Here is a 48,819-nt window from a genome sequence, read left to right on the forward strand (position 1 = left end):
GGAGCGGGGTGTGTGAGGGGCGGGGCCGATACCTCACGCGGTCAGCTGCTCGTAGCCGAACCAGTCGAGGTGGACGACGCCCTGGGCGGCGTACAGGCCGATGACACGGCCGGTGAAACCGCCGGTTATCTCGGTCGACAGAGAGCGGCCGTCGAGCGTCGCGAGCGAGGTGAAGGTGCCGTCCGGCAGCTCGATGCCGAGGGAGACGACGTCGGGTCCGGGGCGAGCGTCGTGCGGTGCGGGCGGCTCGGTGATCCGCACGCCGAGGACGATCGGGCCCGCGGGCACGGCTGTGTGGCCACGACGGTGCGCACCGGGCCGACGTGCGAGACCACCCGCACCTGGGTGCCGTCCGCCTCGATCCCGTAGTGCCGTTGCTCGTCGAGCCGGACGGCGAACCCGCCGAAGCCCTGCGCCGGGATCGATCGACGTGCGCGCCCAGCACGCCAGATGCTGCTGGCGCCTGCCGATGAAGACGGCGTCCGGCCCGTCCAGGGAGGCGCCGCGTGCGTGCAGTGGAGTTCGCCGACGACGGGCCGGCCGTGTTCCCACGTGACCGGGGCGAGGACGGGCTCGCGGCCGGGGACGTGCCAGCCGGGGACTCCGCCGCGCGGCCGCACCGCGAGGAAGACCATCCACCATGAGCCGTCCGGGGCCTGCACCAGGTCCCCGTGACCGGTGTCCTGGACGGGGTGGTCGGTGCCGCGCCCTCCGCGATGAGCACGTACCAGTAGTCGCCCGCCGGGCGCTGGTCGGACACCATGGGTCCTTTCATCGGCGCATCGGTGCGTCCGTGCATCGGTGGATCGTGTTGGGTCGGATGGTTCACGGGGGTCTACGACAGCTCTGCCGGGCCAGCGCTCTGACGAACCGTCAAGGTTGGGGCCAGCAGTACGCGTTCGTCCTCCGGTGCCGTGTCCTGTGACGCGGCGTCCAGGCGGCGCAGCACCTGCTCGACCGCCACCCGGCCCAGTTCCGTGGCCGGTCCCGACGCGGAGGTGAGGGCGGGTGTCTGCTGCTCGGCGAGCTGCTCCGGGCAGAGGGCGATCACCGAGGCGTCCTCCGGGACGGCCCGCCCGCCGGTGCGCAGCAGACTGAGCAGTGGGCCGATCGCCCCCTCGTTCTGCACGACGAACCCGGTGGTTCCCGGCCGCTCGGCGAAGACGCGGTCGAGCGTGTGGGCGGTGCTCTCGTACGTGCCCTCGCACGGGCGGTGCAGGAACCTCAGGCCGCGCTCCCCGGCCCGTTCGGCGAACCCCGCGAGGGTGCGTTCGGCGTACCCGGCGTGCCGTTCGTAGATCCGGGAGCAGTAACCGATGAAGGCGATGTCCCGATGGCCGAGGTCGGCGAGATGGTCCGCGCACAAAGCGCCGGCGGTCGCGAAGTCGTGGTCCACGCAGGACAGTTGGTGCGCGTCGTCGGGCAGGCCGATGAGCGAGGCCTGCGTACCCTGTTCGCGCAGCACCGGGATGCGCGGGTCGTCGAGCTCGACGTCCATGAGGATCACGCCGTCCGCGAGACCGCTCGCCGCGACGCGCCACACGCCCCGAGGACCTTCGTCGCTCGTGATCAGCAGGACGTCGTACCCGTGACGGCGGGCGGTCGTGGTGACGGAGACGGCGATCTCCATCATGACCGGGACGTACATGTCAGTGCGCAGTGGCATGACCAGCGCGATGATGTGCGAGCGGCGACCGGCCAGCGCCCTGGCACCGGCGTTGGGGTGGTAGCCGAGCTCGGCCACGGAGCGCTGCACGCGACGCCGGGTCGCCTCGGACACCGAGGTCCGGCCGTTGAGCACGTAGCTGACTGTGCTCGTCGAGGCGCCCGCGCGCCGGGCCACGTCCGCGATGGTCACCATGGTGGCATCTCGGCTTCCTTCCGGTCGAAGAGCGTCGAAGAGCGTCGAAGCGCTTCACCTCGCGACGCAAGGTAATGGGATGTTTCCAGGGAAACAAGGGGGTCCAACTAAAAGAAACTTTCATCAATTCGGGCATTGACATCCAATCAAAAGCGATGGCAGCGTCGAAGCGCTTCACCACTTGCTGTCTCTCCCGCTCGTCGAGGGGTCTTTCCCGTGGGTTCTGCGTTCCCGTCCGAAGCCGACCGGTTGCCGTTCCGCGATCCCGCGCTCCCGTTGGACAAGCGCGTCGACGACCTGCTGCAACGGCTCACCCTCGACGAGCGGATCGCGCTGCTGCACCAGTACGCGCCGCCCGTCGAGCGCCTGGGCGTCGCCTCCTTCCGCACCGGTACGGAGGCACTGCACGGCGTGGCCTGGCTCGGCGAGGCCACCGTCTTCCCGCAAGCGGTGGGGCTCGGCGCCACCTGGGACGAGGACCTCGTGCACGAGGTCGCCACGGCCGTGTCCGTGGAGCTGCGCGCCTTCCACCGGCACCGCCCGCCGGCGACCGGCTCCGGCACCAACAGCCTTCAGGCGTGGGCGCCCGTGGTGAACCTGCTGCGCGATCCGCGCTGGGGCCGCAACGAGGAGGGCTACTCCGAGGACCCGCTGCACACCGGGCGGCTGGCGACGGCCTACTGCCGGGGCCTGGCCGGGGACCACCCGGACTATCTGCGCGCCGCCCCCGTCCTCAAGCACTTCCTCGCCTACAACAACGAGGACGACCGCTGCATCACCTCCTCCGGCGTCCGGCCCCGCGTGCTGCACGAGTACGACCTGGCAGCGTTCCGCCCGGCCGTCGCCGACGGCGCGGCCACCGGCGCGATGGCGGCGTACAACCTCCTCAACGGCCGCCCCTGCCACGTCAGCCCGCTCATCGAGACGGAACTGCGGCGCTGGGCGCAGCCGACCGGCCACGAGCTGTTCGTGGTCAGCGACGCCGAAGCGCCCTCCAACCTGGTCGACCCGGAGCACTACTTCGACGACCACGCCGCGGGCCACGCCGCCGCCCTGAAGGCCGGGATCGACAGCTTCACCGACCAGAACGAGGACAGCTCGACCGTGATCAGCCGGCTGCGCGAGGCGCTGAACCGCGGCCTGATCGACGAAGGTGACATCGACCGGGCCGCCCGGCGCCACCTGCAACTGCGCTTCCGGCTCGGCGAGTTCGACCCCGGGATCGATCCGTACGCGAGCACCGGTGCCGAGGTGATCGACAGCCCCGAACACCGCGCCCTCGCGCGGCGCGCCGCGACCGAGTCGGTGGTGCTGCTCAAGAACGAGGGACTGCTGCCCCTGGCCACGCGCAAGGCACCCCGCATCGCGGTCATCGGCCCCCTCGCCGACATGCTCTGCGAGGACTGGTACAGCGGCACCCTCCCCTACGGCGTCACGGTCGCGGCCGGGTTGCGCGCGGCCCTGGCGGAGCACGGCGGCGAGGTGGTGTGCGTCGAGGGCGCCGACCGTATCGGACTGCGCTCGCGCACCAACGGCCGTCTGCTGTGCGGAACTTCCTTCGACGTCGCCGACTGGGGCGGCGACGCGCTCACCCTCCGGGACGCCGCCACCGGCCGCTACCTCAGCCTCAAGGACGACGGCTCACTCGCGGCGGACCAGGAACGGATCAAGAGCTGGTTCGTGCACGAAACCTTCTGCCTGGAGCCCGTCCCCGGTGGCGATCCGGACACCGTGCTGCTGCGCAACCGCCATACGGGCCGCTATGCCGCCGTCGACCCCGCCGACGGCCGGGTCACGGTGACGGCCGAAAGCCCCGAAACCGCCGAGCACTGGCGACGTGAGCTGGTGCGCGACGGCTTGGCCGAGGCCCGCGCCGCCGCCGAACAGGCCGACACCGCGGTCGTCGTCCTCGGCAACCACCCGCTGATCAACGGCCGCGAGACCGAGGACCGCGCGGACACCGCCCTGCCCGAGACGCAGGAGACGCTGCTTCGCACGGTCTTCGCGGTCCGCCCGCAGACGGCGCTGGTGGTGATGAGCAGCTACCCGTACGCCGTCGACTGGGCCGATGAGCACCTGCCCGCCGTGGTGTGGACCTCCCACGGCGGGCAGGAGACGGGCCACGCGCTGGCAGCCGTACTGCTCGGCGAGGCCGAGCCCGCCGGCCGTCTGCCGCAGACCTGGTACCAGGGCGACGACCCGCTGCCGAAGCCGCTGGACTACGACATCATCAAGGCCGGCTGGACCTACCAGTACCACCGGGCCGCACCGCTCTACCCCTTCGGCCACGGACTGTCCTACACCGACTTCGCCCACCGCGACCTGCGGCTGTCCGACGCGTCGATCGCCCAGGACGGCGAGGTCGAGATCACGGTGACGGTGGCCAACACCGGCGCACGGACCGGCAGCGAACTGGTCCAGCTCTACGCCCGCGCCCTGGAGGCCCGTTACGAGGCACCCCGGCAGCGCCTCGCCGACTTCCGCAAGATCCGCCTGGAGCCGGGCGAGAGCCGGGAACTGACCTTCCGGCTGCCGGCCGAACGGCTCGCCCACTGGGACGTCGTCACCGGCGCCTTCACCGTCGACCCCGGCGACTACGAGATCACCGTCGCCCGCTCCGCCGAGCACCCGGTCCTCACCGCGCCGCTCACCGTGACCGGGACGGCCCCCGCGCCCCGCACGGTCCTCGACCGGCGCACCCCGGCCGTCGACTTCGACGATCACACGGACATCGACATCGTCGACGCCACCCGCACCAGCGGTGACGCCGTCACCCCGGCCCACCCGGCCCGGCCCGCGACGCTGCTCTTCCGTGGCGTCGATCTCACCGGCGCCGTCCGGGTGGAGGCCGAGACCGCCCGCGAGGACGCGGAGGCCGGTGAGGCCCGGCTGGAACTGCGGGCCGGCGACCGGCTGCTGGCCGAGATCGACGTGCCCGTCACCGGCGACCGCCACACCTGGACGACCGCCGCGGCCGAGTTCGCCACCCCGCTCGACGGCGTCCACGACCTCACGCTGACGCTGCATGGCGGATTCCGGCTGGCTGCCTTCAGCCTCGTCACGTCCGACTGAGAGCCGTTACCCGCACCCGCACCAGCGCGACCGGCCGCCCGCTCGCGAACGGCGGGCCGCCCCCGTCCCGACCGGCGCGGCACCGCACCACCACCCTGACACCGCCTCACCCGGAGGAAGCCCCCATGCCGCTCACGGACTTCGGCCTGGACGAACTCGACGCCTACCGGCCCGAGTCGCCCGCCCCGAAGGACTTCGACGCCTTCTGGCAGCGAACCCTCGCAGAAGCCCGGTCGCACGACGGGGCGGTCAAGGCCGAACGGGTCACCTCCCAGCACCTGCTGCGCACCGTCGAGGTCGACGACGTGCGTTTCCCCGGCTGGCGGGGTGAGCCGGTGGCCGCCTGGCTGCTACGCCCGCGCGACGCGGCAGGACCGCTGCCGGTCGTCGTCACCTACCTCGGCTACTGCGGCGGACGCGGACTGCCCACCGACCACCTGTTCTGGCCCTCGGCCGGCTACGCCCAGCTCGTCGTCGACAGCCGCGGCCAGGGCCACGACACCCCGGACCGGGGTGAGGGCGACGGCACCCAGTGGGTCGAGGGCTTCATGACCCGCGGCATCGACTCGCCCGACCACTACTACTACCGGCGGCTGATGACCGACTGCGTGCGCGCCGTGGACGCGGTCGCACAGCTGCCCGGACTCGACACCCGCCGGATCGTGCTGGCCGGCGGCAGCCAGGGGGGCGGCCTGGCACTCGCCGTCGCCGGCCTCACCGGGGACCGCGTCGCGGCGGTGATGCCGGACGTCCCGTTCCTGTGCCACTTCCGCCGCGCCGTGCAGATCAGCGGCGAGGGCCCGTACCCGGAGATCACCAAGTACCTGCGCTGGCACAGCCGCCACCGGGTGGAGGAGACCTTCGCCACCCTCGACTACTTCGACGGCGTCCACTTCGCCGGGCGGGCCACCGCTCCGGCGCTGTTCAGCGTCGGCCTGATGGACCCGGTCTGCCCGCCCTCCACGGTCTACGCCGCCTTCAACCACTACGCGGGCCAGGACCGCACCATGACCGTCTGGCCGTTCGCCGACCACGGCGGCGGCTGCGGCTCCAACCCGCCCACCCAACTGGCCTGGCTGCACAAGCGCGGCCTGGCGCCGGAGCTTTGAGCGCCGGGTCTCCGCGTGAGGGCCCGCCGTGAACTGCCCGCCGCCTTCTGCTACGGAGCCGCGTCCGCCGCCTACCAGTTCGAGGGCGCCCGAGAGAGCGCAGTATGTCGTTGGTAGCGCGAGCGGGCAGCGCTGCAAGCTGTCGCCGCAGTGTCGGGACCCGGCTCGCAGGGCCGCGGAACGCGACGAGAAGGCCGTCACCGCCTGGAAGGAGGTGACATGGGCGGAGGTAGAACCACCCGGGCGGCCTGCGGCGGCTGGATCTGCTTCGAGGACGAGGCGGGGTTCACCCGCAGGCCGCCGACCGGACGTACCTGGGGACGGCGCGGCATCACCGCGGTCGTGAAGGTGAACGGCCGCGGCTCCGGGCGGGTCTCGGTCGCCGGGCTGATCGCGATGCGTCCGGGCTCGCGGACCCGGCTGTGCCACCGGCGCCGCAGCTTGTCCGAGCGCGACTACATCGCCCTCGTCGACCTCGTGCACCAACTGGTCAAGGCGCCGATCGTGCTCGTGTGGGACCCCCTGAACAAGATCACTCGCCGCGCTCGTGCGCAACCGACTCAAGCGCCTCCCGTACCGTCCCGACGTCCTCGACGGCTTCCTCGCCGGGACCGGACTCGCCATCGACCTCCCGCCGCCATCACCCTGAAGCGCTTGGTCAGTTAATCGGTTGCGCGCCACCGAGACGGGGGTGTCAGATCCCGGCTATGACGATTGTGCTGAGTACGCCGACGGCCGACGGGGTGCGCGAGGCCATTGCGGCGCTGCGGGAGTGGCAGCACGACGAAGCGCCGATGCAGCTGCATCCCGGGGACATCGGCTGGAACTACCGGTTCGGAACGGCCGAGACGGCCGCGGTGGTCCGGACCTGGAGCCGGAGCGGACGGATCCTCGCTGTCGGGATGCTGGATACGCCGACGCTGGTGCGGATGACGGTCGCTCCCGACGCTTTCCAGGACGAGGACTTGGCGCGGCGGCTCGTCGAGGACTTCTCGCTGCCTGAGCGCGGCGTGCTGCCGGAAGGAGCGGTGTCCATCGAGGCGCCGCAGGGCCTGCTGCTCCACGACCTGTTGACCAAGGAGGGCTGGGGTGTCGACGAGCCGTGGACGCCGCTCTTCCGCGACCTCGCCGAAGCGGTGGAGGACCCCGGCGTGCGGATCAAGGCGATCGGCCTGGAGCAGGCACAGGACTTCGCCGACGTCCTGCGGTCCGCGTTCAACACCACGAGGCCCACGCGCGAGTACCGGCACGAGATGTCCGCGGGACCGTTCTACGCCGACGCCCGATGCCTGGGTGCCTACGACGACCAGGGCAACCCCGCGGCGGTGGTGACGGTCTGGTCGGCCGGCCCGGGGAAGCCGGGACTGGTCGAGCCGATGGGCGTCCACGCGGACCACCGCGGCCGCGGCTATGGCCGGGCGATCACCGTCGCCGGGGCGGCCGCACTGCGGGAGATGGGCTCGTCGACCGTGCGCGTGTGCACACCGAGCTCCAACGTCGGCGGCGTCGCAACGTACAAGGCGGCCGGGTTCGCGGCGAGGCCGGAGATCGCCGACCGGATCCGGAAGGTCTGACGTCGGGGTCTTTGGATACGGTTCGATCTGCCATACGGCCACAGTCCAAGATCGATCATGCGGTCGTCCCACCTACCACCTACCTGCCGCGCCGAACTCCGACGAGGCCGCTGCCGCGAAACCCTGTCAGGCACAAGGAGGGCGGTAGGGGACGCCGGCGAAGTACCGCTGCCACGAGTCCCGGGATATGGGGCGGCGTGGAGCGTCGCAGGCTCGGCTGACCGCCTGGTCGAAGTCTGTCGTCAACAGCCGGACGGTGCCGTCGAAAACGCCGGAGACCAGGGTGCGGCCGTCCGGGCTGAAGCGGACTCCCATCACGGCCGTGTCGTAGGCGGTGAGCAAAGCCCGGTTCCGGGGTGCGGTCGGTGTGCTGACGTCCCAGATCCGGACCGAGCGGTCGTCGCTGGAGGAGACGAGGGTACGGCCGTCGCGGCTGAAGTCGACACCGCCGACGACGTCGTCGTGGCCGCAGATTCCGGCCACCAGCCGGGGCCGTCCGGGTTCGGTGGTGTCCCACAGCCTTACGGCTTCCACGCCGCCTCCCGCGGTCGCGAGGAGGCCGGCGCGGGGGCTGAACTCCACCCAGAAGACGCCCAGTTCCTGGGCGTGCCACGCGGCCCGCAGGGTCGGCCGACCGGGAGCGCCCAGGTCCCACAGCCGCACCGACGCGTCCTGCCCGCCGGTTGCCAGGAGCCGTCCGTCTGCGCTGAAGGCCACGGACCGGACGGTGTCGGTGTGTCCGGGCAGCACGGCCCGGAGCTTGGGGCGGCGCGGGTCCGTGATGTCCCAGACATGCGCCCGGCCGCTCTGACCGGCGTCGGCGAGGGTGCGGCCGTCGGGGCTGAAGGCCATGGCGCGAACGGTGTCGCCGTGGTGGGGGAGAAGGGAGACGGACCTGGGGCGATCGGGCCGGGTGACGTCCCACAGCCGTACCACTTCGTCGACGCCACCCGTGGCGAGGATGCGTTTGCCGGGGTGCATGGCGACGGCGTACACGGCACCTTGACTGCCCTCCACCGTGCCCACGCGGACAGGTTGCCGTGGGTCACGGATGTCCCAGAGACGGACCGTACGATCGCGGCCTCCTGTGGCCAGCAGTGTGCTGTCGTGGCTCACGTCGAGCGCGTAGGCCTCGGAACGATGCGCCGTCCACGTGGTCATGAGGGTGCTGAGCAGGGCGTTGAGGGTGTTCCGGTCTGGCTTCAACCGGTAAGAGACGAGGGCGAGTTGGGTGGCGAGTGCGGGGGCGGCGGGATACATCCGGGTCGCCTCCGCCGCCACGTTCAGCGCGATGGCGTCGTTGCGCTGGACCGTCATCGCACGGTTCGCCCGCACGGCGAGCACCGTGGTCGCCGTGGTGAGCAGAGCCAGCACGCCAAGCGTGGTGATCAGGACGCGGAGCCGACGGGATCCGCGTACGGCAAGGCGGCTTTCGGCCGCGGCCGCAGCCAGGCTCCCCAGGAGGAAGGCGTGCTCCCGTGTGCTGAGGCCGATGTCGTCCGACTCCGTCAGCTGACGGGCGGCTTCCAGGCGGGTGCCCCGGTAGAGCGCACCGGGGTCTTCGCCCAGGGACACCCAGGTCTCGGCTGCCTCCGTCAGCTGATGGTGCACTCGTCGCCGGTCCCGGTCGGCCGCGAGCCAGTCCCTCAGCCGTGGCCAACTGCCGATCAGGGCCTCGTGCGCGATCTCGATCCGGTCTCTGTCGAGGCTGACCAGACGGGCCGCCGCAGCCTGTTCCACCACACTCGTCGTGATGTGGTCCTCGTCCAGTTCGCCCCGGGTGACGCGGCGTTTGGTGTCCTCGGTTCCCGCTGCCGGGGCGGTGAGGCGCATGAACAGGTGTCGTGCCGTTGTTCGCTGGTCCGCGTCCAGGTCTTCGTAGAACTCCTCCGCCGACTTGGCCAGTGCGCCCTCGATGCCGCCGGCGGCATCGAGGGCGTCGAGGGTGAGCAGACTTCCGCGTCGGCGGCGCCAGGTCTGCAGCAGTGCGTGCGACAACAGCGGGAGCACCCCGACCTGGCGGTGTGCCTGTGCCATCAGCGTGGCCAGCAGCGCGCTTTCGACGGTCAGTCCCGCCTGCTGGGCAGGTTTCACCACGACCCTGCGCAGTTCGTCCAGATTCATCGGCCCCACGGGCACCTGCGCGTCGCGCATCGCCTCCACAAGCAGCGGATGGTGGGTGCAGTGCGCATAGAAGTCGGCATGCACGCCCAGTGCCACCCGGCACCGGGAGCCTTCGGCCGAGGCGGCTGCGACCAGGGCTTCGACGAAGCGGTCCTGCTCGACCATGTCCCGGCACAACGTGAAGGTTTCCTCGAACTGGTCGACGACCAGCAGCATGTCGCCGTCATCCGCGTGGGGACGAGCTGTGATCTGCCGCGCTACGCGGCCCAGGTTCCCCGGATCGTCCTTCAGCTCCTTGTACAGGCCGCCCGGCGTCACTCCCGCCAGCGCCGCCAGCCTCACCGCACACTCCTCCAACGGCTTGGGCCCCGGCGTCACCACCACCGTCGTCATCGCGGACTGCAGACGCGGCACCAACCCGGCCCGCAACAGGGACGACTTGCCCGAACCCGAAGCCCCGATCAGCACCACGAACCGCTGCCGCTCCAGCCGCTCGGCCAGTTCCGCCACCAGTTGCTCCCGGCCGAAGAACCACTCCGCGTCCTGCTCCCGGAACGACCGCAGTCCCGCGTAGGGCGGAGGCGTGCCGGACTCCGCCGCCGGACCGGGTTCGGCATGCCCCTCGCCGAGTAGTTCCGCCGCCTCCCGCCAACGACGCTCCCACTCCTATACGTCCCCGTCACAGGCGTGCACGTACGCCAGCGTCACCGCCAGTGTGGGCAACCGCTTCCCGGACGCCGCGGAGGACAGGGTCGACAGTGAGAAGTGAGCCTGCTCCGCCAGTTCCCGGTATGGCGGAGCCCCTGCCTTCCGCCGCAGTCGCCGCAGGTCCTCAGCGAACTCCAGTAACGGACCGTCCCCCGCCTCAAGTGGGCTTTCTCTGCGCGGCATTGCCACACCTCCCCCGATGTGCCCCCGTGTCACCGTCTGAACGGCTTCACCATATTTTTCAGGACTTGTTTGTTCGGCACCAGTGGCCCGGCCGTGAAGAATCCCGGGCCGCTACTCCTTGAGCGGACCATCCGGTTGACCTGTGCCGACCAACACGGGGCGCCGGGCCTTCGCATGGCTCACAAAGCGAGCACGACACGTGCCGTTCAGGGGGAAACATCCGCGTACTACTACTGTCTTCTGACGTCGCACCCTCACCCTGGCTCCCCGAAGCATCCGTCGTCCGAGCGCCTGGTCGTCCGGACGGAGCTCGCGGGCCGGGGCATGTCCCAGCGGATCGAGTCGCTGCTGGGAGCCTCACGTTCACTGGTGGTGCGGCACAGGACCACGCGCCCCCCGGACGCGGGCATCCCGCAGCCGGCCCCCGTGGTCGTGGTGACCGACAGCGTGACGGCTGCCCAGGGGTTCGCTTCCAGGGCGGTGCTGGTGGCAGAGGGGGCCATGACCAACGCCGAACTCGGTGAGCTGGGGCACGCCGACGTCGGTGGCATCGTCCTTCGTCACGCCCTCGCCTGGGAGCTCGTGACCGCGATCGTCACCGTCGGTGTCGGCGACCGCTGGGTCAGCCCGGCCGTGGGAGCCCGGCTGTTGCGCCGCCTGCGGCCGTCCGCGCGCGGGCTCCCGCCGTCGCTCACGGCGCGCGAGCGCCAGGTCCTGGAGCACATCGCGAGCGGCTTGTCGAACATGGAGATCGCCGAGGAGCTGACCATCAGTGTGCGCACAGTCAAGCACCACGTGACGAACGTGCTGATGAAGCCCGGCGCCAGGGATCGCGCGCACGCAGTGTCCATGGCGCAGCGCGCGGGTGTGTGGCAGCCCGTCTACGACTGAGGTGCGCAGCCGCGACGGCGGGCATTCACTGCCGCAGGGCCACGACCGGCTGCACCCGGGTTGCCCGCCAGCCCGGCAACAGTCCCGCGACCAGGCCGGTCACCACCCCGCCGACCGCGGCCAGCGCAGCGGTGCGGACATCGAGCACCGGCTCCCAGCCGTTGTGCAGCGCGACCGCGACGACGGCGACGATGCCCGACGCACTGCCCACGATCCCTCCGACCGCCCCCAGCAAGGTCGTCTCGGTGAGGAGTTGGACGAAGATGTGCCGCGGCCGGGCACCGACGGCACGGCGCAGCCCGATCTCCGCCGCCCGGGCCGCGACCCCGGCCGTGGCCGCCGTCGCGATGGAGAACGTCCCCACCGTGAGCGCGATCAGCGACACGACGAGAACCAGCGTGGTGACGTTGCCCTCGACCGCGCGGCGCAGCGTGAGTGGGTCGGGCGGGGCGATCGACTCCAGCCGGCCGACGGCCTCCGGCAGCAAGGCCAGGGGGGCCTGGGCGCCGATCGGGCGCGCCGCACCGGGGCGCACCTGGACCAGCACGTCACGCTCGGGCTTTACCGCGTCCGTGCCGCCGACGAGACGCTGTGCCGTGTCGAACGGCATGACCACCGAGGCCATCGTGGCGGATTCCCGGGTCACATCGTCGAAGACACCGATCACCGTGTACGGGCGGTCGTCGATGAAGACCGCGACGCCGACCCGGTCGATGTCCAGTGCGCGCGCGAGGTTCTCCGGGAGCAGGAAGACGGGGGCGGCAGCCCGGTCGTGGAAGCCGTCGAAGGCGCGGCCGCGCAGGATGTGCGGCCCGATCACGGCGAGCGCGCCGGCATCCACACCGGCGATCCTGGCCTGGGTGGCGGACTTCCCGGTCGTGAGCGACCTGCTGCATGGTGTTGACGGCGGCTGAGGCGACACCGGCGTCCTCGGTGCGGACACCGGCGGTGGCCAGGCCCATGGCCGAGGACATGATCAGGCCGAAGCCGGCTCCGGCCACGATCAGCGGAAGCATGATGTCCGTGACGTAACCGCTGTTGAGGTCGAGGCCGGTGAGCCAGACCATGGCCGCGGCGGCCAGGCCCATGCCCAGCGGCACGACCGCCTTCGGGCCGAGGCGGGGCATCAGTACGCCGGAGGAGAAGGTGGAGGCGAGCATGAGCGCGACTGTCATGGGCAGGAAGGCCAGCCCGGTCCTGACGGGGCTGTAGCCCAGGCTCTGCTGCATGTAGTAGGTGAGGAACAGGAAGACGCCGAACATGCCCGCGCCGATGATCAGCACGGAGGCCAACGACGCGCCGCGATTGCGGTCGAGCAGGAAGCCCCAGGTGGCCGGGGAGCCCCAGCCGTGGGACTCGGCGTTGGGGAAGCCGTAGACCAGGCTGAACAGGCCGGCGGAGACGAGCACGGCACCAGAGACGTCGATCCGGGCGGACTTGTCGCGGTGGGTGCGGCTGAGCAGGAGCGCCCCGCCGACGAAGGCGGCGACGGCGAAGACGTGGTTCACGTACAGGGTCCAGCGCCAGTCGAGGTGCTCGGTCAGCAGGCCCCCGAGGAGGAGGCCGACGGCTCCGCCGGCCCCTGCGATCGCGCCGTACACGGCGGTGGCCTTGGCGCGTTCCTTGGCGTCGGTGAAGGTCGTGGTCAACAGGGAGAGGGCGGCCGGGGCGAGCAGGGCGCCGAACAGGCCCTGGACAGCGCGGGCGCCGACCAGCATCTCGAAGCTGGTCGCGGCACCACCGACCGCGGAGGCGCCCGCGAAGCCGACCAGGCCGACCAGGAAGGTCGTCTTGCGGCCGAAGAGGTCGGCCAGGCGTCCGCCGAGCAGCAGCAGGCTGCCGAAGGCGAGCGCATAGGCGGTGACGATCCACTGCCGGTCCCGGTCCGAGAAGCCCAGGTCCTTCTGGGCCGACGGAAGGGCGATGTTCACGATCGTCGCGTCCAGGACGACCATCAGTTGGGCCAGGCTGATGACGGCCAGGATCCACCAGCGATGACGGGGCGGGGCGGTGCGGCGGCGGACGGGGCGCGGGACGCAGGGGCCGCGGCCTGCGCGTCGGTGACTGTGGGGGAGGCGGGGACTCCTGGGATGCCTGGGGCGATCAGCGAGGGAGACAGCCGTGGGAGCCAGAGCAGCAGAATCCGCACGTCGGCCGGGGCGTCCCGGCGCGGACACTCCCGCGGTGCCCGGCGAGGACGACGTCCTGCGGCGCGGGCTCGAAGCCTTCGCGGAGCTGGGATACGACCGCGCCTCCGCCCGCGAGCTGGCCCGCCGCCTCGGCGTCAGCCACAACTTCATCAACGACCGGTACGGGTCCAAGGCGGCGTTCTGGCGCGCGGTGGTCGACTCCGCACTGAGGGCGCAGAAGGCCCGTATGCCCGAGGTGGACGGCTCGGTCGACGACGCCGAGTGGCTACGGCAGATCATCACCGGCTTCTACCGGACCGCGGTGGACACGCCGTTGGTCGGACGGCTCATCGTCGACGAGTTCAACCGCGAGACGGAACGGCTGGACTACCTCTACGAGCACTACGTCACCCCGCTCCTGCAGACCATGCTCCCCAGCATCGAGCGGCTCTTCGCCTCTGGACGCATGGCACCCGTTCCGACGGACGTGCTGTTCTTCGCCGTCATCCCACCCGTGTCGGGAGTGCTGCAGGCGCCCCTGGCGCGCCGCCTGGGCAGAACCGACCTCGCCTCGCCGCCGCAACTCACGGAGACGGCAGAGGCGTTGGCGGCGCTTGTGGTCAACGGACTGCTGGCGACAGGCGCGGGGGCGTGCTCCTGAGCCTGAGGCGGGTCCGCGTCCAGCGTCGACGCAGCTCGGCCGGCTGTATGTACGACCACATGACTTCGGTTGAGATGACCGTTTGACCTGCAGCTGGGGCGTAGCCATCTCCGGGCTCCGCGTGGCCGACGCGTCGATCCTCCTGATGACCCCCTTGCGTGGACCGGCGGCCACCGCCGTACTCATCGGGGAACTTGTCGCGCATGCCATGCGCCACGACCTGCACTGAGCCGACCGGCCATGCCTTCCTGACGGGGTGGCCGGGATGGGGGGGCGTCCACCAGTGCTCCTCATCGGCGGGACCGAACGCCGACCGCGCGCCCCCGGCCACGTCTCGGCCGCAGCAGCCGCTATGGTGGAACTAAGCGGACTAGTGTCCGCCACCCGGAAATGTATAGGCCACTTATCCGGTTAGCGAGGGGTCGTGGGCGAGAGCCCGGAAGGTTGGGGGAGTGGAGTCCAGGAATGGCGGGCCTCAGCGCTCGGACGCGCAGCGCAATCGGGAGCGGATCCTGGAGGTGGCGCTGGCGGAGTTGTCGCGTTCGGTGGACGTGCCGCTGAGTTTGATCGCCAAGAAGGCGGGGGTGGGGCAGGGCACGTTCTACCGCAACTTCCCCAACCGTGAAGCGCTCGTCCTGGAGGTCTACCACCACGAGGCGCAACTGCTCGCCGACACCGCGACGGAACTGCTCAAAACGCGGGCGCCCGACCAGGCCCTGCGTGAATGGATGGATCAGCTCGCCCGCTTCGCCGTCGCCAAGGTCGGCCTCTCGGACGCGATGCGTCAGATCGTCGGTACGACGGAGGCCTCGGCGCAGCCGGGATACGCACCGGTGGCCGAGGCGATCAAGACCCTGCTCGCAGCCAATCACGCGGCCGGCACCATCCGTCCGGAGGTGACCTTCGACGACTTCGTCCTGGCCATCGCCGGCATCTGGCAGATCGATACCCGCGGGGACTGGCAAGCCCAGAGCGCTCGGCTTCTGGACCTTGTCATGGACGGGCTGCGCGCCGGAGCGCCCGGGCGGGGATGACGATCGGGGCGAACGAGAGCGTGCGGGGGCGCAGGGCGGACGAGGTCGCATCGGACCACGCGTCGAACGGTGCGTCAGAAATCCCGGTCCGTGGACGCTCCCGTACGGGAGAAGTGCGGTGGCCAACGGCCATTACGTGCCGTGGCGACGTCGTCCTCGTCGACACACCGGGCGATCAGTGCGGGTGCCGTGTCCGCGGTACGGCTGTCCCGGTGGTGCGGAGTGGTTCTCACGTCAGGGGCAGGCGAGGTCGGAGAGATCGTCCGGTGTGAGGGTGATCGACCCGGCGCCCATGTTCTCCGCCAGGAGGGCGACGGTGGATGAGGCGAGCAGCCAGGCCAGGGCGATCTGACGGACGGTGGAGCCGTGGCGTTCGGCGACCTTGGCCATGCGGTCTCCGGTGAGGTCGCTCGTGCCGTCGCCGAGCGCGAAGAACGGCACGAAGGCGATGCCGACCTCTTCGCAGGCCGTCGCCAGGAGCTCGGCGTCGTCGCGCTTTCCGGCGTGGAAGTGGTGCTGAGGCCGAGGTGGCGGATCAGGCCCTACTCGAGGTTCGCCTCGACCATCGGCCGCTGGGCGGCGGGGTCGGCGGTCATCCGCACTCTTGCCGCCAAGGTCAGCCCGTGGCGTACCCCCGACGGCGGAGCCTCGCGGATCAGCGCGTTGGCGCTGACGGTGCCGTCGTCGCTGGCGTAGCAGGGCGGACAGCCGCATGGCCCCGAAGCCGATGCGGTTGATCGGAAGGTCGCCGCCGAGCAGGAAGTCGTACGGCGTGGGGGAGTGACGGCTCGTGGTCAGTCAGTCCGTGATGACGGCGTCGCGGTGGATCCACTCCGGGCTGTGGGCCGCCTTGTACATGAAGTCGGCGACGTCAGCGCGGCTGATCGTCGGGTTGCCCTTCATCGGGAGACGTTCGCCGACGAGGTAACTGCCCTTGGCGGGGCCCTTGGTCAGCATGGTCGGGTAGACCAGCGTCCAGTCCAGGCCGCTGGAGCGGATCGCCTTCTCGGAGATCTCCTTGTTGGCGTAGATGTTCCGCAGGAACGTGCTGTACATGACCTTCTGCACGGCGCTCGCCGACTTGTAGGTGTCCCCTACGCCGAACGACGACAGCCATATGAGACGGGAGACGCCCGTTTCCTTGGCCGCGCCGATCACTGCCGCCGAGGCGCGGGTGAACAGGTCGTCGGCGCGCACGGATGTGCTCCTGCCGAGGGCCGAGACGACGACGTCCTGCCCGATCATGGCCTTCGCGACATCGTGATGCGAGGTGGCGTCGCCGGCGACCACGGTGACCCGATCTGCCGGCTCGTCCAGCGCCTCCGGCCTGCGTGCCAGGACTGTGACGGTGTCGCCCGCCTGGAGGGCCAGGTCGACGACGTGGCGACCGGTGGGGCCGGTCGCGCCGAGGATGAGCAGCTTCATGGTGAGGAAACCTTCCGGTGTGCGCAACCTAAGCGGACAGCTGTCCGCTCCAATGAGGAAAACGTACCGGACAGCTATCCGGTTAGCAAGCGTCTTCGTCCGGGGGCGTGTCCGCGCCGGGCGGTGTCGGGGCGGGCTGCCGGAGGGCCTCGGGCAGGGCGTGTTCGGCCCAGATCACCTTGCCCTGCGGGGTGTATCGGGTACCCCAGCGCTCAGCCATCTGCGACACCAGGAACAGGCCCCGGCCTCCCTCGTCCGTCGTCGCGGCGTACCGCAGATGCGGAGAGGTGCTGCTGGCGTCGGCCACCTCGCAGATCAGCGTACGGTCGTGGATCAGCCGTACGTGGATCGGCCCGGCGCCGTAGCGGATGGCGTTGGTGATGAGCTCGCTCAGGATGAGCTCCATGGTGAAGCCGAACTCCGACAGGCCCCACTCTTCGAGCCTTCGGGACACCGCGCCGCGCATGCCCGCGACGGCGGCCGGATCCGGTGCTACGTCCCAGTCGGCGATCCGGTCGGGCGGCAGTTCCCGCGTGCGGGCGACGAGCAGGGCGACGTCGTCCTTGGGGCGCTCGGGAAGCAGGCTGTCCAGTACGTCCTGGCAGGTTTCCTCGGGCGGCCGGCCGGGGTGGCCCGCGAGCGCATCGCGCAGCAGTTCCATTCCCACGTCCAGGTCGCGTCTGCGGTCCTCGATGAGGCCGTCGGTGTACAGGACGAGCTGGGTTCCCTCCGCGAGACACAGCTCCGCGGTCTGGAACGGCATGCCGCCGAGGCCCAGGGGCGGACCGGCCGGCACATCCGGGAAGGTGACGGTTCCGTCGGGTTGGACCAGCGCGGGCGCCAGATGCCCCGCACGCGCCATGACGTAGCGGCGCGTCACGGGGTCGTAGATCCCGTACAGGCAGGTGGCGCCCACGACGCCCGCCGCACTCTCCGCCGCCTCGTTCTGGTCGATGCTCCCGACCAGGTCGTCAAGATGGCTCAGCAGCTCGTCGGGTGGCAGATCGAGGGCGGAGAAGTTGTGCACCGCGGTCCGCAGCCGTCCCATCGTGGCGGCGGCGTGCAGGCCGTGGCCGACCACATCGCCGACGGCCAGCGCCACCCGGCTCCCCGGCAGGGGAATCACGTCGAACCAGTCCCCGCCCACGCCCGACTGGGCGGGGAGGTAGCGGTAGGCGATGTCGAGGGCGTTCTGCTCGGGCATGGCCTGCGGCAGCAGGCTGCGCTGGAGGGTGACTGCCAGGGCGTGCTCGCGGGTGTAGCGGCGGGCATTGTCGATGCTGATCGCGGCACGGGCCACCAGCTCCTCCGCCAGCGACAGGTCCTCCTCGTTGAAGTGCTCATGGTGTTGCGCACGCCAGAAGTTGGCCATGCCCAGCATGACGCCACGAGCCTGGATGGGGGCGGTGATGAGGGAATGGATGCCGTAGTCGATGATCGCCTTGGCGCGCTCCGGGTCCTGCACGCGCCAGCCCGTGGCGGTCGGCAGATCGCTCACCAACTGGGAGCGGCCGCTGCCGTAGCCGCGCGCCTGGGGCGTGGAGGGAAGGTAGTCGAACAGCCGGCCCTGTTCGGAGAGCGGATGGTCGTCCTGGATGCCGTACACGGCCGCGCGTCGCATGTCCGTCGCCGTGGGGGCCGGCTCCTCGCCGCGCAGGACGGCGTCGGCCAGGTCCACGGTGACGAAGTCCGCGAAGCGAGGAATGGGGACCCGCGCCAACTCGTCGGCGGTGCGCAGCACGTCCAGGGTGGTGCCGATGCGCAGTCCGGCGTCGTACAGCAGCCTGAGCCGCTCCCGCGCCACCTCCGCCCTGCCGGTCACCGCCTGCAGCTCGGTGGAGTCGCGCAGCGTCACCACCGTTCCCTTGGGGCCTCCCTCGCGATCCGTGGGCCGTTGGTTGACCGCGAGCAGCCGCTCTCCCGCGAGGTGCACCTCGTCGGTGGCCTCGCGCCCGGAGTCGAGCAGCTCCTTCGTCTCGGGATCGAGGCCCGGCAGTTCCGAGACGAGCCGTCCCTCGACGTCCGAGGGCAGCTCCAGCAGTCGTCTCGCCTCGTCGTTCGCCAGAATCAGCCGCCCGTCGGCGGCCACGATCAGCACCCCTTCCCGAACGGAGTGGAGCACCGTGTCGTGGTGCTCGTACATCAGGGTCATCTCGTCCGGGGCCAGGCTGTGTGTCTGCCGCCGCAGCCGCCTGCCCACCAGTGCGGTCACACCGGTGGACAACGCGAGCGCTCCGGCCCCGGCGCCCAGGATGATCGGCAGTTGCCGGGCCAGCTGACTTTCGACGTTCTTGACCTTCATCCCGGCCGAGACGAGGGCTACGACGTCGCTGTCGGCGTTCTCGATCGGGACCGTGGCCTGTACCTCGCGACCGAGCGGGCCGTTGACGCTCTCCACGTAGACCTTTCCCGCCAACGACGGCCCGATCTCGCCCACGAACCGCTTTCCGATCCGGTCCGGCAAGGGGTGCGTGTACCGGATGCCCTTGGTGTCCATGACCACGATGAAGTCGACGCCGGCGGCCCGGCGTGCCGCCTCGGTGAGCGGTTGGAGAATCTTGCTCGGATCCGGGGTCTGCAGTGCCGCCAGGACGCCGGGTGAGTGCGCGAAGGTCTGTGCCACGGCCGTGGAGCGGCGCTTGGCCTCGGCGCTGGTGTCCCGCTCCGACTGCAGGATGAGAGCGAAGACGCCGCAGGCTACGAGCAGCACGACCAGAGCCACCTGGAAGACCAACACCTGCCCGGCCACGCTCCGCGTGCTCTTGCTGATCAGACGCTTGACCGATAGGCGTGGAAAATGGGCGAAACGACTCGCCATGCGACCCTTTTTAACACCGATGATCCCCAGCGGCCAGGGCCCGTCCGATCCTTGTTCGGCTGACCTCGGGTGTCTGTGCGGCCATGCGCTGCATCGCCTCGGCTCCTCCGGGCAGGGCCGTCCGCCGTAAATTCCCGCGTGCGGTGCATGATCTTCCCGCGCCCGATGTCCGCTTAGGTCGATATGATACATTTTGTGATCATGTCTGCACGGCTGTGGCACCGTCGCCCCGCCTACAGCGGCCGATGGGACGCTGCCCGGCTGTCACCCGTGGTCCTGACCGTCCTCATCGCCGGCCTGGCGTTCTCCACACCCAGGGAGATCGCCGTCAGCCGCCTTCTGCCCGCCGCGCCCGCCCTTGCCGCAGCGATGTGGCCCGTGCTCCCGACGATCCTGTTGGGGGCGTTCTGCCTCGTGCTCATGACAGTTCTCAGCTTCTTCTACACCGACCTGGGGACCCAGTACACCTCGGCCGCGATCGTCGCGGTCACCTTGGCGGCCGCATACGGCAGTCATGTCCGACTTCAGCGAGAGGAAATACTCTTCCAGGTCCGGCTCGTCGCTGACGCAGCCCAAAAGGTGCTGCTGCGCCCGCTGCCGCGCCGCATCGAGGACGTCGAGATCGAGTCGCTGTATCTGGCGGCCCAGGAACAGGCCCGGATCGGCGGCGACTTCTATGAGGCGATCGGTACACCGCACGGGGTCCGGCTGCTCATAGGCGACGTACGGGGCAAGGGCCTGTCCGCAGTGGGAGCGGCCTCGGCGGTGATCAGTTGCTTCAGGGAGGCCGCGTACGACGAGCCCGACCTGGAGGGCATCATCCACCGTCTGGAGACCGCCGTGACCCGCCACAGTGCTGCGTTTCCCGTTCAGGACCAGCCCGAGCACTTTGCCACTGCTCTCCTCGCCGAGATCCCGCAGGGCGGCGGCTACGTACGACTTCTCAACTGTGGGCATCCCCCGCCGCTGATCGCGCATTGCGGGGACGTCCGGGTCCTGGAGCCCACCATCCCCTCCCCGCCCCTCAACCTCGCAGCGCTCATCGGTGACCGCTACTGGGTCGACAGGGTCGCCTTCGCCCCGGGCGACCAGTTGCTGCTGTACACGGACGGCGTATCGGAAGCCCGGGACCACGCCGGCCAGTTCTTCCCGCTGGCGGACTGGATGCGGCGGCAGGGCCGCCTGGAGCAGCCCCGCGAACTGCTCGACCAACTGCACCAGGACCTGCTCGAGCACAGCGGCGGAAGGCTCGACGACGACATCGCGGCCCTCGCGCTGAGGTGCTCCAACGCGCAGGATCGGGGAGCCGTCGGCGTAGAGGGGTGAGTCTTCGTGCCGCATGCCGGAGGGCTCATCACCACCCTGCCCCAGGGCCGCAACCGCGATCTCACGGGGTGGGAGTGACCGAGGCCGAGGACCGTTCGGCGGCGCGGCGCATCCTCGCCTCGCTGCGGCTGCGCACGGGCCGGTGCTCGTGCAGCGACAGTGTGCACGCGTCGGCGATCCGGCTCGCCTCGATGGCGTCCGGTCCGCCACCGTGCAGGGGGAGGGGCTGGTGCCGGCGGCGACGTCGGTGAAGGCGGTGAGTTCGGCCCGGTGGGCGTCGGCGAAGCGGTCCATGCAGAAGTCGTGCGGCGTGCCCGTGGGGAAGGTGGCTCCGGCTCGACGGAACGCAGCGGCAGCCGGTCCTCCAAGCCCACGGCGATGCTGTCCTTCGTGCCGTGCCGTTCCAGGCGTACGTCGTGGCCGCGGGCGTTGTGCCGGGAGTTGGAGATGACGGCGATGGTGCCGTCGTCGAGAGTGAGCAGCGAGGACGCGGTGTCGACGTCGCCGGCCGCACGGATGGTCCGCCCCTCGGTTGCCGCCGGTCGCGTACACCTCCACCACCTCGCGCCCCGTCACCCAGCGCACGATGTCGAAGTCGTGCACGCTGCAGTCGCGGAAGATGCCGCCCGAGACGGCGATGTAGGCGGCAGGCGAGGCGCGGGGTCCAGCGTGGTCGACCGTACGGTGTGCAGCTTGCCGAGCTCGCGCCGCTCACCACGGCCTGGCGTGCGGCCACGCAGCCCGGGTCGAAGCGCCGGTTGTAGCCGATCTGCACCTAGATGCCGGTGCCTTCTGTCCTCGACACTGCGGGCGACGGGCTTCTCGCACCGTGCTCGCCGCCGCGACCGACGCGCACCCGGGGCGGTGACCGAGGACCGGACCATGGTCGACCTGCCTGCGGGCAGCCCCGGTGACGGGCTGTGCACGGACGCCGCGGGCGCGGTGGAGTCCGGCGCCTACGTCTGTGGGGTGGACGAGTTCAAGGACGCCAAGTTCGGCGCGGCGGCCGAGACGCTGGGCGACTTCGCCGACAAGTACGAGGACAACAAGAACGCCAAGCGCGCCCGGCAGATCGCCATCGCCGCCGAGATCGCCGAGGAACGGCCCGAGGCGGGCCGGCGGCGTGCGCCGACTGCACCGAGTACTCCAGCGAGTCGGATGCCGACAGCGCCGCCTGCTCGAACAGCGGCATCGACCACCCGACCAGCCACCTCAACCTGCCCGCCGGCAAATACCACACCCTCATCAAGTACGCCGACGAAGACGCGGAGGACGTGACGAACAAGGCTGACGGAATGAGCATCGATCCTGGATACACGTACACCAACTGCACATACGTCGTGAGCGAGAGCGGTTACCCGGGCTACCCCGACATTCCGACCCTGCCGGAGCTCCGCAGATCGAGCCCCTCGAGCCCTTCGAGCCGACCGTCTGACGCCCGGTGGGCCATGATGCAATCCGGGTTGCCGTGGCCGCGTCGACTACCGGCTCACCCAGCCCTGCAGGTTCTCCATCTGCAGCATCCGCGGCGGGACATCCAGGCGTTGTACGCACAGATCACAGGGCAGCGGCCGAGTACCACCCATGGGGAGCAGTTGCCCGTCGAGTGCGCCTCCTGGTGGGAGGCGGCGCAGTTCTGCAATGCCCGTCCGCCGACGGGTACCGACCACCGAAACTCGTGGGGGATTTGCGACATGCTCGGCAACGTCTGGGACTGCGCTGGGACGTCTACGACGCCGAGGTCTACGGCACCTACCCGCGCGCGGCGCCGCAGCCACCCCACCTTCCAGGTCGACGACGTCGCTTGACGGCGGGCACGCGTGCTGTGGGTGGCGTGCGCGTGCCCGCCGTGGGAGCGCTGTGGGAGTTCTGAGTGATCCGTGTCACTGCCCCGACCGGGACTTCGGAGTCAGGAGAGGTCGAACCGATCGAGGTTCATCACCTTGTCCCACGCGGCCACGAAGTCACGCACGAACTTGTCTCCCGCGTCCTGGGACGCGTAGACCTCCGAGACGGCTCGGAGCTGGGAGTGTGAACCGAAGACGAGGTCGACCGCGGTGGCGGTCCACTTGGCCTCGCCCGTGGCGCGATCCCGGCCTTCGAATACGTTCTCGTCCGAAGCCGACGTCTTCCACTCCGTGCCCATGTCGAGCAGGTGGACGAAGAAGTCGTTGGTCAGTGTCTCCGGCCGGTGAGTGAAGACGCCGTGGGGCGATCGCTTGAAGCCGGTGTTCAGGACCCGCATGCCGCCGATCAGCACCGTCATCTCGGGAGCGGTCAGCGTCAACAGGTTGGCGCGGTCCAGCAGGAGGGTCTCCGGCGACAGCTTCTCTCCCGCCCGGAGGTAGTTGCGGAACCCGTCGGCCCTGGGTTCGAGCACGCTGAACGACTCCACATCGGTCTGTTCCTGCGAGGCGTCCGTGCGCCCCGGTGCGAACGGGACCGTGATGTCGTACCCGGCGTTCTTCGCAGCCTGCTCGACGGCCGCGCACCCGCCCAGCACGATCAGGTCGGCGAGCGAGACCTTCGTTCCGCCGGCATGGGAGAGGTTGAAGTCCTGCTGGATCTGCTCCAGCTTCTCCAACGCCTCGGCCACCTCGGGCAGGCGGTTGACCTCCCAGTCCCTTTGCGGCGCGAGACGGATCCGTGCCCCGTTGGCCCCGCCACGCTTGTCGGTGCCGCGGAAGCTTGCTGCCGACGCCCAAGCGGTGGTGGCCAGCTGGGAGATGGACAGTCCCGAGGCGACGATCCTGCCCTTGAGGGCGGCGATGTCCTCGTCCGCGACGAGCTCGTGATCGACCTCGGGGACAGGGTCCTGCCACAGCTGCGGCTCGGGAACCCACGGGCCGAGGTAGCGCGTGACGGGTCCCATGTCGCGGTGCAACAGCTTGTACCACGCCTTGGCGAACGCTTCCGCGAGCTGGTCCGGACTCTCGTGGAAGCGCTTCGCGATCGGGCCGTAGACCGGATCCAGTTTCAGTGAGAGGTCCGTCGTCAGCATCATGGGAGCGTGCCTCTTCGACGGATCATGAGCATCGGGCACGGTGCCCTTGGCCGAAGGGTCCTTGGGGGTCCACTGCTTGGCACCGGCGGGGCTCGTCGTCAGCTCCCAGTCGTACCGGAACAGGTTGTCCAGGTACCCGTTGTCCCACCTGGTCGGCTCGGTGGTCCATGCGCCCTCGAGCCCACTGGTGAGGGTGTCGGAGCCTTTGCCGCTGCCGTACGTGTTCCGCCAGCCGATGCCTTGCTGCTCGATGGGGGCGGCCTCGGGTTCCGGACCGATGTACTGGGGGTCGACGGCGCCATGACACTTGCCGAAGGTGTGGCCGCCGACGATGAGCGCGACCGTCTCCTCGTCATTCATCGCCATGCGCCCGAATGTCTCGCGAATGTCCCGGGCGGCGGCCATCGGATCCGGGTTGCCGTTGGGCCCCTCAGGATTGACGTAGATCAGTCCCATCTGCACGGCACCGAAGGGAGGGGCGAGTTCCCTGTCTCCGCTGTAGCGCTCATCTCCGAGCCAGGTGTCCTCGGGCCCCCAGAAGATTTCCTCGGGTTCCCAGATGTCCTCTCGCCCGAAGCCGAACCCGAACGTCTTGAACCCCATCGATTCCATGGCACAGTTTCCGGCGAAGACCAGCAGGTCGGCCCAGGAGATTTTCTGGCCGTACTTCTGCTTGACCGGCCAGAGCAAACGGCGCGCCTTGTCGAGGCTCGCGTTGTCCGGCCAACTGTTGAGCGGGGCAAAGCGCTGAGCGCCACAGCCGCCACCGCCCCGGCCGTCGGCGACACGGTACGTGCCCGCGGCGTGCCAGCTCATCCGGATGAAGAGCGGCCCGTAGTGGCCGTAGTCGGCAGGCCACCAGTCCTGCGACGTCGTCATCACCTCGAAGACGTCCTGCTTCAGCGCGTCGAGGTCGAGCGTCGTGAACTCTCTCGCGTAGTCGAAGTCCTCGTCCATCGGATTGGAGCGGGACGAGTGCTGGTGGAGAATCTGAAGGTCCAGCTGATTCGGCCACCAGTCCCGGTTTGTCCTGGGCCGAGTCGGCGTGGGGGTGGGGGAGGAGATTGCTGGGTTCTCGCTTTCGCTGCCGGACACGTACGTCCTTCTTTCTGTCTCGGTGTTTCCACGCACAATGCCGATGATTGGGATGTGTCGGCGTCCGTATGGTCGCGCACCGCACACCGCACTGCGACGAAACACGCAGAGCACTCCCGCATGACAAACGTGCGAGTAGGGGCTGATTTTCTGCTCCCGCGTCGACTTTCGGCACACGCTGAATCTGGTTCCGGGATCTCCTGACACAAACCGCCAAGGAAGTGGCCGGGAACTCACGCCGACTCCATGCGCGCTGCGGATCCGGGCGATTCGGCCGCGGGCGGGTCCGGGACCGTCACTCAGATGCGCGGGTGTGCTGGGCGGTCTGCGCCGCCGACGGGAGCTGTCGGGATGCGTGGTGCGCGCGCCCTCCGGACCGCCGGAGGAGCCTCGCCCGCTCGCGCGGGGTTTGCATCCGGACGCCCTGGGTGTCGCGGCGCCGGTGCCACGCGAGGCCGTTGTCGGCAGGACGGTCCCCGCCGGTGTTGTCGACGCACCTCGGGTGCGCGAGGTGCGTGGCACCGACGCCCTCGGCGACCGGCTCCTTCGCCGAAACCGTCGGACTCGCCGCGTTCGCCGCGCTCTTCTGCCTGTGATGCTCCGGCACGGGCTGCACGGGCTGCACGGGCTGCACGGGCTGCACGGGCTGCACGGGCTGCACGGGGCTCCGTACCCGGGCCTTCGGCATGGTGCTAGGCACCCTGGAGCCGGTGGGCTACCGGGCCGTCGCGGTGGCCACCGGGGTCGAAGGGATGATGAGGCTTACGGATCACCGGTTCGACCTGGTGGTCTGGGACGCCGGCCTGCCGGACAACGCCCGCTTCGCCCAGGGGCGCCGCGTGACACCGGCGGACCGGCCCGGCTCCTCTTCCTGGCCGCCTGCGACGAGCTGGCCGACCTCGTTCCCGAGCTCACTGCGGGCGTGGAGGACTACGTCACCAAGCCTCTCCGTATCACCGAGGTTCTCGCCAGGGTCCAGGGCCTGCTGCGCGGCCGCGACCACGAGCGTGACGCGAACACGCCCCGCTACGGCGATCTGGTCCTGGACGACACCACCTGCTGTGCCACACGGGGCATCAGGCCGCTCGACCTCACCCCCGCCGAGTACCGGCTGCTGCGGCATCTGCTGGCGAACGCGGGGCGGGTGCTGTCGAAGGAGCAGATCAGCCGGCTCGTCTGGGGCGAGTTCCGGGCCGGGCAGGCCATCGAGAAGCTCGTGGAGCGCCTGCGGAACAAGGTCCACGAGGAGGGTCCCGAGCTGATCCACACGCGCAGGGGTTTCGGCTACTGGCTGGGGCATCAGGAGTGACCGGCGTGACCTGGGTCACGCCGGTTTGATGTCGGGAACGCGTCCGGAACCTGTCGGCCCGCCTCGCTTGCATGAGCTCACCCATCGAGCCAGCTGAGGAGGGAGAGTTGCTCCTGGGTGGCTTCGAAGTCCACGGCCCCACCACTTCGGCCACTGGTCCGACGACGTCTCGGCGGACGCCGCCGAGCTCGAACAACACGGCTGGGTGATCGAGGCGACCCGCAAGGGACCCGACGGCGGCCTGGTCTTCGCCTTTCTGCGCAGTGCGCGCGGCTTTCGGATCTTGGTCTGACCGCCCTGCCCGGTCACCGTTCCCGCACCCCACCTTGGTAAGGAGAAATGCATCATGACGACCGTAGGTATCGCCACCGGCGCCGGACGTGGAATCGGCGAGGCGTGCGCGCGGCGACTCGCCGACCAGGTGGACGTGTTGCTGCTCGTCGACCGTGACGAGACGGCCGTCGCAGCCGTCGCCGAGGACCTCAACGAGGCTGGGTACCAGGCGGTCGCCGAGCCGTTCGGGCTGGACGTCACCGACCGGGACGGCCTGGCCCGCCTCGCCGACCGGGTGGCGGAACGCGGCACGCTTCGGGCCGTCGTCCACGCCGCCGGCATCTCGCCCACCATGGCCGACTGGAAGCGCATCTTCGAGGTCGACCTCATCGGCACGGCGCTCCTCGCCGAGGCCCTGCGCCCGCTGGCGACCACCGGGACGGCGATGGTCGACTTCGCCTCGATGGCGCCGATGCTCGCGCGCGTCGCCCCCGATCCGGCCGTCGCCGCGATCCTCGACGACCCGCTGGCACCGGACTTCCTCGACAGGATCCGCGACGCGCTCGGCCCCGACGTCGAGAACACGGCCCTGGCATACCCGTGGGCCAAGCACGGCGTACACCGCTTCGCACGGAAGGAAGCGGTGCGGCTCGGCCCTGTGGGCGCCCGGGCGTGTTCCCTCTCCCCGGGCGTCATCGACACCCCGCAGGGTCGCCAGGAGGCGGTCAAGCATGCGTCGATGCAGGAGCTCATCGACCGCACGCCACTCGGCCGCACCGGCCGCTCGGAGGACGTCGCCTCCGTCGCCGCCTTCATGGTGTCGGAGGAGGCCGCCTTCCTCACCGGCACAGACATCCTCGTCGACGGGGGCGTCTGCGCGGCTGTGCGGGGCGACTGACGGAAGGCTGACGTCGGCTGAAGGAAGCACCGGCACCGGGCCCTGCCCGGTGCCGGACTCGCATGCCGCCCGCGGGTCGAGTGACGGCATATCAAGTGCGTGAGCCGAGGCATACGGTGTCCCGCCCTCGCCCCCACGTCAGCAGTTCCGCTGCCGCCGACCTCGCCCTCCGCACCCGGGCGTCCGCCTCCATGCCCGCGCGAGTCGTGCCGCTCCCGCAAGGCTCAGCGCACGCCGGGCCGGTGAGACGTGGCGGCACAGCTCGTGTCCGGGCAGGAGCCCTCGGCCCAGAAACCCACGCGCGCGGCCGGAACCAGCCGCGCACGTGCGCGGTGACTAGGACTTGACCCCCGAGACCTCAACCGACTCGGCAGGGCCTTCGCCCGCCTCAGGTTGCGCGGTGGGGGCCCGGTGCCGGGGGAGGAAGGAGGCCAGGAGGAAGGAAGCGAGGGCGGCACCGGCACCGATGGCCATGACCACCTTGAAGCCGGCCTCGGAGGGCAGCGGGTAGCCGCCGAAGTCGGTGGTCATCTGGGCCAGGATGACGCCGGCGATGGCGCTGGCGAACGACGTACCCATGGACCGCATCAGGGTGTTGAGACTGTTGGCGGCGGCCGTCTCGGACGCCGGTACCGCACCCATGATCAGGGCGGGCATGGCGCCGTACGCGAAGCCGATGCCGCCGCCGATGATGCAGGCGACCAGCGTGAAGTGCCAGACCTCGGACATCAGCACGATGCTCAGGCTGTAGCCGACGGCCACGACGACCGCGCCGATCATGAGGGTGATCTTCGGGCCCTTCGCCTTGGTGATGCGCGCGGAGACGGCGGACATGGCCATCATCACCAGGCCCTGCGGCGCGAGGATCAGGCCGACGGCCAGCATGGACTTGCCCAGGCCGTAACCGGTCTGCTCGGGCAGCTGGAGGACCTGCGGCAGGACGAGCGACATGGCGGAGCGGCGCTGCTCGACGCGTACCGCGAAGGTGACGTCGACACCATCGTCGAGATGACCCACCCCGAGATCCAGACGGGCGTCCGCGACTATGTGACACAGACCGGGACCCTGGCCAACCTGCACACCAAGGACGACCTGCGGGCGCACCTCCAGAACTTCTACGCCCACTACTCCGTCCGCAGCATCGAGGTCGTCGCCCGGCACTTCGACGACTGGTTCTTCTTCCACGAGTTGCGGTGGACGGTCGAGGCCAAGCAGGGCCCGGACGCCGGTGGCATCTTCCGCTACCACACCGCCGAGTACGCCGAGGTGTCAGCCGCCGGGCTCGTCGTCGCACACATCGGGCACGGCACGGATCAGCTGAAGGTCGGCTGAGGCTGCACTGGGCCGAAGCGGCCCCAAGTCCCCTGTCTCGCTTCCCCGGACGAGTGTCTGGCAGGAAGCGAGGCAGGGGACTCCCTTCCGCTCGGTTGGCCGGGTGCGGACGAGAGTGCTCGCCGCCTGGTCGCGACTGCTACGTGAGTTCCAGCAGGCCGCGGCGGACCGCTTCGGAGACGGCCGCCGCCCTGTTGTCGACGCCGAGTTTCCGGTAGATACGCACCAGGTGTGTCTTGACGGTCGCCTCGCTGAGGAACAGCGACTCGGCGATGGAACGGTTGCTGTGCCCGTCCGCCATCAGCCGGACGACCTGCCGCTCGCGGCCGGTCAACTCCGGTGCCGGGCTGACCACTTGACCCACGAGGTCGCCCACGATCCCCGGTGCCAGGCCCATCCCGCCCGCCGCTGCGCTGCGTACGGCCCGGAAGAGGTCCTCGGGTGGCCCCGCCTTGAGCGCATAGCCGCGTGCGCCGGCCTCCAGCGCGCGTACGACGTCGGCGACTCCGGCGTAGCTGGTCAGCATCACCACCGGTGTCCCCGGAGCCTCGGCGGCGAGCCGGCGTACGGCTTCGACGCCGTCGATGCTGTGGTCGCCGCCTCCGAACCGCAGGTCCATCAGTACGACGTCGGGTGCCAGGTCGAGAGCGAGGCGGACGGCCTCCTCACCGCTGCCCGCCTCGGCGATCACTTCCAGATCCGCCTCACCGTCGAGGAGGGCCCGCAGACCGGCTCGTACGACGACGTGGTCGTCGGCGATCAGCAGGCGCAGCCCCGAGGTCGTCATCGGACCGCCTCGGCCAGGGGCGCGACCGAGCCGGACCGCGGCCGGGCGGGGACGGTGGCCCGGATCCGGGTGCCCCGGCCGGGTGCGCTGTCGACCTCGAGCTCACCGCCGTACTCGTGCAGCCGCGCCCGGGCCGCAGGCAGGCCGAAGCCCCGGCCGGAACGGCACGCGCCGTCGGCGGGGAGGCGCCCGAAGCCGACACCGTCGTCGCTCACGTCGAGTTCGACGCGGTCCGGGTGATGATGCAGGGTCACCAGCAGGTGGCCGGCCCGTGCGTGTTCGCGCACGTTGGCCAGCATGCTCTGCGCCAGGCGGAACAGGGCGGCGGCGGCCTGCTCGTCCAGATCGGCGCCCTGGGTTCCGAGCGAGCGGAACTGCACGCGCTGTGCCGTTCCGTCCTGCTGCGCGCGGGCGCACAGCAGGCGCAGGGAGCCCTCCAAGCCGGCCTCGGCGACCGTGGACGGGGTGAGGTCCCGGATGATCCGGCGGGTCTCGGCGAGACCGGCGTCCAGGCCGTCGGTCACCGCGCGCACCCGCGTACGTGCCATGTCCGGCCGCTCCTCCCAGTCCCGCTGGGCGGCCTGCAGCAGCATCACACTGCTGGACAGGTCCTGGGCGAGCGTGTCGTGCAGGTCCCGGGCGATGCGCGCGCGTTCCGCCAGTACGCCGGCCCGGCGCTGTTCCCGGGCCAGCACGTCCCGCGTGCTGCGCAACTCCTCGACCAGGCGCTGACGTTCGGCGGCCTCGCGCTGCTGCCCCCGGTACAGGGCCACGGTGCCCCAGACAGCCGTCACCGGGATCAGTACCAGCTCCGCGTCGAACCCGCCGACGCTGCGGGTCAGTTGACCGACCAGCACGAACGTGATGACGGCCACCGCGGCCCCGGCCGCCCGCCGGCCGAGTGCGCGCAGGGCCGCACACGCCAGCGGTACGGCGCACCAGACGTAGGCGTTGGTCAGGAACGGCGGGGTGCGGAACACGAGCACCGCCCACAGCACCAGCAGGATCGCGACCCAGAGGTGCCGGGACGGCGGACCCAGTCTTCCCCACAGCGCCAGCCCGGCCGCGTACGTGGTGGCGAGCAGCCCGCTGACGGCCACGATCTCCCAGCACAGCGCGATGTTCAGCGAGGCGAGCCGGACCAGCGCGGCGCCGACGACGACGAAGAACACGAGATGCGGGACGTGCCGCAGGGCGAAGATCTCGCCCCGGGCCGGTGCGGGAGTGCGGGCGGGGCGGTGGTCGGACACGACGAACCCCCTGGACGAAAGATCCATTGGGACAGGGGGTCCGAGTCTATCCACCGCCTGTATGAGTGATGTGAAGGGTGTGAAGTGTGACGGTCGGGGTCAGGCCCCGGGGTGCAGTCCGGGCCAGCCGGGGGTGGGGTCGCCCTTGACCTCGCCGAAGTAGAGGGCGAAGGTCTGCTTCCAGCGCTCGACCTCGGCGCGGTCGGCCATGAATTTCGGGAAGCCGTCCAGGTGGGCGTCGGGGTACTCCCAGATCGGCTTCAGACCGGCCGGGGGCGTGATGTCGGTGCGCACCGACCAGCCGTTGAAGGAGTTCTTCTGCGTCTCGGCGGACAGCTGCCAGTTGAGGTACAGCTTGGCGGCCGTCGAGTTCTTGGCCTGCTTGAGGATGGCCGCGCGCTGGCCCCAGGCCATGAACGGGTGCCCGTCGGCGATCACGAACTTCGCGGGAGACGACGAGGGGACCGCCGAGCCCGCGGTGCCGATGCCGATCGCCTTCTGCCCGCCGAAGACGGCCTGGCCCGGGGTGTTGCTGCCCCGCGCGAACCGCACGTCCTGGGCGGCGAGTCTGGCCACCCAGTCCCAGCCGTAGGTGCGGGCGTACAGCGCGTAGAGGTAGAGGACGGCGTCGTCGTCGTGCGGGTACGACGAGGCGATCTTCCCCTTCCACTTCGGGTCGACCAGCTCGAGCGGGTTGCGCGGGGCGTCCGAGCCCACGGCGGCCGTGCCGTAGAGGAAGCTGAACGCGATCGCCGAGACGGCGACCCAGGCTCCCTGCGGGTCCTTGAACGACTTGTACAGCTTGGAGAACCCGGCGGGCTTGTAGTGCAGCAGTCGGCCCTGCTGATTCCAGCGGACGAAGTCCTGCAGGGTCTGCAGCTGTACGACATCGGGGACGAGGGTGTCGGTCGCGAACTGGTTGTCGACGCGGACGTCGTGGTACTTGCTGTAGTCGACGATGAGCGTCAGGTCGATGTCCGGGAACCGGGCCTTGAAGGCCGCCTTGGTGCCGTCCTGCTGGGTGGGGGTGTCGCCGCCGGCGTAGACGACGAGCTTGCCGCCCTCCTTGAGGGCCGCCTGGTAGAGCTCGTCGAGCGTGCGGGTCTCCTCGCGCCCGGCGGAGGGGCGTGAGGCAGCGGCCGGGGTGGCCGAGGCGGAGTTCGCGGTGGCGCCGATCGCACCGAGACCGAGGGCGGCACCGGCTCCGGTGGCGAGGACACTTCGTCGGCTGAAGAAGCTGGACACGCTGAGGAGGCCTCTCTGTTGGGGGGTGGCGTACAAGGCCCTGGCGCCAGGGGCGACCGCCAGTCTCGCGAGGCGAGAGGGATTTCGCGTCGCCCGGACGGAGCCTTGGGCCGTGCTGGAGGTGGAAACCGGGTTCAACCGATCGGTTGAACGCCAGGGGGATCGGGCGGGCCGAGCGCGCGAGGTGAGCACGCGGACGGCATCGCCTCGTTTCAGCAGGCATCAGGCGTGGTCGTCGCTGCCCGGCAGGACGGCAAGGGCCTTTTCGACCGCTGCCAGGACCTCCAGCGGCGCCTTGTCCAAGGGTTCCCGGAGTGCTCGGCCGGCCTTCCATCGGGTGGTGCGACGGAAACCGTCGGCGCGGGATGCGTCGATGCGGCGGATCGCGTCGAGCACTGCCTGGTATGCCTGTTGATCGTCGATGATCGTGGCGAGGCTGCTGCCGAGAGTCAGCCGGCTCCGGGAGGGAGCGGGCCGTGGATGCCGACGCGTCGTCGAGGCCGTCCAGCAAGGTGGGGGAGATGCGGATGACGCGACAGGCCGGTTCCAGGGGGGCGAGTCCGGCGACCTGCTGGTGCGTACCGAGTTCTCCGTGCTCCAGCACCTCCGCGTGCCGCAGCGTCACGGTGTGCCCGGGCGCGCCCCGGGACCCGGATACGGACACGGCCGACGAGGTTCTGCCCGAAGTCATGGTCGGGGTGACGTCCGGTACGGCGATCAGTTCGACCCCGGCGCAGGCCGACGCGTCGAACGACGGTGCCGACCAGCCTGGTTGGTCCAGCCGGGGCGTCGTAGGTCTCGCCCTGGTAGAGGCTCGCGGACACCACGGGTCCCCCGGACCAGCGCCAGCCCTCGTCCGTGGCGACGGTGTCCACGGAGCCGTCCTCGTACTCCAGCGTGAGCGCCTCGTGGAAGCGGCGCGCGGCATCCCGGAAGCCGTACCGTTCGGTGTACCAGCCGCCGGTGAGGATGATGCCCAGAGCGTTTCGGCCGGGGCGGATGTGTGCGGTGACCTCCGCGACGTCGAGGTGGAGTCGCCACTGGTAGCTCGTCCAGCCGGGCTCGAGTGCCGCGTCGTCGACCGGGGCCCCGCGCCTCGAACGTGCCGCGCAGCAGGTGTGGTTCTTCGCCGCCGGAGCCGACGAAGCGGGCCTGCCAGGCACCGGCGGGCAGGAAGTCGGCCCGTCCTCGACTTCGATGCCATGGCGCTGCCCGCCAGCCCGGCCTGACGCTCACCGCCTGCAGCGCCGAACCAGGAACTCCGGCCCACGACGGCATGCGGATGCTGTCCGCCTGGGCCGCCACCGAGGACGCGGAGACTCTCGATCGACGAGCGCCAGTCGAAGAACTCGCGGGCAGCGGGGCCCAGGAACGTGAACCGGGCGATGTTCACCACCCCGGGACCGCGCCGCCATCGGTACGCGGCGGAGTGGCCGGGCCGGGCCCCTGACTCGTACGCGGTGGCCTGTCGGGCCGTCACCCGAACGAGGTGCCCAGGTCGCCCGGGTCTTGGGGGCGCGGTTAGCGTCCGAAAGGGATCACTGAGCGGCCGTTCCCGTCCCGTGGCATGCGGCCCGCCCCTTCCTGGAGGTCCGTATGAGGATCACACGCCCGGCGCTCCGCGGCGCGAGACGACGTACCCGCCTGGTCGCCCTGGCGTCCGTACTGACCGCCCTGGCGGCGACGGCCCTGGCCGGGACCGCGGCCCACGCGGGCGCCGTCGACCCCAGTCCGACCACCACGTACAGCACCGCGCAGCTTGCCGCGGTCGAGAAGGCCGTCGCGGGCGCCGATGTGGTCGGCACCGCCTGGAGCGTGGACGACCCGTCCGGCAGGGTGCTGCTCGCCGCCGACAGCACCGTGTCCGCCGCCGCGATCGACGCCATCAAGCGGGGCGCGGGCGCCAACGCCGGCGCGCTGCGCGTGGAGCGTCTGCCGGGCAAGCTCACCAGGTACCTCTCCGGAGGGGACGCCGTCTACGGCAGCGGCAACGCCGGCAGGTTCCGCTGCTCGCTGGGCTTCAACACCCAGGACGACGCCGGAAACTACCACTTCCTCACCGCCGGCCACTGCACCGACGGAATCACGGACTGGTACTCGGACCAGTTCGTCACGCACATCGGCACCACCGTCGGCTCCAGCTACCCCGGCAACGACTACGGCCTCGTGGCCTACGATGCCGGCCAGCCCGTCCCGCCCGGCACGGTCGGCAGCCAGGACATCACCGGCGCCGGCGACGCTCAGCGAGGCCAGGCCGCCTGCCGCCGCGGCTCCACCACCGGCATCCACTGCGGCCGGGTCACCGGCGTGAACTGGAGTGCGCGCTATCCGGACGGCGTGGTGACCGGCATGATCCGCACCAACATCTGCGCCGAGCCGGGCGACAGCGGCGGCTCCCTCTACACCGGCACCCAGGCGCTGGGCCTCACCTCCGGCGGCAGCGGCAACTGCGCCACCCCGCCCAGCACGACCTTCTACCAGCCGGTCACCGAGGCCCTCAACGCCTTCGGGGTGCAGTTGTACTGAGCACAGGCATGCAATCCCCGACGGGGGCCCGGTGCACGGGATCACGCACCGGGCCCCCACCGTCGTCTCAGTGTGCTCGTGGTGCCCAGGGTGAATCATGGGTTCACCAGGTGGACTTGACGACTGGAAAGGGACCTGACCGTGGGAGAACACGCAAGGACCTACGAGCGGAGCCTCGCAGACCCGGACGGCTTCTGGCTTCGGGCAGCGGAGCTGATCGACTGGGTCGACAGCCCGTCACGCGCACTCGACGACACGAACGCGCCCTTCTACAAGTGGTTCCCCGACGGCCGGTTGAACACCTGCGCCAACGCACTCGACCGGCACGTCGACAACGGACTCGGTGAGCGCACCGCGCTGATCTGGGACTCGGCGATGGTGCCGGCGAAAAAGACGTTCACCTACCGGGAGTTGCGCGACGAGGTGGCCCGGGTGGCCGGTGCCCTGACCACGCTGGGAGTCGGCAAGGGGGACCGCGTCATCGTCTACATGCCGATGATCCCCGAGGCCGTGATGACGATGCTCGCCTGCGCGCGCATCGGCGCCGTGCACTCGGTGGTGTTCGGCGGGTTCGCGCCGAAGGAACTCGCGGCGCGCATCGAGGACGCGCGCCCCACGGTCGTCGTCGCGGCCTCGTGCGGGCTCGAGCCCACACGCGTCGTGGCCTACCAGCCGATTCTCGACGAGGCCCTGGCCATGAGCGGGCACCAGCCGGACCACACGCTGATGCTGCAGCGCGAGACGCTCCGGGCGGACCTGGGGCGCGGATACCTCGACTGGGACGACGTGGTGCCCGGAGCGAAACCGGTGGAACCGGTGCCGGTGTCGGCCACCGACCCCCTGTACATCCTCTACACGTCCGGCACGACCGGAAAGCCCAAGGGCGTCCTGCGCGACAACGGGGGCCATGCCGTGGCGCTCGCCTGGTCGATGGGCGCGGTCTACGACATCCACGCGGGTGACGTGTTCTGGACGGTCTCCGACGTCGGCTGGGTCGTCGGACACAGCTACATCGTGTATGCCCCGCTCCTGGTCGGCGCCACGACGGTCGTGTACGAGGGCAAGCCCGTCGGCACGCCCGACGCCGGTGCGCTCTGGCGGATCGTCCAGGAGTACGGAGTCAAGACGATCTTCACAGCGCCGACCGCGATCCGGGCGATCAAGAAGGTCGACCCCAAGGCCGCCGAGCTCGCCAAGTACGACGTCGGTTCCCTGGCCTCGCTGTTCCTCGCCGGTGAGCGGCTCGATCCGGAGACTTACCAGTGGGCCTCGGCCGCGCTGGGCGTGCCGGTCACCGACCACTGGTGGCAGACCGAGACGGGCTGGCCGATCGCGGCGAACCCGCGCGGGCTGGAGCCGATGCCGACCAAGCCCGGGTCGGCCACGGTGCCCGTCCCCGGGTGGGACGTGCGTGTGGTCGATGCCGAAGGCCGTCGGCTGGAGCCCGGCCAGGAGGGCGAGATCGTCATCCGGCTGCCCCTGCCCCCGGGTGCTCTGCAGACGTTGTGGGAGGACGACGAGAGGTTCGTGGACTCCTACCTAAGCCGTTACTCCGGCCACTACCACACGGGAGACTCGGGGTACTTCGACGAGGACGGCTACCTCTTCGTCATGGGCCGCACCGACGACGTGATCAACGTGGCGGGGCATCGCCTCTCGACCGGTGCGATCGAGGCGGCCCTCGCCACTCATCCCGCGGTCGCGGAGTGCGCGGTGATCGGCATTCCCGACTCGCTGAAGGGCAGCGTCCCCTTCGGCCTGGTCGTCCTCAAGGCCGGTGCCGCACCGGACCACGACGAGCTGCGAGCCGAGCTGATCGCGGCCGTCAGGCGGGACGTCGGTCCGGTGGCGGCCTTCCGGGAGGCCGCGATCGTGCCGGCGCTGCCGAAGACACGGTCGGGCAAGATCCTTCGCAGGACGATGAGGGGAATCGCCGACGGCCGGGACGAGTCGGTGCCACCGACGATCGAGGACGCCTCGGTGCTCGACGCGCTCGTCCCGATCCTCCGGGACCGGACCCTCGAAGAACCTCGACAACATACTTCGCGCTAGCCGTTCGGCTACCCCTCACGAACGTCGCCACGTCGAAGAAGGATGGCGGCTGGCACAGACCAGCCGCCATGGGGCCTTCGGCCTGAGTGTCCGAGCCTTACGAAGACATCGCAGCGCGATCGGACTCGCTACGCAGGACACAGAATTCATTGCCTTCAGGATCCGCGAGGACGGCCCAGCCCGCGCCGTCGGGCTCCCGGCGATCAGTGACCAGAGTGGCTCCGAGATTCAGCAGCCGCTCGATCTCCTCCTCGCGCGAGGTCGTCGGGCGCAGGCACAAGTGGACCCGGTTCTTGACTGTCTTGGGTTCTGGCACCTGGTTGAAGTACAGCAGTGGGCCCTCCGGAAGCATCACCTGAGTCTCCCGGTCGCCTGGTCTGTCCTGCGGATGCAGCGGACAACCAGTCACCTCACTCCAGAACCGGGCCAGCTCATAGGCGTCCGAGCAGTCGATTGCCACGTTCTGCACTACCGAGATCATGCGGGTGAGCATGCCTGAGCACCGCTCAGTCCGCTAGCAGATTGCTGTCACCACAGGCGTTCGTCGCCTGTCAGCTGCCGTCCAAGTCCCGGAACGACCAGGCGGACAACTTCCTCGGCCCGTTCCCGGGTGTGTGGCTGTCAGGTGGACTGGGGGCTGCCGAAGAGCAAGTCGTAGCCTGCGGGGAGCTGGAGCAGGATCTGCTTGATCAGGTCGTCGCCTGCGGCGTCGGCGACCGTGCTGAGGACGGCGCCGACGTCCCAGGCCGCGGTCTGATCGGTGGCCCCCTCGATCCAGGCTGCCGTCGCCCGCACGAACCGCTCTGGCGACAGCGGTTCGGCGCTCTGCAGGGGGTTGAGCAGAATCAGGGCGAAGTCTTCCGGCAGACGCGCCGCCAACTGGGCGCGCACCTCGCCGACCAGGTGTGCACCCAGCAGCGCGAGCACCACGCGGGCCGCGCGTTCTGCTTCCTGTCGGCTGCCGTACTCGCCGCGTTCCGTCACATGGTCGAGAAACGCTTCCCGTCGCAAGGTCACGTCACCCGCCACCCTTCTCGAGTCCGGCCTCCGCCGCTGCTCGGCCCGGGTCACCCCGGGTCAGCCGGAGATTTCCTTGCGGGAGGAGCCCCCGCCGATGGAGATCTTGCGGGGCTTGGCGCGCTCGGCGATCGGGATGCGCAGGGTGAGCACCCCGGCGTCGTAGTCGGCCTTGATGTGCTCGGTGTCCAGGGTGTCGGCCAGTACGAGCTGGCGGGAGAAGACGCCCAGCCGCTCCGACAGTTCCATCTGCACGTCGTCGGCCTTCGCCACGGGCCTGCGCTCGGCCCTGACGCTCAGCATGTTCCGCTCGACGTCGATGTCGATCGCCTCCGTGCTGACGCCTGGAAGGTCGAAAGCCACCACGTACTCGTCACCCTCGCGGTAGGCGTCCATCGCCATCGTGGACGGCCGCGTCCAGGTGCCCGGGCCCATCAGCTGCTGAGTCAGCCGGTCGAGTTCACGGAAGGGGTCGGTGCGCATCAACATCGCGAAACACCTCCAGAAGGTTCGGGCAGTACCTGCCAATGCGCCTCGTGCATCCGTTGTATCATGTCATCCAATGGATGACAAACGTGATGTCGTCGAACCGATGACAACTCCGAGAGAGGTGCTCATGGCAGCAGCCGACCAGCCGTCCTCTTCCAGTGCCGGCACCCAGAGCCCGGCCTCGTTTCTCGCCGCCGCGGCGGCCCTGGAAACCATCGACAACGCCCTGCGCGCCGCCCAGGACGAGACCCCTGGCCTCACGGACGCCGCGCACGCCGACCCGCAGGAGGCTCTGGCCTCCCTCCTGCTGCTGCGGCAGATTCGCGAACAGCTCGCCGGATGGGAAACCGGCCTGATCGAAACAGCTCGCCACGCAGGCGCCAGCTGGGCCGACCTCGCCCACCCCCTCGGCGTCGCCAGCCGCCAGGCCGCCGAACGCCGCTATCTGCGCAACCGGCCGGGCCCCGCCGGATCCACCGGCGAACAGCGTGTCCAGGCCCCCCGCAAACGCCGCGCCGCCGCCCCCACACCCCCCCCCTGGGCCCGCCGCAACGCCGCCGACCTGCGCCGCATCGCCGGCCAGATCACCGCTCTCACAGACCTCCCCACCGCCGCCCGCCTCCCGCTCAGCCACCTCGACGCCGCCCTCGCCCACGACGACCCCGCGACGCTCATCCACCCCCTCAACGCCACCCGCCCCCACCTGACAGGCACCCACCCCGACCTCGCCGCCCGACTCGACACCCTCACGCACTCGGCCAAAGAGTCAGCCGCCGCCGACTGACCGGGGCGGGCGGCGGAGTCGCCTCGGCGTCAGGAGCCGGTGGATTCCGGCTCGTGGAGGGTGATCGCCCCGGAGGGGCGGACACCGGCGGCCATCTGCGCGGCCGCGCGATGGACGGTGGGCGGCTCGGCGTGCAGCAGGAGTACGCGGCCGTCGTCGGGATCCTGGTCGAAGACCTCGGGGGCGGTCAGAGCGCACATTCCGGCGCCGATGCAGCGCGCACGGTCGATGCGCAGGCTCGTCGTCCTCACGACTCCGCCTTGTCCCAGGTGACCGGGAGGCTCTTCACCCCGAAGATGTCCGCGGTCTCCGGGCGCAGGGCGACCTCTTCGGCCGGTACGGCCAGCCGCAGCGTGGGGAAGCGGTCGACCAGCGCGCGGAACGCGACCCGCATCTCGATACGGGCCAACTGCTGGCCCAGGCACTGGTGGATGCCGTGGCTGAAGGCCAGGTGCCCGCCCGCCTCCTGCCTCCGGAGGTCGAGGACGTGGGGGTCGGCGAAGCGCTCGGGGTCGCGGTTGGCGGTGTGGTACGACAGGACGACCGTCGTGCCGGCCTTGATGGTCTGGCCGCCCAGCTCGACGTCCTCCAGCGCCGTCCGCATGAACGTCTTGGCGACGCTCAGATACCGCAGCAGCTCCTCCACGGCCCCGTCGGTGAGCGCGGGATCGGCGCGCAGCGCGGCCAGTTGCGCCGGGTTCTGCAGCAGCGCGAAGGTGCCGAGGGCCAGCATGTTCGCGGTGGTGTCGAAACCGGCCGCCAGCAGAACCAGGCTGATCCCCTTCAGCTCCTCATCGGTCAGGTCGCTGTCGGTGAGTTCGCTGAGCACGTCGTCGGTGGGGTTCGCACGCTTGGCGGCCACCAGCTGCGCGAGGTACTCCTGAGTCGCGGTGTAGGCCGCGATCAGCTCCTCGTCGCTCACCTCCCCGCCCATGAACGTGTCGATCTGCTGCTGGAAGGAGCCCCGGTCCTCGTACGGCACCCCGAGGATCTCGCAGATCACGATGGTGGGAATGGGCTTGGCGAACGCGGTCACCAGGTCCGTCGGCGGCCCGGCCTTCTCCATGGCGTCCAGGCGGTCGGCGGTGACCTGCTCGATGCGCTCGGTCAGCAGCCGCATCCGCCGCACCGTGAACTTGCCCATCAGCGGTTTCCGATAGCGCCGGTGCTCCGGGTCGTCCATGAGGAGGAACTCGCCGGGCGGCGCCGGCGGAATCTCGAAGTCGACCACGTTCAGAAGGTCCTTGCGGGAGCTGAACCGTGAGTCGGCCAGGACCGACCTGACCAGGTCGTATCCGGTGATCAGCCAGCCGGGTATGCCGCCGGGGTGGGTGTAGCGGCTGATCGGGCCGTGCCGGCGGGCGTCGATCAGCTCGGCCGGCGGGTCGAAGGGGCAGTCGGACTGACGCGTCGCCGGCAGTGTCGTGACGGTGTGGAGGGACTCGCTCATGGCCATTCCTCATCTCGCGATATGACGTGTTTGGCGATGCTCGAAAGCTACGTTGCGTTCAAGATTTCGTCAATCAATAAATGTATGTTCTCGCAGGTGGAAGAGGGAAAATTGATGCAATGACGCTGAGATCGAATGCAACGATGCGTTGCAATGGATGGCAGTGAAAGGCAATACTGGCGGCATGTCAGGAGGACGGTTGACCCAGCAGGACCGCCAGCGCATCGCGGTCGGCCTCGCCGACGGGCTCTCCTACGCCGAGATCGCCAGCCCGCGCGACTGCCGCCAGGGCCGATGCCCTCGGTCTGCCGTACCTCTGCTCGTCGGCGGTGCTCGACGCGCTCACCGAACAGCCGACGGAATGGGTCGCGCGCCTCTCCTCGCCGCAGTCCCGCGGCTGGCAGATCTACGCGGACTTCCTCCTCGGCGCGGGCCACCGTCGCATCGCCGTAGCGGCCCAGCCGAGTGTCTACTGGGCAACCGGGACCCGCATTCTGTGGGACTGCCTAGCTCCACGCGGCGGCACCGTCATCGAACTCGACATGAGCACGCTCGACCCGGCGGACGTGTGCGACGAACTCGTCGACCATCGCGCGACGGCGCTGCTTCTCCTCGTCGGCCACCCGGATCCGGCAGTTCCGATCGTCGAGTCCGTCCGCCGCGACCAGCGTCTCGCCGAGATCATGATCGGTGCTCCGGCCGGGCAACCGGAGTTCACCGAATGGGCGACGTTGCTGGGCGACGACGGCGCCGGGGTTCCGTTCCTGCGCTACCTGCCCGAGCGCCTCACCCCACTCGGTGCACAGGTCGACAAGGCCCTCCGTGAGCGGCTGGGCGAAGCGCCCTCCTTCGTGGCCTTCGAGGGCTACGACACGGTCGCCGTCCTCGCCGAGGTGCTGCGTTCTCATGGTGCGGACCGGGCGCGTACTGCCGAATCCTGGCCGCGCCTCGCAGTCGAAGGCACCCGCGGGCAGATCCAGTTCTCCCGCACGCCAGGTATCAGCGTGTGGCAATGGGCTGGGACGCCCGTCCAAGTCGTTGATCGAGATCCGGCGGAACCCGATCGCTTTCGGATCCTGCACGCCGGCTGAGGCACGAGCGCGGCGGCTCTCTCCTGGTGCAGCGCAGCCGGGGTCCGTGCGGCCATCTCCGACCGCACGGACCCCGCTGAGTCTCCGCTCCTGTTGTCAGGCGCTCTGCTGCAGTCTGCGCAACGACGCGACGAGTCGGTCCACCTCATCGGACGTGTTGTAGAGCGCGAGGGAGGCGCGCGCCGCCGACTCCAACCCGTAGTGGGCGAGAGCTGGTTGGGCGCAGTGGTGGCCGGCGCGGATGGCGATTCCGTCGCGGTCGAGCCAGTCGGCGACGCCGGCCGGGTCCTGTCCCGCGAGGGTGAAGGTGAGCACCGCGATCCGGTCGGCCGCCGAACCGATCAGCTCGAGTCCCGGCACCGTGGCAAGGGTCTGGAGCGCATACGACATGAGACCTTCCTCGTATGCCGCGACGGCCTTGCGGTCGAGGGACGTCAGCCAGTTCACGGCGGCGAGCAGTCCGATGACCCCGGAGATGTGTCCGGTACCGGCCTCCATCTTGTGCGGGGCGGCCGCGAACGTGGTCTTCCCGAAGCCCACGGACTCGATCATGTTGCCGCCGCCCTGCCACGGCGTCATGCCGGCGACGAGTTCCGGCTTCGTGTACAGGACTCCGATGCCGGTCGGCGCGAACAGCTTGTGGCCGGAGAACGCGTAGAAGTCCGCATTCAAGTCCTGCACGTCGACGGGGAAATGAGCGACGGCCTGAGCACCGTCCACCAGGACCTTGGCGCCGTAGCGGTGGGCCAGCGCCGTCATCTCCTTGACGGGCGGGACGGTGCCCAGAACGTTCGACGCGTGGCTGATCGCGACGAGCTGGGTGCGCGAGGACAGCAGATCGGCGTACGCGTCCTGGTCGATGTCCCCGCCCGGCGTGAGCGGGACCGGCACGACCCTGGCCCGGGTCTCCTTGGCGATCATCTGCCACGGCACGATGTCCGAGTGGTGCTCCAGGACCGGCACGAGGATGTCGTCCCCGGGCCCGAGGTTGGCCCGGCCCCAGCTCTGCGCGACGAGGTTGACCGCCTCCGTGGTGCCGCGCACGAAGACGACGCCGTCCGGGTTCGGGGCGCCGAGGAAGTCGGCGACGGCCGCCCGACCCGCCTCGTACGCCTCGGTGGCCTCTCGCGCCATGGTGTGGGCCCCGCGGTGGATGTTGGAGTTGGCGGAGCCGTAGTAGGCGGCGAGCGCCTCGATGACCTGACGCGGTTTCTGGGTGGTTGCCGCATTGTCGAGCCAGACGAGGGGGTGGCCATTGACGTTCCGGTGCAGGACCGGGAAGTCCTGCCGCACCAGTTCGGCCGTGAAACCGGCCGGTCGGCGCTGACCCGGCAGACCCGGCAGACCCGGCAGACGGCGCGCCGTAACGTCAGGCGTAGTCATGGTACTTGGACACCTCGACGTTCTGGAGTACGGCGATGGCGTCGTCCACCAGCACGGCGGTGTTGAAGTAGGCCGTCATCAGGTAGGACGTGATGCCCTTCTGGTCCATGCCCATGTTCCGCATGGACAGGCCGGGTTCGACCTCGTCCGGCACGGCCGCCGGGCGCAGCCCCACCACGCCCTGCTCGGCCTCGCCCACCCGTATCAGCAGGATCTCGGTGGTACCGGCTGCCTCGCCCGAGCCGTTGGGGCAGGGCACCTTGTCGGAGGGCAGCAGCGGCACGCCCCGCCAGGTCAGCAGGGGACTGCCGAACCGGGTGTCCGTCACCGGGGGCACTCCCCGCCGCGTACACTCGCGCCCGAACGCGGCGATCGCCCTCGGGTGCGCGATGAAGTAGGCAGGCTGCTTCCACACCCGCGCGAGCAGTTCGTCCAGGTCGTCGGGGGTGGGAGCGCCGGTGCGCGCCTGCACGCGCTGACCGGTCGGGACGTTGTGGAAGAGCCCGAAGTCGGGGTGGTTGAGCATCAGGTTCTCCTGCCGCTCACGCAGGGCCTGGATGGTCAGGTTGGCCTGGGTCCGCGTCTGGTCCATCGGCCCGTTGTAGAGGTCGGCGACACGGGAGTGCACCATCATCCGCGTCTGGGCGAGCGTCATGTGGTACTCGCGCGGCACGTCCTCGTAGTCGACATACGTGCTCGGCAGATCGACCTCACCCACATGACCGCCACTCAGGTCGATGGGCGCCTCGGTGCCGGGCGCGGGCATGCCGCCCGCCGCATACGACTCCACCGTCCCGCGCAGTGCCGCGTCGCGGTCCATGAGCCCGGCGAGGGCGGAACGCTCGACGCGCAGGGCGACGCCGGGAGTGACGGCCTTGACGGAGTACGGCATGGGCTCGGCCTTGGTCCACGCCGCGAGGTCGAAGTGCTGCCCGTCGCCGATGACTTGGATCAGTGCCTCGTCGCCGTACCGCCCGGCGGCGCGCTTCTCGGCGCGGCCCCGGACGATCACCCACAGGTGCTCGGCGGCGTCGCCCTCCTGAACGAGCACCTGCCCGGCCTCGAAGCTCGACTCGGTGAACGCGTCGGCCAGTTGGCCGAGCAGGGCGTCATCGCTCTCGCGCAGGTACGGGATCTCGCGTAAGTCGCCCGGAACGACGCGCGGACTTCCCTGGTCGGTGTGCGTGCTGATGCGGTCGTCGCCGAGGACGTAGGTACGGCGCCGGTTGACGCGGTAGACACCCGATTCGACGTCGACCCAAGGAAGGGCGCGCAGGAGATAGCGCGGGGTGATGCCGCGCATCTGCGGGGTCGTCTTCGTGGTCGTCGCGAGTTGCCGAGCGGTGTCCGGGCTGAGGCTGGTGCGGGTGGTCGTCACAGGGGCCTCCTCAAGTGGATTGATCCGGGAGCGGACTTCTGTGAGCGAGCCCGATCGTGCAGCCGACAACCGGGCCTCACAAGATGCTCAGGACACCGCTCGGCAGAGCCCGGGCCGAAAACCCTCTGCCTGCGGCGGGAGGGGCGCGCCGCACCGTGCCCGCCGGCGGCCGGTGCTACCAAGGGCGGGGGCCGGCGGACGACGTTCCAGCCTCGGCGACGACGAGCTGTCCGACGCTCTGCCAATTTCCTACGGACGGCTTGAATTGGCCCCGTATCACTACTTTTAGCCTCTTAAAGGAGTGCTTATGTAACCCTTTTCGAGGCCGTATTTATCTGAATCCGCAATTTCCGGCCCGGGGCGCGCCGCCCCGGGCCGGGTGGAACATGGTGCCCGCGCTATCCCCGGGCGTACGGGGCGACGGTGATCCGGTCGATCAGCGGCGCGTGGCGGGAGCGGAGCAGTACCCCGGGGAAGGTGTCCGAGGCGTAGGTGGTGCCGTCGAAGTTCGGCAGTTCCTCGGAGCGGAAAGTGATCGTGTTCTGCCCCTTCTCGAGGTGGACGGGGACGGTGAGCTCCCAGAAGTTGTTCTGGTGGAAGCTGTGCGGGAAGCCGACGCGCCGCGCCGTCCCGCCGTTGACGCTGATGTCGGCGTGGCGGGCGAGCGGGTCCGGGTTGTAGTGCGTGGCCTCGGACTGCTCGGGGTTGGAATAGCGGACGCGCAGTGCGTACAGGCCGCTGCGGTCGGCGGTGACCTTGAAGGTCGCGGTGTTGCCGTTACCGGGGTCCCCGCCGATGCCGGTGATCGCCGTGCCGTCGGTGGCCAGCGAGAGCGGGGCGAGCCTGGCCGAGCCCGCGAGCTTGGCGTCGCCGGCCTCGTAGGTGCGTGTCGGCAGCTTGCCCTCGGTCGGCGTGACCGTCAGCCGGTCGACGAGGGTCGTGGAGGAACCGCCGGTCAGGGTCACCTTGTTGACGCCCCCGGAGAGGGAGACCGCCACGCTGCTCCTGCCCTTGGCCAGACGCAGGACGTCATGCCCGTTGACGGAGAGCCGGGACCCCGTGCCGCCCAGGGTGTCGACGCTGAGGGTGGCCTCGCGGTCGGCGGGGGAGTAGACCCAGAAGGTGGCGGTCTGGCCCTTGGCGAGCCGGGCCGCGCCCGAGCCGGTGGCTGCCTGCTGCGGCAGGTCGTAGACCGGCCGTGCACCGCCGCCCAGCCAGGCCAGTTCGCCCTCGTGCACTTGGCTGGCGGCCGAAGCCGCGGGGAGGGAGAGCGCGAGGCGGTCGACGATGGCGTCACCCTTCGTGACGCGCTTGCCGTCGAGGCTCTTCGCGGCCAGCGTCAGGGTGTGCTTGCCCTTGGTGAGCTGGACCCTCGTGTCGGTGTGGTCCCACACCACCCACTTGTAGCCGAGCGGCAGGTACAGCTCCTGCTCGCTGTCCGCCTTGCCGTCCACGCGCAGGAAGACGTTGGTGGGGCCCTGTTCCTTCACCTTGTCGAAGGTGTTGAGGGAGTTGGCGAAGACGCTCAGGTCGTAGGTGCCGTCCTCGGGCACGTCCACCGTGAAGTCGAGCGTGACGTCCGAGCCGGTGCGCAGGCCGCCCACGTCGTAGCCGCCGGAGGTGTAGAACTTCGACACGTCACGCGGCGAACCCTCCGGGCCGTTCTTCGAGTAGCCGGACCCGGTGTGGGCGGCGTCCTCGGCCTCGTACGATGCCTGCCAGCGCGCCGGCGGGGACTGTGTGCCCTTCGCCTTTCCGGCCGGGCTGAGGACTATCTCGTACGCCGAGGACTCCTTCAGCGTGGGCAGTGCGCCGTCGCCGAAGTCGACGACGACCGTGCCGTCGTCACCGACCTTCAGGTTCTGCTCGGCGAGCAGCTTCGGGCCGGAGCTGTCGCCCAGCTGCCCGCTCCACTCGATCTCCTTCACCCAGGCGTGGACCCGGTCCCCGAAGAGCTTCTTCGGGACGCCCGCGAAGGTGATGTGGCCCTTTCCGGTGGAACCGCCGACGAGCAGCCGGGCCTGCCGCTTCTTCTCGTCCAGCGTGGCCACACCCTGCATGGTGTAGTTCTCGCCCGGGAACGGCGGGCTCACCTTCACCGTGTGACCGCTCATCGAGGCGTACGAGTTCAGCAGCCACCACTGGCCGTTGCCCCGGTTGGACTGCACCGCGGAGTCGGAGAGGTTGCCGTCGATGTTCCAGTACGCGATGTCGGCGTCGACCTTGGACTCCTCGATCGCGGACACCCACTGGATCATCTGGCCGGGGACGGAGGTGTGGTAGTTGAAGGCGTACTCGTTGATGTTGATGGGGAGTTGGGTGCCGGCGCGGTCGGTGCCCTTGAACAGCTCCTTCTCCCACGCACGGTACTTGGCGACGCTCTCGCGCACCGCTTCCGGGTGGCTCAGCTCGTGCCAGGTGATGACGTCCGGGAGGGTGCCGGCGGCCAGGGTGTGGGTGAGGAAGCCCTTCACCTGGTCGTAGAGGACACTGGTGTTGGGGCCGGCGATGCGGGCGTCCGGCATCTTGGACTTGATGAGCTTGTAGGCGTCGTCCCAGGCGGCGAAGAAGTCGTCCGGATCGTTGAGCCAGCTGACCTTGTTGTAGCTCCACTCGCCGGTGCCGAACATGTTGCCCTCGGGCTCGTTGAACGGCACGAAGACGACGTTGTCCTGGTACTGCCCGGACAGTCGCAGGACCTGATCGACCTGGGCGGCGATCTTCTCCTTGTAGAGCTTGAGCTTCTCCTCGGGCGTGTCGCCCGGCCACTGGTACGGGAAGCCGCGGTGGATGTCGGTCATGTAGATGTACACGTCACCGTCGGTGGAGTCGGCCAGCGGCTTCACCACCTCCAGCGCGTCGGCACCGGGGTGCTGCGGACCGTCCTGCGCCTTGGTGGAGACGGTGCGCAGGCCCATGCCCTCCATGAGGTTGTTGGTGGGGACGTCCGGTCCGTACACGCCGTAGAGGGTGCCGGAGGCGCCACCGTGGAACGCGCCGGTGTCGGAGCCGAGGTCGACCGTGAGCTGCCCCTCGCGGACCACGGTGACGGTCGCCTTCACGGCGCGCCCGGCCGCCGTTCCCGACACCGTGAATGTTCCGGGCCGGGCGTACTTCTCGGGTGGTACGGCGTCCCAGGTGAGGGGCGTGTCGCGGTCGTAGCCGTCGGAGAAGGAGCAGCGGACGGCGCCCGGGAGAGAGGGGGCGGTCCCGTCGGTGGTACGGACGTCGAAGGACGTCTTCGAGAGCTCCTGGACGGTCGGCACATCCCCGACCGTAGCGGCCACCTGTTCGGCGCTGAGCGCCGCGTGCCACATGGTGAAGTCGTCGATCGCGCCCTTGAGCAGGGGGTCCGGCCAGAGGGACTTGCCGATGTAACCGGCGGCCGTGGCCGAACCGTCCAGCAGGTCCTTGGCCTTGATACCGGTCGCGGCGGAGGAGACCGCCACACCGTCGAGGTAGGTGGTGAGCCGGCCGGCGGTGGTGTCGAGGGTGACGGTCACCGTCCGCCACGCGTCCGCGGGGAGCATCGCGTAGCCGCGGACCTGTGCCTCCGCTCCGCCTCCGCCGGTGGTCACGGAGGTCTGGAGCAGCCCGCTGTTGTTGTACGGGGTGGTGAAGAGGTACTTCGTGGTGTCGGTGCCCAGGTCGAAGATCCGCTGCCAGGGGGACTTGTCACCGCTCCACTTCACGCGGGCGGAGACGGTCAGGTCCGTCGTGTCCGCGAGCACTTGGCGGGGCAGGCGCACGTACGCGCCGCCGGAGGTGGGGTCCCCGCCGGGCAGGGCCAGCGCCCTGCCGCCGTCCGCGCCCGCGACGGACTGGGCGGTGGAGCCGTTGACCAGGGTCGCGTCCAGGCCGTTGCCGGAACTGTCGGTGATTCTGCCGGAGGCGAGGTCGTCCTGGTCGAAGGTGTAGCGGGCGGCGGGCCCGGGTGCCTCGGCCGCCTGGGCGGGGCCGGCGGGCGCGGCCAGCAGGCCCGCGCCGAGGGTCAGGGCCACGGCGGCCGAGGCTCGGCGCCGGGGCGATCTGTCAGCGGATGGCATGGATGGCGTCCTCAATCGTCGAGTTGCGGGTTCCGGGTCCGGTGGGCACCTCGGTGAGTGCGGGTCGAGGTGGCCCACCTCGGGCTGTGTGCTCGTCGAACCGATTCGACTTTGGCGGGTGGAAGGGGCAGGGCTGGGTCGGGTTGACAGGCAGGCGAGTCCGCGGTTCGAGGGCGCGGAGTGCCTCTCCCGCCGTCCCAACGGGAGAGGGCCGCGCGTCGAACCGGTTCGGGGAAGCTAACATTGAGGCTTCCGGCCAGCAATCCCTTCGACAGCGCGATCTTGGCGACGTCCCTGTTCGTCAGAGAACTGCCCCCGGGTGTTGACAGGCGTCCGGTCGGTTCCTACGTTCGCTGTCACGCGAACCGGTTCGACGGCCGGTCCTCGTTGTCGGACCGGTTCGAGCAAGGAGTTCCCGTGAACATCGGTGAGATCGCCCGGCGGGCCGGTGTCTCGCGGAGCACCGTGTCCTACGCGCTGAGCGGGAAGCGCCCG

39 protein-coding genes and 9 pseudogenes are annotated in these 48,819 nt (G+C 70.1%); 21 read left to right on the forward strand and 27 right to left on the reverse strand.

What is annotated here, in order from left to right; translation table 11 throughout:
• Nucleotides 1-33: 33 nt before the first annotated feature.
• Both ADL12_RS51550 and ADL12_RS37815 read right to left on the reverse strand, forming a co-directional pair.
• A pseudogene (locus tag ADL12_RS51550) lies at nt 34-707 on the reverse strand (beta-xylosidase family glycoside hydrolase); the annotation flags it as partial.
• 128 nt (nt 708-835) lie between these two features.
• Complete coding sequence (locus ADL12_RS37815; RefSeq protein WP_062711389.1) at nt 836-1,861, reverse strand: LacI family DNA-binding transcriptional regulator; 1,026 nt, start codon at nt 1,859-1,861, stop codon at nt 836-838.
• A gap of 216 nt (nt 1,862-2,077) precedes the next feature.
• Here ADL12_RS37815 and ADL12_RS37820 point away from each other — a divergent pair, with 216 nt between their 5' ends.
• The 4 genes and pseudogenes from ADL12_RS37820 (at nt 2,078) to ADL12_RS37835 (ending at nt 7,616) form a co-directional block, all read left to right on the forward strand.
• On the forward strand, nt 2,078-4,933 hold the full coding sequence (locus tag ADL12_RS37820; RefSeq protein ID WP_062711392.1) for a glycoside hydrolase family 3 protein: 2,856 nt from the start codon (nt 2,078-2,080) through the stop codon (nt 4,931-4,933).
• A 125-nt stretch (nt 4,934-5,058) separates the two neighbouring features.
• The gene (locus ADL12_RS37825; RefSeq protein WP_062711394.1) at nt 5,059-6,042 is read left to right on the forward strand and encodes an acetylxylan esterase; all 984 of its coding nucleotides are present in this window, start codon (nt 5,059-5,061) and stop codon (nt 6,040-6,042) included.
• Between the two features lie 130 nt (nt 6,043-6,172).
• Nucleotides 6,173-6,691: pseudogene (locus ADL12_RS58680) on the forward strand (transposase); the annotation flags it as partial.
• 58 nt (nt 6,692-6,749) lie between these two features.
• Nucleotides 6,750-7,616, forward strand: a complete 867-nt coding sequence (locus ADL12_RS37835) for a GNAT family N-acetyltransferase (protein ID WP_062711398.1) — start codon at nt 6,750-6,752, stop codon at nt 7,614-7,616.
• 126 nt (nt 7,617-7,742) lie between these two features.
• Here the strand turns inward: ADL12_RS37835 and ADL12_RS37840 are convergent, their stop codons facing one another.
• Both ADL12_RS37840 and ADL12_RS51560 read right to left on the reverse strand, forming a co-directional pair.
• Nucleotides 7,743-10,304, reverse strand: a complete 2,562-nt coding sequence (locus tag ADL12_RS37840; protein ID WP_341846394.1) for an nSTAND1 domain-containing NTPase — start codon at nt 10,302-10,304, stop codon at nt 7,743-7,745.
• Nucleotides 10,305-10,406: 102 nt separating this feature from the next.
• A complete protein-coding gene (locus ADL12_RS51560) occupies nt 10,407-10,631 on the reverse strand; it encodes a helix-turn-helix domain-containing protein (RefSeq protein ID WP_079052491.1) in 225 nt (74 codons plus the stop codon).
• 324 nt (nt 10,632-10,955) lie between these two features.
• On the opposite strand from ADL12_RS51560, the gene ADL12_RS37845 reads away from it, so the two are divergent.
• A complete protein-coding gene (locus ADL12_RS37845) occupies nt 10,956-11,522 on the forward strand; it encodes a helix-turn-helix transcriptional regulator (RefSeq protein WP_062711403.1) in 567 nt (188 codons plus the stop codon).
• 25 nt (nt 11,523-11,547) lie between these two features.
• Here ADL12_RS37845 and ADL12_RS37850 read toward each other — a convergent pair whose 3' ends face one another.
• Both ADL12_RS37850 and ADL12_RS37855 read right to left on the reverse strand, forming a co-directional pair.
• Complete coding sequence (locus ADL12_RS37850; RefSeq protein ID WP_079052492.1) at nt 11,548-12,465, reverse strand: FtsX-like permease family protein; 918 nt, start codon at nt 12,463-12,465, stop codon at nt 11,548-11,550.
• Nucleotides 12,407-13,531 (reverse strand): annotated as a pseudogene (locus ADL12_RS37855) (MFS transporter); the annotation flags it as partial. The gene ADL12_RS37850 and the pseudogene ADL12_RS37855, both read right to left, overlap by 59 nt.
• A gap of 175 nt (nt 13,532-13,706) precedes the next feature.
• On the opposite strand from ADL12_RS37855, the gene ADL12_RS37860 reads away from it, so the two are divergent.
• The 3 genes from ADL12_RS37860 (at nt 13,707) to ADL12_RS37865 (ending at nt 15,346) form a co-directional block, all read left to right on the forward strand.
• The gene (locus ADL12_RS37860) at nt 13,707-14,312 is read left to right on the forward strand and encodes a TetR/AcrR family transcriptional regulator (protein ID WP_062711407.1); all 606 of its coding nucleotides are present in this window, start codon (nt 13,707-13,709) and stop codon (nt 14,310-14,312) included.
• Nucleotides 14,313-14,394: 82 nt separating this feature from the next.
• Nucleotides 14,395-14,541: a hypothetical protein gene (locus ADL12_RS54480; RefSeq protein ID WP_159053409.1), complete on the forward strand. Its 147-nt coding sequence runs from the start codon at nt 14,395-14,397 to the stop codon at nt 14,539-14,541.
• Between the two features lie 223 nt (nt 14,542-14,764).
• Nucleotides 14,765-15,346 (forward strand): TetR/AcrR family transcriptional regulator, encoded by a 582-nt coding sequence (locus ADL12_RS37865; protein WP_062711409.1) that lies wholly within the window; start codon nt 14,765-14,767, stop codon nt 15,344-15,346.
• A gap of 234 nt (nt 15,347-15,580) precedes the next feature.
• Here the strand turns inward: ADL12_RS37865 and ADL12_RS57185 are convergent, their stop codons facing one another.
• The gene (locus tag ADL12_RS57185) at nt 15,581-15,736 is read right to left on the reverse strand and encodes a hypothetical protein (protein ID WP_244188194.1); all 156 of its coding nucleotides are present in this window, start codon (nt 15,734-15,736) and stop codon (nt 15,581-15,583) included.
• Between ADL12_RS57185 and ADL12_RS57190 the strand changes: the two genes are divergently transcribed.
• Entirely contained in the window at nt 15,713-16,042 is a 330-nt protein-coding gene (locus tag ADL12_RS57190) for a hypothetical protein (RefSeq protein ID WP_244188195.1), read from the forward strand. The two genes, ADL12_RS57185 and ADL12_RS57190, sit on opposite strands and share 24 nt — an antisense overlap.
• Nucleotides 16,043-16,144: 102 nt before the next feature.
• Here ADL12_RS57190 and ADL12_RS37880 read toward each other — a convergent pair whose 3' ends face one another.
• Nucleotides 16,145-16,771, reverse strand: a complete 627-nt coding sequence (locus ADL12_RS37880) for an NAD(P)-dependent oxidoreductase (protein WP_062711415.1) — start codon at nt 16,769-16,771, stop codon at nt 16,145-16,147.
• A gap of 82 nt (nt 16,772-16,853) precedes the next feature.
• Nucleotides 16,854-19,589, reverse strand: a complete 2,736-nt coding sequence (locus tag ADL12_RS37885; protein WP_208614699.1) for a SpoIIE family protein phosphatase — start codon at nt 19,587-19,589, stop codon at nt 16,854-16,856.
• A 201-nt stretch (nt 19,590-19,790) separates the two neighbouring features.
• Here ADL12_RS37885 and ADL12_RS37890 point away from each other — a divergent pair, with 201 nt between their 5' ends.
• Nucleotides 19,791-20,915 carry a PP2C family protein-serine/threonine phosphatase gene (locus ADL12_RS37890; RefSeq protein WP_062711454.1) on the forward strand — a complete coding sequence of 375 codons (1,125 nt, stop codon included), beginning with the start codon at nt 19,791-19,793 and terminating at the stop codon, nt 20,913-20,915.
• Nucleotides 20,916-20,976: 61 nt separating this feature from the next.
• On the opposite strand, the pseudogene ADL12_RS51570 reads toward ADL12_RS37890, so the two are convergent.
• Nucleotides 20,977-21,742: pseudogene (locus ADL12_RS51570) on the reverse strand (Gfo/Idh/MocA family protein); the annotation flags it as partial.
• A gap of 55 nt (nt 21,743-21,797) precedes the next feature.
• Between ADL12_RS51570 and ADL12_RS53325 the strand changes: the two are divergent.
• Nucleotides 21,798-22,193: a hypothetical protein gene (locus ADL12_RS53325; protein ID WP_159053410.1), complete on the forward strand. Its 396-nt coding sequence runs from the start codon at nt 21,798-21,800 to the stop codon at nt 22,191-22,193.
• Nucleotides 22,194-22,363: 170 nt separating this feature from the next.
• Nucleotides 22,364-22,723, forward strand: a pseudogene (locus tag ADL12_RS57195) (SUMF1/EgtB/PvdO family nonheme iron enzyme).
• Nucleotides 22,724-22,824: 101 nt separating this feature from the next.
• Here the strand turns inward: ADL12_RS57195 and katG are convergent.
• Together katG and ADL12_RS53330 are read right to left on the reverse strand one after the other, a co-directional pair.
• Nucleotides 22,825-25,014, reverse strand: coding sequence for a catalase/peroxidase HPI (gene katG / locus ADL12_RS37900; RefSeq protein ID WP_062711420.1), 2,190 nt, complete (start codon nt 25,012-25,014; stop codon nt 22,825-22,827).
• A 295-nt stretch (nt 25,015-25,309) separates the two neighbouring features.
• Nucleotides 25,310-25,702 carry a hypothetical protein gene (locus tag ADL12_RS53330; protein ID WP_107120131.1) on the reverse strand — a complete coding sequence of 131 codons (393 nt, stop codon included), beginning with the start codon at nt 25,700-25,702 and terminating at the stop codon, nt 25,310-25,312.
• Between the two features lie 234 nt (nt 25,703-25,936).
• Between ADL12_RS53330 and ADL12_RS51580 the strand changes: the two genes are divergently transcribed.
• Together ADL12_RS51580 and ADL12_RS37915 are read left to right on the forward strand one after the other, a co-directional pair.
• Nucleotides 25,937-26,323, forward strand: a complete 387-nt coding sequence (locus ADL12_RS51580; RefSeq protein WP_062711425.1) for a response regulator transcription factor — start codon at nt 25,937-25,939, stop codon at nt 26,321-26,323.
• A 346-nt stretch (nt 26,324-26,669) separates the two neighbouring features.
• Entirely contained in the window at nt 26,670-27,494 is an 825-nt protein-coding gene (locus tag ADL12_RS37915; protein ID WP_062711427.1) for an SDR family oxidoreductase, read from the forward strand.
• Between the two features lie 336 nt (nt 27,495-27,830).
• Here the strand turns inward: ADL12_RS37915 and ADL12_RS37920 are convergent.
• Nucleotides 27,831-28,448: pseudogene (locus ADL12_RS37920) on the reverse strand (MFS transporter); the annotation flags it as partial.
• 54 nt (nt 28,449-28,502) lie between these two features.
• On the opposite strand from ADL12_RS37920, the gene ADL12_RS53335 reads away from it, so the two are divergent.
• Complete coding sequence (locus tag ADL12_RS53335) at nt 28,503-28,826, forward strand: hypothetical protein (RefSeq protein ID WP_062711429.1); 324 nt, start codon at nt 28,503-28,505, stop codon at nt 28,824-28,826.
• A gap of 139 nt (nt 28,827-28,965) precedes the next feature.
• Here ADL12_RS53335 and ADL12_RS37930 read toward each other — a convergent pair whose 3' ends face one another.
• From ADL12_RS37930 to ADL12_RS51585, 5 genes are all read right to left on the reverse strand, one after another.
• Nucleotides 28,966-29,613 carry a response regulator gene (locus tag ADL12_RS37930; RefSeq protein ID WP_062711431.1) on the reverse strand — a complete coding sequence of 216 codons (648 nt, stop codon included), beginning with the start codon at nt 29,611-29,613 and terminating at the stop codon, nt 28,966-28,968.
• A complete protein-coding gene (locus ADL12_RS37935; RefSeq protein WP_062711457.1) occupies nt 29,610-30,863 on the reverse strand; it encodes a sensor histidine kinase in 1,254 nt (417 codons plus the stop codon). Before ADL12_RS37935 ends, ADL12_RS37930 begins: the two co-directional genes overlap by 4 nt.
• A gap of 99 nt (nt 30,864-30,962) precedes the next feature.
• On the reverse strand, nt 30,963-32,108 hold the full coding sequence (locus tag ADL12_RS37940) for an ABC transporter substrate-binding protein (protein ID WP_062711466.1): 1,146 nt from the start codon (nt 32,106-32,108) through the stop codon (nt 30,963-30,965).
• Between the two features lie 222 nt (nt 32,109-32,330).
• A complete protein-coding gene (locus ADL12_RS54485) occupies nt 32,331-32,504 on the reverse strand; it encodes a hypothetical protein (protein ID WP_159053411.1) in 174 nt (57 codons plus the stop codon).
• Nucleotides 32,505-32,557: 53 nt separating this feature from the next.
• A complete protein-coding gene (locus ADL12_RS51585) occupies nt 32,558-33,271 on the reverse strand; it encodes an alpha-L-rhamnosidase N-terminal domain-containing protein (protein ID WP_208614700.1) in 714 nt (237 codons plus the stop codon).
• A 433-nt stretch (nt 33,272-33,704) separates the two neighbouring features.
• Between ADL12_RS51585 and ADL12_RS37945 the strand changes: the two genes are divergently transcribed.
• Nucleotides 33,705-34,634: a S1 family peptidase gene (locus tag ADL12_RS37945; protein WP_062711433.1), complete on the forward strand. Its 930-nt coding sequence runs from the start codon at nt 33,705-33,707 to the stop codon at nt 34,632-34,634.
• A 141-nt stretch (nt 34,635-34,775) separates the two neighbouring features.
• A complete protein-coding gene (locus tag ADL12_RS37950; RefSeq protein WP_062711435.1) occupies nt 34,776-36,686 on the forward strand; it encodes a propionyl-CoA synthetase in 1,911 nt (636 codons plus the stop codon).
• Nucleotides 36,687-36,783: 97 nt separating this feature from the next.
• Here ADL12_RS37950 and ADL12_RS37955 read toward each other — a convergent pair whose 3' ends face one another.
• The 4 genes and pseudogenes from ADL12_RS37955 to ADL12_RS37965 all read right to left on the reverse strand — a co-directional run bounded on the left by ADL12_RS37955 (nt 36,784) and on the right by ADL12_RS37965 (nt 38,192).
• On the reverse strand, nt 36,784-37,167 hold the full coding sequence (locus tag ADL12_RS37955) for a VOC family protein (RefSeq protein WP_062711470.1): 384 nt from the start codon (nt 37,165-37,167) through the stop codon (nt 36,784-36,786).
• A gap of 53 nt (nt 37,168-37,220) precedes the next feature.
• A pseudogene (locus ADL12_RS57205) lies at nt 37,221-37,298 on the reverse strand (DUF2267 domain-containing protein); the annotation flags it as partial.
• A gap of 9 nt (nt 37,299-37,307) precedes the next feature.
• Nucleotides 37,308-37,703, reverse strand: a complete 396-nt coding sequence (locus tag ADL12_RS37960; protein WP_062711473.1) for a DUF2267 domain-containing protein — start codon at nt 37,701-37,703, stop codon at nt 37,308-37,310.
• A 60-nt stretch (nt 37,704-37,763) separates the two neighbouring features.
• Nucleotides 37,764-38,192, reverse strand: coding sequence for an Hsp20/alpha crystallin family protein (locus ADL12_RS37965; protein WP_062711437.1), 429 nt, complete (start codon nt 38,190-38,192; stop codon nt 37,764-37,766).
• A gap of 127 nt (nt 38,193-38,319) precedes the next feature.
• Here ADL12_RS37965 and ADL12_RS37970 point away from each other — a divergent pair, with 127 nt between their 5' ends.
• Entirely contained in the window at nt 38,320-38,976 is a 657-nt protein-coding gene (locus tag ADL12_RS37970; protein ID WP_062711439.1) for a hypothetical protein, read from the forward strand.
• 29 nt (nt 38,977-39,005) lie between these two features.
• On the opposite strand, the gene ADL12_RS37975 is transcribed toward ADL12_RS37970, so the two are convergent.
• The gene (locus tag ADL12_RS37975) at nt 39,006-39,227 is read right to left on the reverse strand and encodes a ferredoxin (RefSeq protein WP_079052495.1); all 222 of its coding nucleotides are present in this window, start codon (nt 39,225-39,227) and stop codon (nt 39,006-39,008) included.
• A complete protein-coding gene (locus ADL12_RS37980) occupies nt 39,224-40,426 on the reverse strand; it encodes a cytochrome P450 (RefSeq protein ID WP_062711442.1) in 1,203 nt (400 codons plus the stop codon). The genes ADL12_RS37975 and ADL12_RS37980 overlap by 4 nt, the downstream gene beginning before the upstream one ends.
• 184 nt (nt 40,427-40,610) lie before the next feature.
• Here ADL12_RS37980 and ADL12_RS57210 point away from each other — a divergent pair.
• Nucleotides 40,611-40,694: pseudogene (locus ADL12_RS57210) on the forward strand (helix-turn-helix domain-containing protein); the annotation flags it as partial.
• A gap of 1 nt (nt 40,695) precedes the next feature.
• Nucleotides 40,696-41,517, forward strand: a pseudogene (locus tag ADL12_RS37985) (ABC transporter substrate-binding protein); the annotation flags it as partial.
• 96 nt (nt 41,518-41,613) lie between these two features.
• On the opposite strand, the gene ADL12_RS37990 reads toward ADL12_RS37985, so the two are convergent.
• The 3 genes from ADL12_RS37990 to ADL12_RS38000 all read right to left on the reverse strand — a co-directional run bounded on the left by ADL12_RS37990 (nt 41,614) and on the right by ADL12_RS38000 (nt 48,324).
• Nucleotides 41,614-42,900: a cysteine desulfurase gene (locus ADL12_RS37990; RefSeq protein WP_062711446.1), complete on the reverse strand. Its 1,287-nt coding sequence runs from the start codon at nt 42,898-42,900 to the stop codon at nt 41,614-41,616.
• Entirely contained in the window at nt 42,887-44,278 is a 1,392-nt protein-coding gene (locus ADL12_RS37995; RefSeq protein WP_244188196.1) for a family 2B encapsulin nanocompartment shell protein, read from the reverse strand. The genes ADL12_RS37990 and ADL12_RS37995 overlap by 14 nt, the downstream gene beginning before the upstream one ends.
• 398 nt (nt 44,279-44,676) lie before the next feature.
• Nucleotides 44,677-48,324, reverse strand: coding sequence for a LamG-like jellyroll fold domain-containing protein (locus ADL12_RS38000; RefSeq protein ID WP_062711448.1), 3,648 nt, complete (start codon nt 48,322-48,324; stop codon nt 44,677-44,679).
• Between the two features lie 417 nt (nt 48,325-48,741).
• On the opposite strand from ADL12_RS38000, the gene ADL12_RS51595 reads away from it, so the two are divergent.
• A partial coding sequence (locus ADL12_RS51595) for a LacI family DNA-binding transcriptional regulator (protein ID WP_159053056.1) occupies nt 48,742-48,819 on the forward strand: 78 nt, incomplete at its 3' end.

It is taken from the genome of Streptomyces regalis, from assembly GCF_001509475.1.
Lineage (GTDB): Bacteria > Actinomycetota > Actinomycetes > Streptomycetales > Streptomycetaceae > Streptomyces > Streptomyces regalis.

Excerpts from the sequence above, each read along its gene's own strand:
- ADL12_RS37880 (WP_062711415.1), bottom strand. The coding sequence starts at position 16,771 with ATGAAGCTGCTCATCCTCGGCGCGACCGGCCCCACCGGTCGCCACGTC.
- ADL12_RS37990 (WP_062711446.1), bottom strand. The coding sequence starts at position 42,900 with ATGACTACGCCTGACGTTACGGCGCGCCGTCTGCCGGGTCTGCCGGGT.
- ADL12_RS37825 (WP_062711394.1), top strand. The coding sequence starts at position 5,059 with ATGCCGCTCACGGACTTCGGCCTGGACGAACTCGACGCCTACCGGCCC.
- ADL12_RS37890 (WP_062711454.1), top strand. The coding sequence starts at position 19,791 with ATGTCTGCACGGCTGTGGCACCGTCGCCCCGCCTACAGCGGCCGATGG.
- ADL12_RS37885 (WP_208614699.1), bottom strand. The coding sequence starts at position 19,589 with ATGGCGAGTCGTTTCGCCCATTTTCCACGCCTATCGGTCAAGCGTCTG.
- ADL12_RS37845 (WP_062711403.1), top strand. The coding sequence starts at position 10,956 with ATGTCCCAGCGGATCGAGTCGCTGCTGGGAGCCTCACGTTCACTGGTG.
- ADL12_RS37815 (WP_062711389.1), bottom strand. The coding sequence starts at position 1,861 with ATGGTGACCATCGCGGACGTGGCCCGGCGCGCGGGCGCCTCGACGAGC.
- ADL12_RS37945 (WP_062711433.1), top strand. The coding sequence starts at position 33,705 with ATGAGGATCACACGCCCGGCGCTCCGCGGCGCGAGACGACGTACCCGC.
- ADL12_RS37955 (WP_062711470.1), bottom strand. The coding sequence starts at position 37,167 with ATGATCTCGGTAGTGCAGAACGTGGCAATCGACTGCTCGGACGCCTAT.
- ADL12_RS37915 (WP_062711427.1), top strand. The coding sequence starts at position 26,670 with ATGACGACCGTAGGTATCGCCACCGGCGCCGGACGTGGAATCGGCGAG.
- ADL12_RS53330 (WP_107120131.1), bottom strand. The coding sequence starts at position 25,702 with ATGCCGAAGGCCCGGGTACGGAGCCCCGTGCAGCCCGTGCAGCCCGTG.
- ADL12_RS37970 (WP_062711439.1), top strand. The coding sequence starts at position 38,320 with ATGGCAGCAGCCGACCAGCCGTCCTCTTCCAGTGCCGGCACCCAGAGC.
- ADL12_RS38000 (WP_062711448.1), bottom strand. The coding sequence starts at position 48,324 with ATGCCATCCGCTGACAGATCGCCCCGGCGCCGAGCCTCGGCCGCCGTG.
- ADL12_RS37965 (WP_062711437.1), bottom strand. The coding sequence starts at position 38,192 with ATGTTGATGCGCACCGACCCCTTCCGTGAACTCGACCGGCTGACTCAG.
- ADL12_RS53325 (WP_159053410.1), top strand. The coding sequence starts at position 21,798 with ATGGTCGACCTGCCTGCGGGCAGCCCCGGTGACGGGCTGTGCACGGAC.
- ADL12_RS37835 (WP_062711398.1), top strand. The coding sequence starts at position 6,750 with ATGACGATTGTGCTGAGTACGCCGACGGCCGACGGGGTGCGCGAGGCC.
- ADL12_RS57185 (WP_244188194.1), bottom strand. The coding sequence starts at position 15,736 with ATGGCCAAGGTCGCCGAACGCCACGGCTCCACCGTCCGTCAGATCGCC.
- ADL12_RS51560 (WP_079052491.1), bottom strand. The coding sequence starts at position 10,631 with ATGCCGCGCAGAGAAAGCCCACTTGAGGCGGGGGACGGTCCGTTACTG.
- ADL12_RS37930 (WP_062711431.1), bottom strand. The coding sequence starts at position 29,613 with ATGACGACCTCGGGGCTGCGCCTGCTGATCGCCGACGACCACGTCGTC.
- ADL12_RS37980 (WP_062711442.1), bottom strand. The coding sequence starts at position 40,426 with ATGAGCGAGTCCCTCCACACCGTCACGACACTGCCGGCGACGCGTCAG.
- ADL12_RS53335 (WP_062711429.1), top strand. The coding sequence starts at position 28,503 with ATGACCCACCCCGAGATCCAGACGGGCGTCCGCGACTATGTGACACAG.